Origin of the sequence: Achromobacter ruhlandii (assembly GCF_902859695.1) — a bacterium.
GTDB lineage: Bacteria > Pseudomonadota > Gammaproteobacteria > Burkholderiales > Burkholderiaceae_B > Achromobacter > Achromobacter ruhlandii.
Window position 1 is genome coordinate 227,429 of the sequence record NZ_CADIJL010000005.1, and the last position, 57,485, is coordinate 284,913.

Sequence of the window (57,485 nt, forward strand, 5' to 3'; positions counted from 1 at the left end):
AGATCCGCAGGATCGAGGAGACACACATGAAAAAGACACTGTGCGCGGCCGCGCTGGCCGCCGTGCTGGGATGGACGGGCGCGGCCCGGGCCGATGAGGGCGTGATCCGCATCGGCTTCATCACCGACATGTCGGGCCTGTCGGCGGACGCCGATGGCCCCGGCGGCGCCGAGGCCATCAAGATGGCGGTGGCGGACCTGGGCGGCGTGGTGGCGGGCAAGAAGGTCGAGGTGCTGGTGGCCGACCACCAGAACCGCGCCGACATCGCCTCGTCGCGGGCCCGTGAATGGCTCGACCAGAAAGGCGTGAACATGCTGATCGCCGGCGCCAACTCGGCGGCCGCGCTGGCCATGGCCAAGGTGGCCGAAGAGAAAAAGACACCGTTCTTCGTGGTGAGCGCGGGCGCCTCGGAACTGACCAATTCGCAATGCACGCCCTACACCGTCCATTACGTCTACGACACCGTGTCGCTGGCGCGCGGCACGGCGCGGGCGATGCTCAAGGAAGGCAACAAGGACTGGTTCTTCCTGACGGTGGACCACGCCTTCGGCCAGGCGCTCGAACGAGACGCGTCGACCGTGGTGCAGGCCGAGGGCGGAACGGTCAAGGGGCGCGTGCGCCATCCGCTGAACACGGCGGACTTCTCGTCCTTCATCCTGCAGGCGCAGGCGTCGGGCGCGTCGGTGCTGGGGCTGGCCAACTCCGCCAGCGACACCAGCAACGCGGTCAAGGCGGCCGCCGAATTCGGGTTGACGCCGAAGATGAAGATCGCCGGCCTGCTGGTGCTGATCACCGACATTCACGCGCTCGGCCTGCCGGCGGCGCAGGGCATGTACCTGACCACGGCGTGGTATTGGGACCAGGACGACGCGTCGCGCCAGTGGGCGGCGCGCTTCGAGGAGAAGATGAAGAAGAAGCCGTCGATGCTGCAGGCCGGCGACTACTCGGCCACCACCACCTACCTGAAGGCCGTGGCCGCCACCGGCAGCACCGATGGCGACACGGTCATGAAGTGGCTGAAGGCCAATCCGGTGAACGACTTCTTCGTGAAAGACGGCAGGATCCGCGCCGACGGCCTGATGGTGCACGACATGTTCCTGATGCAGGTGAAGACGCCGGCGGAATCGAAGGGGCCTTGGGACTACTACAAGCTGGTGGCGCGCGCGCCGGGCGACCAGATCTATACCTCGCCGGCCGAATCGACCTGCCGCCTGATGAAACCCTGACCCCGCGCGGGTCATCCCTGGAGGAACCAGCATGACTGTGAAGAACCCCGTCCCGGCGGACATCGGCGCCCTGCCCGTGGACCTGTCGGGCAAACGCATCATCGTCACGGCGGGCGCGGCCGGCATCGGCGCCGCCATCGCCGGCGCTTTCGCGGCGCGCGGCGCGCGGGTGCATGTGTGCGATGTGGACGAACAAGCGCTGGCGGCCTGCCCGCATCCCCATTCGCGCGCCGACGTGAGCCGGCGCGATGAAATCGAGCGCTACATGGACGATGCGCTGTCGCGCCTGGGCGGACTCGACGTGCTGGTGAACAACGCCGGCATCGCCGGGCCGACCGCCGGCATCGGCGACATCGCCCCGCAGGACCTGGAGGCGACGCTGGACATCAACCTGGCCGCGCAGTTCCATACCGTGCGGCACGCGCTGCCCGCGCTGCGCGAGGCGGGCGGCGGCAGCATCATCAACATCAGCTCAGTCGCCGGCCGCATGGGCGTGCCGATGCGCACGCCCTACGCCGCCACCAAGTGGGGCGTGGTCGGCCTGACCCGCTCGCTGGCGGTGGAGCTGGGCGGCTACGGCATCCGCGTCAACGCGCTGCTGCCGGGCCTGGTGGCGGGGCCGCGCATCGACCGCGTGATCGCGGCCCGCGCCCGCAACATGGGCGTGACGGTGGCCGAGGAAACCCGACTCGAACTGGCTGGCGTCAGCCTGGGGCAGTTCGTGCGCGCGGCGGACATCGCCAACATGGCGCTGTTCCTGGCGAGCCCCTTCGGCGCGATGGTCAGCGGACAGGCCATCAGCATCGACGGCGACCTGCAATCGCTGCCGTGGCAACCGCCCGCGGACTGAGGATCGTCCCCTGCCGCACCGGGGCGCGCGGCCACCGGCATTCGGCGCCCGGCGCCTAAGCGAGCAGTTGGATCGCTTGCTCGTACACCCCGCGTTGCCGTTCGCGCGCGGCCGCGTGCAGCGCCTCGACCAGACGCTCGGCCGGCTCCTGGCTGGCCGCCTCGTTGCGCGCGATCAACACGAAATCGAACCACTGGCGCGAAGCCAGCGGCAGCGCCACCAATTCCGGGTGGGCTGCCGCGATGTCGGCCGCCGACAGCGCGTTGACCATGCTGACACCGCGCACCGCGCATACGGTGCCCGCCAGCAGCGACATATGGGCCCGCATGCCGGAACGCAACTGCATCGACTCGGCGATGTCGCCCTGGGGCATGACGTAGTCGGACCACAAGGGCTGCACGTAGCTATCGGGGCGGATGTCGCCGACCCTCACGATATCGCCACGCGCAAGGCAATGCTCGCGATGCACGATGGCCATGACCTCGGTGCGCAGGAACGGCCGGAACGCCAGCCGCGCGCTCTGCTGCGACACCGCCCCCAGCCCGAAATCGGCGCGCATGGTGTCGACGGCGCTGATCGCTTGCACCGATGACTCCAGGTCGAGCGAGAACGGCCTCGTGCCATTGGCCTGCAGATAGCGGCGCACCGCGTCGGGCGCGTACGAAAGCGCCAGCGCGGGCGAGCAGGCAATGCGCAGCCCGCGGCCGCCGAACTGTTCGATGCTGTGCAGCGCCTCGTCGATGCGCACCAATTCATCCAGCACGAACTTGGCTTCGCCGTACAGGTACTGGCCGGCCTCGGTGGGCCGCAGCGTCTTGTGGGAGCGGTCGAACAACTGCACGCCGGTCGACTGTTCGAGCCGCGAGATGGCGTGGCTGACGGCCGGCTGCGTGAGGTGCATGGCCTGCGCGGCCTGGCGGGTGGATCCGGTCATGACCACGGTGTAGAAGATGCGCAGGTCGTGGATGTTGAAATTGCGTTTCATGCGGTGTCGCGGCTCCCCGTCAGGGCGAAGCGCCGCTCCACCCGATGCCTGATTCTAGGTCGTCTTGCCGCTGAAGGCAGGCATACCGGACGGGAAACCCGTCCGGTATGCCTGGACTGCCGGCTCGCCTCACACCTGGTCTTCGGAGTAGATACCCGCCGAGATGGTGGCGCTGCCCACGAACATCTCGCCGTACAGCACCGGCACGGGGTTGCCCTGCGCCGTGGTGTTGACCGGGCCGTTGAAGTTGTACGACGCGCCGTTATTGGGCCCGTCCTTGACGCTCAACGCACGCTGTTGCGGCGTCAGCAACTGCACCACCCCGCCCAGCGTCATCGCCATGCCCATGGTCAACAGCGAGGTACTGGCGCTCGCCCACAGCGCCGCGTTGACCACCGGAATAAACGATGCCACGATCATCGCCACGCCCACCACCACCTGCATCAGGCCGCCACGCTTGGCGCCGGTGGGCATGGGCGCGATGCGGATGTCTTCACGGCCCGCCGGCCGCGCCAGTTCGCTTTCCTCCAGGTTGCGGCGGCCGACGAAGCAGGCGTAGCGCACGCCCCGGGATTCGCTGTCGAGCAGGCGGGCCTCGAAGCCGGGCAGCAATACGCACAGTGCGCGTACCGCTTCGGCGGTGCTGGAGACGGCCAGCCGGTGCAGCCGGCCGAACTCCGCGCCCAGCCGGCCGTAGAGGCGGACGGTTGCGAGGGGTTGGGTCATGCCTTGCTCTCCGGCAGTCCTTGGGGCGCGGCCGCGGCGTCGGCCGGCTTCGGGTAGCGCTGTTTGACGTCATGACATTGCGACACCCAGCTCGCCACCTCGTCGGGCAGCGCCTGGCCCGACGCCTGCAGGTGCGCGGCGAACTTCATGATCGCGTCGAGCTGGTCGCCGATGGCGGGATAGGCACGGGCGCGCAGCGGCGCGTAGGGTTCATAGTGGCGGATTTTCAACGGTGAACTCCTTGTTCAGATAGGGCCAGGCTTCGACCGTGACGAGATAAGTCCCCGGCTGATCGAATGAAAGCTCGGCGGTGGTGTCGTTGCAGGGATATGAGCGGTCACCGATCCTGATGACGCAGGGCACAGGCAACTCCGAAAGCGTGTGCTCTCGCAGGACCACGGACGATGCAGGCCGCGAAACTATGGACCGATCCTGCACATACTGCACTTCGGGGTCTCCCTCACCCTCGACGAAGGGATGGCCAGTTACCTCGGACGTGGCCTGGACGCTCTCGCGCGGCCCCTGCATGACACCGATAATGCGCCCCAGGGGGTCGTAAAAGGATGCGATATGCATGTTTCTACCTCTTCACCATCAGCGCGACGATTCGAATCATCGCGTCGCGACTGTCCGAACTGCTCGAATTGACCGTAATGACCGTGTTGCCGACGACGGCGTCGCCTACCGCTACCGCGGTGAGGGGCAGGCTGGTGTATTCCAGCGGCATGGTGCCCTCTCCGCTGCCGCTCTGCCAGACAGTATGCGATCCGGCAGCTTCTTCCTTCAATGCGCCGTTCACATAAATGCGCAGATTGGAGGCCATCCCCGGGTAGCCTGAACGGTAGGCAATGATGACAACCGGCCCTACAACATTGCTATTGATGACAACTGTTCCTTCACGCCTTCCCGACCAGGATGTGGGAATCGTCACCGCATTCCCGGCGATCGACAACGTATCCACCTGCGCTTCGTGAATATTGGCGCGCTTGATATACGCCTGGCCCACGTTGGCAAGTTGCGCGGCAATCGTATTGACATCGATACGCTGCGCACTCATCACCCCGGCATTGATCTTCTCCGCGCTCAAGCTCCGGATCATCGCATTTGTGATCTTCGCCGAACCGATCAAGGCTTCGTTGATGAACGTCTGCCCGTTCTCGATCACGAACGGCGTGGTCGTCGCGCCGTTGGCCACGTTCAGCAGCGCCAGCCGGTCGGCCTGGAAGTACACCGAGGTCTGCATCTGGCCATCCGGCTGGGAGTAGGCGCCCAGCGACATGCCCGCTGCGTAGATCTTGTTGTCCTTCGTGACCTGGGCCTTGATGCTCCAGGTGGCCTTGAGCTGGCCGTCGACGTCCACCAGCGCATTGCGCGTTTCCTGCACGCCGGCGGCCGCGCCGTTGGCGGTCGCCATCACCGTGTCGACGCGCGAGGACAACGCCCCATCGGCATCGGCCCGCTTGGTCTCCTCCGCCGTGATCGCTGCGCGGGTCTCGTCCAGGCCGGTGGTCAGGCCGTCGATGGTGCCGGTCAGTTCCTGGGCCAGTTCGTCGCGGCTGATCTTGCCGTTCAGGTATTCCAGGATCTCGCTGGCTTCCCAACTGGACTCGCCCATCACGCCCTGGTCGCCCGGATACCAGGCGCCGATCTCGCCGTTCAGGGCAACGATTCGGCCCCAGAAGTAGAAGCGCTTGCCGGCCGCCAGCCCCATCAGGGTATGAGCGCTTTGCGGGAAGGCGAAGTCGCCCAGCTTGACGGCGCTGGCGCGGTCGTCGGACGCGCTGTACCAGATCTCGGTGCGCTGGGCGGTGAAACGCCCTTCCGGAAAGGCCCAGCGCAGGTCGATGCCGAATACCAGCGGTTTGGCGGCCAGCAGCGCCAACGCCGGCGGCGGCGCGATGTCGCCTTCCAGCATTGTCTCGGTGGAGTTGACCCACACCGACGAGATGTCCGACACGTTGATCGCCCGCACCCGCGCCACGTAGGCGCCGGCGCGGATATCCGGCAATTCCAGCGTCAGCGCGCCGGTGCGACCCGCTTCGACCCAGTCGGAATTGTCGCGCCGCCACTGCACCTGGTACGCCACGGCCGACGGCGCCGCGTCCCAGCTAATGACGCCGACGTGCCGCGCCAGGCCCTGGTCGATCACCGAGCGCGAGGCCAGGCGGATGTTCACAGGGGCCGGTTGCACCGACGGCGGCACGACGGTGATCGGCTTGGGATCGAGTCGCGTGCCGAAATCGACGTTGTCGAACTTGCCGGGTTCGTGCTGCACGGCAGCGATCTCGGCCACCAGGCCTTCCTTGCGCTTGACGCTCAACACGCGGAACGTCTGCGCCGACAGGGCTTCGGACTCCAGCGTCCACACGCACTCGGCCTGCGGCGCCTGCGAGAACGGCGTGGTGACCGTGATATGCAGCACCGTGCCGGGCAGGCCGACCAGGTCGGCGGTCAGCTCGGTCGAGTCCACCGTGAAGACGGTGTTGTCCACGGTCAGGCCGGTGCCCACCGCGGTCGCCACCACGCGGGTCTCCGACAGGCCGTTGGGCAGGTTGACGGTCAGCCGGTCGCCCGGCCGCACGCCGAGTTCGGCGTCAACCGTGACCTGCGTCGCCGAGCCTTCGCGGATGCGGCCGCCGATGCGGCGGCCCGCCAGATGCTGGTCGGCCACGCGAATGACGCTGCCCGGCCGCACACGGCAGGCGTCCAGGCCCACCGAGAACGTGACCGAGCGCGTCTCCAGGTTGGAGGTCAGCAGCATCCACTTGCCGATCCGGTGCGCCTGGCCGCGCGAGGTGCAGCCGAACCCGGTCACTTCCACCTGCTGAATGCCGTAACGCGCAATGCCCTCGCGGTTCTCGACATACTCGACCTTCTGGCGGCCCATCTCGGACATGTCGTTCCAGGACACCAGCGCCACCGTATAGCGCGTGGTCAGCGCCGAGCCGACGTAGTTGAAGCGCCCATCGACCACGTTGGCCGACGAGAAGGTGTAGACCGGATCGCCCGGCATGTCGGCCGAGGCGAACACGGCGGCGTTTGCCCAATAGGCCATGCCGCGAAAGATCGAGGCGAAGTCCTGCACTACCCGGTAGGCATCGGCCGCTTGTTGCAGGTAGACGTTGCAGGTAAAGCGTGGCTCCTTGCCGCCGAAGCCGTCATCGACCATCTCGTCGCAGTAGCGGCCTATCTGGTACAGGCCCCACTTGTCGAGCCAGCCCGCCGGCACGCGCGTGCCCAGGCCGTAGCGGTCGTTGCTGATGAGGTCGTAGAACACCCACGCCGGGTTGTTGGTCCAGGCCAGTTTGAAGGTGCCGTCCCACACGCCGTCATAGCGGCGCAGGTCCGGGTGATAGTTGGACGGCACCCGGATGATACGGCCGCGCACGTGATACGCGCGGGTGGGAATGCTCTGGAACTGCGACGCGTCGATCTTGATGCCCACCAGCGCCGACATCGGATAGCGCAGCTTGGCGTCGACGATCTCGGTGACCGTGTCCACCACGGTGCGGTCCGAGATGGTGTTGCTGTTGGCGTTGGGCGTCACGCGGCGCACGCGCACGGTCCAGCCCTGGCGCGCGCGCGGCAGCTCGATGCGATGCGAGCGCGTATAGCGCTGGGTGGTCTTGCCGTCGAACGCGGTCGACAGCACCGTCTGGTAGCCGGCGCCGTCGGTGTTCAGCTCGATCACGTATTCGACGCGGTAGCCGTTGATGTCGCCGTTCTTGGTATCCGCGCGGCTCAGGCCTTCGACCGCCAGCGTGACGCGCACGGCCGAGGCCTGCAGGTTGGTGAACAGACGCGTCCACGGCTGGCTCGACTTGAGCTCGGCGTTGATGCCGATGGTGTTTTCCGACGCGGGAAAGCCGGGCAGCGGCTCCTGCAACTGCGTGCCGGTACGAAAGTCGATCGACGCGCCGGTGAAGTTCAGCGAGCCGTCCTCGTTGGCCACGGGCGTGCCGTTCAGGTAGACATCGCGCAGCGCGTTGTCCATGCCGTGCACGGGGCCGTAGATCTCGCCTTCGCCCAGCAGGTCGATGACGCGCGCGTAGGCGGTGCTGTGCAGGCTGTCGGGCGATTCCACCGGCGTGCGGCCGCCGCCGCCGCCCTTGCCCTTGTGGCCGACAAGGCCCCGGCCCTCGGCCAGCGGCTTGCCGCCAAAAGAAAAGGCGCCCGCCGGCGCCCTGTTCCTGATGCGATGTCGTTGTTTCATACCTGGTCTTCCGAATAGATGCCCGCGGAGATCGTGGCGCTGCCGACGAACATTTCCCCGTACAACAGCGGCACGGGATTGCCCTGTGCCGTCGTGTTGACGGGCCCGTTGAAGTTGTAGGAAGCGCCGTTCTCCGGCCGATCCCTGGCGCTGAGCAGCCGCTGCTGCGGCGACAGCAGTTGCGCGACGCCGCCCAGCATCATCGACAGGCCCAGCGTGGCCGTGGCCTGAATCATGCCCCCCGCCGTGAACGCCGCCGTCAGGCCGCCGCTGTAGAACGCCGCCGCGGCGATCAACGCCGCCCCCAGCACCGTCTGGAACAGGCCGCCGTTCTTGGCGCCCGCCAGCACCGGCGCGATGCGGATGGCATCCGCGCCCACTGGATGCCCCAATTCGTCTTCCGACAGATTGCGGCGGCCGGCAAAGCAGGCAAAGCGCACGCCCCGTTGCTCGCTGTTCGCGAGCGCACGTTCGAAGCCCGGCAACAGCGCACACAGCGCCCGCACCGCCTCGGCCGGGCTGGCCACGGCCAGACGGTGCTCGCGGCCGAAGCGCGCGCCCAGCCAGCCGTAGAGTCGCACCACTCGTGTCCTGTCGTTCATGTCTTTTCTCCATGGCGCAGCACCACCCGGGTGGCTTCACGCCAGAATCCACCGTACACGACTCGCTCGGAGTCGCGCCCATACAGGTGATGCAGCATCGCGTCGGGCAGCGGAAACAGGTCCGGCGCTTCGCTCAACGGCTGCGCGCCGAGGAAGACGCCGGCATGGTTGGCGCGGTCCGAACGCACCTGCATCACCACCACGTCGCCCGGCGCCAGCGCTTCATGCGGCTGCAGCGGGCGAAAGCCCGCCTCGGCGTAGTGATCCATGTACAGATCGCCGACGCGGCCAGGTTCCCACCAGCCATCCTCGCGCGGGAAGTCCGGCAGGGTGATGCCGCGTTCGCGCGCATACCAGTCGCGCACCAGCGAATAGCAATCGAGCACGCCGTGGGCGAACTGGCGCCCCAGCAGCGGCGCCTGGAAGCCCTCCGGCGTGAAGCCGCGGATCTCGCCGGCCTTGACCTTGCCGTCCAGATCCTTGGCCACGGCAACGATGTACCAGGGCAGGCCGGAGGCCTCGCAGGCCACCCGGTCGGCTTCGCTGGGCAGCGCCGCCGCATCCGGGTGCGAGTGCACCACGGCCGTGATCCGGCCGCTTTCCTCGGCCGCCGCGTAATCCTGCGCCGACATGACGAAGTGCTCTTCGCTGGCGGCGGTATTGCGGCACGGCACATACCATTCGCGTCGGCCGGCCTTGACCACCAGCCCGCAGCATTCCTGCGGATACGTCGCCACGCCATGATCGCGGATGGCCTGCATCGTGCGTTTGAGCATGACTATCCCCTGACCAGGTCGGCGGACGGGAAGCCGCCGAAGTTGATGATTTCGTATTCGCCGAAGCGCTTCTTGCAGTCGGACATCAGGCCCGAACAGCGGTCCAAGGTCGGATCGCTGACCGGCTTGCCATCGATGTCGAACATGCGGCTGCCGGTGTAGCCGCAATAGGGGCCGCGATAACCGCCCTTGCGCAGCCACGCGCACACGCCGGCGATGATCGGACGATCGGGCAATTTCTGGCCATTGAAATCCAGCGCGCTGGACAGCGAGAATTCCACGACCTGCGCCGTTTCGACGGTTTTCTGTTGCACGATCCAGACCTCGGGCGGCAATTCCTCCTGGGGGTCGGCCGTCGGGTTCCCCTCGGGAAAGTTAGCGGCGTCCAGGTATTTGCCCAACGTGCGGTGAACCACCAAGCGCGCGCCGACCAGGTCGTCAAGATGGATGCACAAAGCGGAGATCACGCCAACAACAGGCTTGCCTTTTTCATCCTGCCCGATATTGCCCACCGACAGCGTCGGCGAGGGCTGCTGCCCTTCTCCCACCTGTTCAAATCCTTCGGCCCGGATCGCCCAAGGGTCGTATTGCCGCCCTTGCCACCAGACAGGCCCCACCTGCGTGTAGCCGTGAAAGCGCAGGACCTGCCCGCCGATCTCGGTAGCGTCCAGCTCGAACAGCTCGACCAACGCGCCCACTTCAAGTTTTTGTACGTCTGCGTAAATGCCCATTTCTATTCCTCCGCGGCCTGCCGCGACGGTTGCCCGGATATGCCAGGCCTGCCCCCTGGCGCTCGACCTGGCCAGCCCATGCTTCGATACGACGGCTCATTTCCCGCATGCCGCACACGATGCGCGGCACCCGCCGGGAGCTGTCGACACCCCGCGGCTTCGCGCACGGCGCGCCGCCATGGCGTCAAGGCCTGAAGACTTGTTGGAAAGTGACGGCCAGCGAGTACATCTCGCCGCCCATTGCGGTCAGGTCGTAATCCGTCGCGGTGTAGTAGCCTGGCTCGCCCAGCGGCGGCCGCCATTGGAAGCCCCGGTACCCCTGATGTCGATCCAGAAACGCCACGATCGGCTCGATCTGCCCGGCCGCACCCGAGAACTGCAAGGGCCATGAAGCCACTTTGTTGTTGATGCCATCGGCTGCGACCTGGCTGTAGCCATCGCCGAACTGCGCGCTCAACACGCGGAATTTGGTCCGGCCTTGCGGATTGATGCGCGGCGACCAGGTGAAGGTTTCGACTGCCATGCTCATGCCCCTGCTAAACGGTTGTTGTTGGCTTGCCAGGCCAGGCCGCCCTGGCGATACGATTGCGTCATGCGGCGGTCGACCAGCTGCGTGACGTATTCGCCGATCTGCTGGCCGAACTGCTGCCAGCCGCCCTCGCCCGATTCGCTCGAGGAACTGACCTTGCCGTCCTGCACGTAGACATTCACGGCCACGCCACCCGCGACCGGGTGGGTGTCGCCGCCCACATTCGGGAAGGCCGCGCGGATGCCGAGGGAGCCGTCGGCGCCGCGATGCAACGGCATGATGGCCTCGGGGCCGGCTTCGCCCATCACGCCCATGGGGAAGGCGACGGGGCTGGCGGTCATGCCGTTGGTGAAGGCGCCGCCTTTGGCGAACTGGACGGGAAACGCCTGGGCCACCGACGGCACGATGGCGCTGGCGGTACTTGCGCCACCCGAACCGAACAGCCCAGCAATGAAGCCGCCCGCCTGGCCGATCCAGCCCCCCAGGCCGCCCGAACCCGACATGAATTCCTTGCCCAGCAGCGTCTCCATCAGCTTGGCGGACGCTGCCGACGTCACCATCTTCGCCACGTTGTCCAGGAACGACAGCCCCATCTTGTCGAATTTCTCGGAGACGAAGTCATACATCTTGGTGCCCAGGATGTCCTGGATCTTGCTCGCGCTGCCGCGCGCGGATTCCACCAGTTTGTCGCTCACGCCCGCCATGAAGTCGCCGTCTTTCTCGACGACTCCGAGACTGCGTCTTTCCTTGTCGTACTTGTCCTGGCTCAGCCTGCCGTCACCCAACGCCTGATCGAGCGCCGCCTGCTTCTGGCGTTTCTCCTCATTGGCTGCCGCGTTGGGATTCACGAGGCTCTGGATATACGCGCTCATCTTCACGTCGTTGCGCTGCTTGTCCAGATCCAACGCGCCAACCATCAGGCTGATCTTGTCACCGATGCTCTCGCCCGAGAACCTGCCGATGCTGGCCTCGACCTCCATCTTCCCGACTTCGGTATCCACGCCCAGCATCGCGCCGGCCTTCTTCATTTCCGCCAGCGCCTGCTCGACCGCCTCGGACCGGATCGCCTGGGCATGCTTGTTCAGCGCGTCCGTCGACTTTTTCTTGCCGTCGGTGCCCTTGTTGGTGGCGTCGTTGCTTTTCCGGCACTCGGTCGCGGCCCTCGCAACGGCGCTCTCCCATGCCCGCCGGGCCGCCGCGTTGCGATTGAGCTCGACGGTGTTCTGTCTGAGCGCCCTGTTTTCCGCCTCGATGTTCGCGGCGTTGTTGTTGTCTGCCATGGTCCTATACCTCACATAGATCCGCCTCCGGCCCGCTTGCGCGGGCTGGACACGTCGTCAAGACCCCTTCCTGACCTTCGACATCAGGAACGCCTTCAACGCGTCCGCCCCCGCTTCAGCGGGAGGTTCCTCGTCTTGCGCGCCCCAGCGCACCAGCATGTCGGTGGCGCGCACCTTGGCGCCGGCCGCCTGCGCCACCGTGGCGGCCAGGCTGGCCGTGAGCACGTCGGCCCGGTCGTCTCCCAGCGGAGACGTGCGGTCCCACTCGCGCCATAGCGACACTTCATGGGTGTCGATGGTGTCCATCAACTCGCCCAGCGTGCGCCCCAGTCGAAGGGCCAGGACCATCAGGAAACGGAGGTCTGGCGTTTCCTGGAGGGCTTTTTTGCGCGCGCCTGCGCTCCCTCCCCGAGGTTGCCCAGCTCGATCGCCTTGGCCACCAGCGTGGCGTGCGCCGGGCCGTAGGCCGCGGCCACGACGTCGACGTCTTCGTCGTCGAAGACACGGCGCGGCCCCTGTTCGGTCTGCTCGAACAGCGTGCGCACCAGCAGACTGGCCGAGGCGCGGGTGTAGTCCACGCCCGGCGCGTCCAGCTTGGCGCGCACCACCTCGTTGTCCTCGCCCGGCAGCACGCCCGCCGCCGCCCAGATCGCGCGGATGTGGAACAGGTGATCGCCGGCGCTGGGCGCGCGCACGATGACGCGCGCATCCTGCCATTGCGGCACGGTCAGGGTTTCGTGGGCGAAGCCGGCCAGCGGATCGACCGCCAGGCCGCGCAGGCCAGCCGCGCGCGCGGAGGATTTGATCGACGTGTCCGTCATGGCGTTCAGCCCCCGTTGGCGGGCGCGTCGGTCAGCTTGACGGCGCCGGTGACGCGCACGTTGAACGTGGCGGACACGACGTTGTCCAGCTGGCCTTGCCACTGGTATTGCGTCACCAGGCCGAGGAATTCGAACTTGGCGCCGTCGGCGAAGGTCACGCGGAAGGCGCGGGTCTTCTTGTCGCTGCGCGCGGCCACCAGCGCCTTCTGGGCGGGATCGCCAGCCTTCCAGTTGCCGGCCATGCTGAAGGTGCCGCTGTCGTCCAGGCCCAGGGCGTATTCCTTGGCGGTGGACTTGAGCACGGTGACGTCGATCTCGGTGGTCTGGCCGCCCTGGAAGTTCGGGTCCTTGATGGTGATGGCCAGATCGGCATACGTCAGGCCGGCGGCGCCCAGGTCTTCGGTGGCCGTGGTCGACACTTCCAGTTGCGTGCCCTGGGTTTGAACGAATTGCGAAACGGTAGTACCTGCCATTGCAGACTCCAATAAAAAAGCCCGCCAGTGGCGGGCAGCGGTGACCGCCACGGCAAACCGGAGCAGCCACGAAAAAGCCCCGCGGCGAATGCCGCGGGGCTGGATCGGTGTAGCGGAAAAATGGGAAGCAAGCCGCGCGGCCTGCGCACAGCGCGGCATCGGTTCAGACGGCTCTCATAAAAAAACCCGCGGGTGCAAGTGCAATCCCAGCGGGCCGATTTGGTGCGGGCGCAACTTGCCCGACGACTCAATTATGCGGACGCGCCGCGCGCATCGCAAGGCTTGGCGCGATCCGCGTGTCGCACCTGCGCGGTGGTCACCAGCGCGCGCCGCCGCAAGGCGGGCAGCAACGCCGCCTTGGCCTCCTGGTAGGCCGCATGCTGCTGCGCGGGCGTGAGGCGCGGATTGCTGAAGACGCGGGCGCCGGCGGCCTTGTTGCCGGCATGCACGCCGATGGCGGAGCGCTGCTGCCACGGCAGTTCGTCGATGCACAGCTCGGTCTGCTCGCCACGGGTGGCGGCCAGACGGGCGTCGACGTCCTCGTCATCGTAGGCCTCGTCGGAAGTCATGCCGCGCGCGAAAGCCGAGACCCTGCCCACGCCCAATTGCGGCCGGTAGCCGCGGCTCCAGTGGTACCACTCCATGATCAGTGCTTCGACCTGGTCAGATTCCTCTCGCGTCATGTCCTGCCCCTTCGGTTGCTGGCCGCGCGCGCCTTCCTGGCGGCCCGCCTGTGGCGCGGCCGGCCGCGCAGCCATCGAACGCGCGATCGCGGCGCCCGCCTGGGATGCCGCGGCGATCCAGTCCTGCGGCGCCCGCAGCGCCATGTTTCCTGCCTGATTCATTTGCCGCTCCTTGCTGTGGGATTCGATGGCGGCGCCCGCCGCCTGGGCGGGGTGCCGGGTGGGTGCCCTGGAGGCACCGGAGATGCGGACGGGCGTTGCCGCCGTCCGGTCGGGTTGCCGGGAGAAGCCCTTTGGTAGCGATACGCTACCCACGCTTCCGTCTGATAACAGCACACGTTTTGGGTAATCCATGTGTAGAATTCTACAAATGTATAATCGTGATTTCAACACTTGTTGTTGCACAATTTTCCACAACTGTTTAGCGTCCCCGCCATGGCTCTCGGAAAACAAATCAGGCGCTACCGCGCCGCCCTCGGTCTCACCCTGGAACAGCTGGAAGCGCGCACCGGCGTGGGGGTCGGCACCATCGCCGCCCTCGAAGGGCGCGACAGCGAACGCTCCAAGTACGCGGCCCGCCTGGCGGCGGGGCTGGGGCTGTCGCTTGAACAACTACTGGACGAGGCGGCGCAATATCCCCCCGATGTGGTGCTGGCCGAGCCCGGCGGCGATCCGGCGCGTGCCGCCGACGATGCGGCGGGCGACCTGCGCATTCCGCGCTTCGACACCGGCGGCGCCATGGGCGCGGGGGTGGAACTGCGTGACCAGCCCGGCGTGATCCAGAGCCTGCGCGTCAGCCAGGAATGGCTGCACAAGAACCTGCGGCACTACACCGCGGCCGCCAACCTGTGCGTGGTGACGGGTTTCGGCGACAGCATGCGGCCCATGTACAACCCGGGCGATCCGTTGCTGGTGGACCTGGGCGTGGTCAAGGCCGACGTCGATGGCGTGTTCTTCTTTCGCGTCGGCAACGAGGGCTTCATCAAGCGGCTGCAACGCATTCCCAGCGCCCAGGGGCTGCTGATCCGAGCCAAATCCGAGAACACCAAGTACGACGCCTGGGACATCACCGAAGACATGGACCTGCAGATCTTCGGCCGCGTGCTGAAGGTCTGGCGCAGCGAGGACCTGTAGCGGTCACCGCCACCTGGCCGCGCAGGGCGGTCGCGGTGTCGACCGCCACGTCGCCGTCAATCCAGCCGTCAATCCAGCCCTCAATCCACCATCGCCCGCAACGCCGCTACAGCCCCACGCGCTGCGCCTGCGGCGGCTGCCAGGAGCCGTCCAGCAAGGCCGGCTTGGGCCAGTAGTAGCGCAGCGTCAACATGAACGGCCCGGCCGGGGCGGGCAGCCAGTTGGCATCGCCGCCCTTGCCCGGCGCCTGGTGCTGGATGCGCAGCGTCAGCCCGCCGTCGCGGTCGCGCTTGAGCGTGGGCAGCAGCGCGGCATCGATCACGTGGCGCTTGATGGGATTGGGCGCCAATTGTTGTCCGGGCATGCGGTACAGCGTCACCGACCAGAACGCGTTGACCGGTGGCAGGCCGCGCGGCGCGAAGCGCAGGGTGTAGGCCTGGGCGCCATCCAGGGGCTGACCCGCGGCATCGGTGGTCAGCACCGTGGCCATCGACTCCTCGCGGTTGTCGCCGCCCAGGCTGACCTGGGCGCCGGTGGCGCGCGCCAGATAGTCATGGCGCAGGGACTGGCGGTCGCCGAACAGCGTGTCGGTCTTGCCGGCCAGCGCCACGCGGTGCCTGTCGATGTCGTTCTGGCCATCGTGCATGCCTTCCTGCATGACCTGCCGCAGCCGCGGATTCATGGACTCGGTGACGACCGGCGCGTCCGGCCGGATGCGCAGGCTGTCCAGGCGCTTGCGCAGCGTGCGCTCGCCATGCTGGACCGGCGCGAATTGCAGCAGGAACCCCAGCTGGTTGTAGAACTCCAGCGAACTGCGCATCTGCGCGGGCGGCGCGGGCACGATCCAGGCCACCGGGGCCGGCGCCGGCGCCGGCTTTTTCCGCTGGTAGGCCGACAGCGGCTGGACCTGGTAGCCGGCCTGGATGCGCTTGAATTGGGCCAGGTCCGACGCCGCGAACCGCTGGGTGCGCACCGTCATGCTGACCAGTTCGGTCTCGGCCCGGATCACCTTGGTGAAACCCTTGGGCTCGGCGCCGTTCCAGCGCGGGCCGATCACCAGATACCTGCCTGCGCCATGGCCGCTGACACGGCTGCCGAGATAGGCGAAATTGAAGCCATACAGGTCGCGCAGTTGCACCGAGAAATAGCGTCGGGCTTCCATCGCCGGCACGCTGATGACGACAGGTTCGGCCCGCAGGTCGAGCACGGCCGAGGATACCGGGGCGTCGACGCTGGGCGCCACGGCCGCGGCATCGTCGGGCATGGCATGACTGAGCGTGTTGAACGGGGCCTGGTAGTGCGGATTGCCCGCATCGATGCTGGCGGCGTGAATGGCCTGGTAGGTGGCGACCATCGGGTAGCCGTAGATGTAGGCCTCTTTGGCGATGCGTTGCGCCTCGGGCGCCGCGACACCGTCGATGCCGACGTACTGCGAGCCGGTCGCCGCGTCGGGCGAGGTGAAGCTGCAACCACTGGCGCCGGCGATCAATGCCAGGACGGCGAGGCCTCGCAGACAAAGGGCGAGCCCGGGAAAAGGCCGGGGAGAAGATCCGACGCCGACGCGGCGTATGCGCATTCCATGCTCCAACTCGGGTAACGGTTGGCAACGCCCGAATGGCGGCAGCGTCGCGGACAGGACAGACAAGACAGTCGCTGAAATTCTGGCACATTTCCCCGAGGTAGTGAAACCGCACGGAGATGACAGCACTATCTTTTCGAGCGCGGCGGGCCTGACGATGCAATGCGCCAACACCATGTCGCACGGGCGCGGCGCGCCAGTACCCTACCGGGATTCAATCCGGCAAGCGCAGGCCCTCGAGCTGCCGCGCCGGAATCGGCGTGATCGCGCTTTCGCTGGCGGCGGCGTCGGTGGTCAGGTGCTGGATCAGGTCCAGCGTCGTGGAGCGGCGCGTCAGCATCAGGCAGGTGACTTCCGCGTCGGCCACGCGCGTGGCATGCCAACAGCCCGGCCGCATGCACACGCCCTGCCCCGGCTCGACGCGGAACGCCGCCAGCGTCTCCAGGTCGGGGCTGCCGTCGGCGGCGCTGCGCGCCACCACCTGGATGATGGCGCCCGTCAACGGCACGATGGCCTGCTGCGTCAGCAGGTGCTTTTCCAGGCTGGCGATCTCGCCCTTGGCGCTGCGGTAATTGACCCACAGCACTTCGGCGTCGCCGCCGGCGCCGGTGTTGAAGACATGCTCCTGCCAGAAGTCGGTGGCCTCGTTGCTGAACAGGGGCACGCCGTTGCCCAGCGGTATGGGCTTGCCCAGCATCCAGCCATAGGACGTGAAGGCATCGGCGGTCAGGTCGTGCACGGGCAAGGCGGCGGCGCGGGTCATGTCGGGTCCTTGGCGGGAAGAGAGGCAGCGGCACGCCGGGGAAATTCGGCGTCGTAATCGAAGTCGCCGCGCGCAATGGCCGCCAGGATGGCGGCGCGGCGGTCGGCGGCGCGTTTGAGGTTGGCGGCAGTGGGCTTGACGCGGATGCGCTCCACGCAATGGCGGCCCTGGTAGAAGAAACCGATCTCGATGGACGATTCGGATGCCGGCCTGACGCCGTCGAACCCTTTGCTCATGCCGCCCCCTCGCGCCACAGGCGCGCTGGCGCCTGCTCGAAAGTTCGGGATTATCGCAGTTTTTGCCCGATACGAAGCTCGCGGCTTCAGCGGTTTTCCGCGGCCTGGCTGGCCGCCGCCAGCCGTCGCCAATTGCGGCTGGCATAGGCGTGCGCCTGGCGCAGACCGGCCCACAGGCCCAGCCGCTTGGCCCAGCGCAGGGCGCCCGCGGCCTCGAACTGCGTGACGCGCCGCACCTCGGTGCCCTGCCCCGGCACCGGCCGCAACTCGAAGGTGTCGACCAGGGAACCGACCCAGTCCGCGCACCACACCGTGCTGCGCTGCATCTGGTAGCGCAGACGTTGGTCGGGCTGCAGGATCAGGATGCGCTGGTCGATGGTGCCACGGTCGGTGGTGCACTGGCGCGTGTGGCCCACGGCGGGGACGCCTTCGAGCACCTTGCAACTGATCGGCTTGGGCACGCCCAGGCGAAACAGCAACGGCCGGGTGTCGTCCATGCGCGCGTGGAGGAAATGCGGCCAGATATGGCGAGGCTCGTATGGGAACAACCAGCGGGATTCGATCTGCATGCGGGATTCCTTGCCGCGATGGCACGCCGTGGACGCGGCCGACGACCCTGTTATAACGCGTATAGGCCGCCCCCTGGAGAAGCCCCATGCCCACGGACCTGTCGTCGCATTACATTTTTCTGGATGCCAACGGCCATGCCGCCACGGTCAAGGGCGGCGACGCCTTCTGGTCCCTGCCGCGCGACGCGCTGGAACCCTACGGCCATGGCTGGCTGCTGTCGGAGTACAGCTTCAGCGCCGACTGGCCGCAGTGGGAAATGCATCCGCAGGCCGACGAAATCGTGCGCCTCATGTCCGGCACGGCCGAGCTGCAGCTGGAATGGCCCACCGGCATCCAGTCCGTGCGACTGGAAGCCGGAAACGCCTATGTGATCCCCAAGGGCGCCTGGCATACCGTCAAGGTGATCGAGCCCTGTCGCATGCTGCACGTCACGCTGGGCGCGGGAACGCAGCACCGGCCGCTCTAGGCTCGCTTGCGCCGCGCGCGGGCCGCCGGCCTTCCCGGACGGCCGCTTCAGGCGGCCACGGCGGCGCGCACGCGCGGCAGCTCGCGGTCGTCGATGGGCCAGTGCAGCGCCGCCGACAACACGCCCAGCGCCATCGCGCCCAGCCAGATCAGGTCGTACGAGTGGGTCGCCTCGAACACGACGCCGCCCAGCCAGACGCCGAGGAACGAGCCGAGCTGGTGGCCGAAAAAGACGAAGCCGAACAACGTCGTGATGTAGCGCACGCCGAACACCTGCGCGATCAGGCCGTTGGTCAGCGGCACCGTGCCGAGCCAGACGAAGCCCATGACCGCGGCGAACACATAGACCGACCACGGCGACAGCGGCAGCAGGAAGAACAGCGCCATGGCGGCGGTGCGCAGCAGGTAGATGCCGGCCAGCAGATACTTGCGGCGATGGTGCGCGCCGAGGATGCCGCAGACGTAGGTGCCGGCCACATTGGCGAGCGCGATGATGGCCAGCGCGGCGACGGCATCCGCCGCCCGCATGCCCTTGTCCATCAGGTAGGCCGGCAGGTGCGTGCCGATAAAGGCCAGCTGGAAGCCGCAGGCCAGGAACCCCAGGTTCAACAGCCAGAAGCCGCGTTGGGAAAAGGCCTCGCGGATCGCCGCGCCGAGCGGCTGGTCGGGCTGCGCGGGGCCGGCCTTCGATGCCGCGCGCTCCGTTTCCTTCAGCGGCCAGGCCAGCGGCGTCAGCACGGCCAGCACCACCGCGAAAACCAGCAATGCGCTCACCCAGCCCGCGCCGCCGATCAGCCACTGCGCCGCCGGCACCATGGTGAACTGTCCCAGCCCGCCGACCGCGCCCGCCACGCCCAGGGCCCAGCCGCGCCGCTCGGGCGGCACCAGCCGGCTGAGCGCGCCGTAGATCACCGCGAACGCGGTGCCCGACAGGGCCACGCCGATACAGATGCCGGCGCTCCACATGAAGGCGGCCGCGCTGGTGGCGTGCGCCATCCCGGCCAGCCCCAACGCGTAGAACACCAGCCCGCCCAGGATCACCTTGGCCGAGCCGTAGCGGTCGGCGATCATGCCGGTAAACGGCTGCACCACGCCCCAGGTCAGGTTCTGTACCGCCAGGGCCATGGCGAAGGTCTCGCGCGACCAGCCGCGGTCCATGGTGATGGGCAGCAGGAACAGGCCCTGCACGTGCCGCACGCCCAGCGCCAGGCCCATGACGATGCCGCCGGCCAGCACCATCAGCCACAGGTTGCGCGACGGCGTGGCGGGACCGGATGAAGCAGCGACGGACGGAATGGCGGCGGACATGGCGACCCTCTGGCGTGATACCTCGAACCCGCGCGCGGGCGACTAACCGCTATTACAGGGGCGCGGCGGCGGCCCTTCAACTGATTATTTTTCGCCGGCGGCATGCGCGGCGGGAATGCCAGCGGGCACCCACAACGAGAACACCGACCCCTTGCCCGGCACCGAGCGCAGCGAGATCTCTCCATGCAGCAGCCCGGCCAGCCGCCGCACGATGGCCAGGCCCAGGCCCAGCCCCTCTTCGCTCCCCGGCGCGGCGGGCGCGCCGGCGCCGCGCATGAACTCGGTGAAGACGGCTTCCTGCAGCTCGGGCGCGATGCCCACGCCCGTGTCCCACACCTGGATCACGACGCCCCCGCGCCGCCGCCGCGCCGACAGCAGCACCCGCCCCTGGGGCGTGTACGACAGCGCGTTGCGCAGCAGGTTGTCGAGAATGCGGCGCAGCAGGGCCGGGTCGGTGTCCAGCGCCAGCCGGGTGGGCGCCACCGACAGGCGCAGGCCGCGCGCGGCACGATGTTAACGGTTCGTTTTCTATCGTTACATTTGCCGTTTTTTTGAGTGCTACTGCTGGTTACAGTGCTGTCCTCGTCCCTTTTTTAGACAGGCACTTCGACCATGCGGCACGTCCGGCTTCGCTCGTTCCCTTCCGCCGCGCCCACGCGCGCCCTGGCGCAACCCGGGGGCGCCGCATCATGAGCGCCGCTTTGCGTTTGCGAACAGGCTTGCGGCCGCTGGCGCTGGCCGTGGCGCTGGCCGCGCTGGGCAGCGCGCCGGCCAGCGCCGACGAATACGCCGACTGGCAGCACGACTGCGTCGGCCGCACCTACGCCATCACCCCTGACGTCAGCTGCCAACGCGCCTATGCCGAAGGGCTGGCCGCGGTGATCACCGGCAAGGCCAGCGACTCGGCCGGCACCTGGGGCTACGTCGACAAGCAAGGCCAGATGGTCATCAAGCCGGCGTTCCAGGAAGCGGAGTCGTTCCAGAACGGCCTGGCCGCGGTGCGCCAGGAGGGGCTGTGGGGCTATATCGACAAGCGCGGCAACTGGGCCGTCAAGCCTCGCTATGCGCGCGCCTCGGGCTTCAATGCGGAAGGCACCGCGCTGGTCGAACTGGACGAGCGCGACGTGCTGATCGATCGCCAGGGCCAGGTGGTCAAGACGTTCGAGCTGGGCACGCGCTCGTGGGGTTTCGAACGCGGCCAGAAGCTGGCCGAGATGGAAGTGCCGCAACCGCCGCGACTGTTCAACACCGCGACCGGCCGCGCACTGACGCTGCCCGCCGATGTGATGATGCTGGCGTCCTCCGACGACGCCGGCTCCCTGCCGGCGCAGCGGCGCAGTTCGCGCTATGGCGGCTGGTGGGGCCTGCTGGATGCCGACGGCCGCTGGGCCATCGCGCCCGACGTGCTGCGCTCGCAGCAACCGCCGCTGCGCGACGGCGACACGCTGGCCGTGCAGCGCGAAGACACCTGGCGGTTCGTGCGGCCCGACGGCTCGGCGTTGAACGGCGACGGCTATGAAAACGTGACGCGCGTGGCGTCCGGCCTGTGGCTGGTGAAGCCCAAGGGTGACGGTCCCTACGCACTGCTGGATGCGCGGCTCAAGCCGCTGCGCACTTTCACCAATCAATATGTCGGCGTCGAGGCGAGCGAGGGCTGGAAGGTGCTGACCGACGTCGACGCGGTGATCCTGATCCCGCCCGACGGCAAACCGCGGGTTGTCCCCGCGGCCTTCGGCCGCGTCACCATCCAAAACGGCATGGCCTGGATCAACGCCCAACAGCCGGCCGGTGCGGGGGCGGCGCCGTCCGCCGCGCAGGCCGACGTTGCCGCCAGCGTGGCGGCGCCCCCGGCAGCGTCCCTCGACCCCTCACCACCGCTGGCCGCGGATGTCGCGACCGCCGCGCCGCAGGCGGTCGACGCCGCCACTGCCGCGCCGCAAGCCGTCGAGGCCGCGGCAGCGGCCGACGCCGCTGTGGACGCCGCCGCGCCCATCGCCGCCGATGCCGCCACCGCGGCCGCCGACGCCGCCGTCAGCGCCGATGCGGGCGGCTACGAATCCGAAGCGACCCTGGCGCAGATCTATCGCCCCGACGGCACGCCGCTGCTGGACGCCGACACCGTCGCGCGCCTAGGCCAATACCGCGTCATGCCGTTCAGCGCCAAGCGCGCCGCCGGCAAGGCGCGCGACGGCCGGGCGGACGCCGACGCGCTGCCGCTGGCGCTGCTGCGGCCCAACGACTACAACCAGCCGACCGCCATCCTGACGCGTTCGGGCAAGATCGTCACCAATGCGGAATGGGACGACATGAGCAGCTACGACGCCACCGCGCCGCTGCTGGTGCAGACCCGCGAGCGCACCGTCGGCGCCATCGACGCCGACGGCAACTGGATCCTGCCGCCGAAATACGCCGGCATCGGCGGCTTCAACGGCCCCTATTCCTGGGCCCGCACGCCCGACATGGACCGCAACGCCGCCGTGCTGATCGACACCCGCGGCAATCCGCAGAAACTGCCGGCGCGCATCGAGGTCAATGGCGAAAAACTCGACGGCGACCTGCTCTACTTCTATGCGCTGGACGAACGCCGCAACCGTCGCTGGGGCCTGTGGAACGTCCGCGCAGGCAGCGAGACCGTGAAACCGACGCTCGACCGCATCGAGGACTTCACCGACGATTGGGCCAAGGCGCAGGACCACGATCGCTGGGGCGTCATCGACCGCCAGGGCAAATGGGTGGTGCCCGCCACCTACTCCGGCAGCTATGAACTCGATTACCTGGGCAACGGCTATCTGCTGGCGCGCGAACCCAAAGGAGAAGACAGCTCCGGCTATCGCGACGACTATCGCCTGATCAATCTACGCACCGGCAAGCGCAGCGTGGTGCTGCACGACCGGCCGCAGGATCTCAAGCAGGGCCGCTACCTGGCGCAAGGCAAGGACGGCGCCACGCTGCTGTTCGACGCCCAGGGCGGCATGACGCGGCTGTTCGAAGGCGAGCCCGAGCGCAAGGAGCAGTTCGGCGACTGGATCTACGTGCAGTACCGCTCACGCAATGGCGCCATCGACGCCCGCGGCAACTTCAAGGTGCCCCCCACCCATGGCGAATTCAACCCATTCTTCGTGCAGCCCGAGGGCCTGGCGCGCGTCTCCGACGGCCAACGCTACCGGCTGATGGACGAGAACGGCAAGACGCTGCTGCAAGCGCGTGGCGATGGCACGCCGCTGGCGTCGATGAAGCGCGCGGTGTTCCGCGACAGCAAGAATTCGCAAAGCGTGATGACCGATCTGCAGGGCCGCGAAATCACTCGCTTCAAGGGCGAATTCACGCTGGACGAACGCAGCGCCAGCGAGGGCGTGGTGGTCTATCGCGGCCAGGGCGACCGCTATGGCTTCGTCAACGCCGACGGCAAGCGCGTGGTCGGACCGTACTTCGATAAGCTGGGCCCGCTGCGCGACGGCCTGGCGCTGGCGCGGCGCGAGCAGCGCAGCGGCAAGCTGCTAGGCTACATCGACCTGAGCGGCCGTTACGTCATCCCGCCGGAATTCGGCTGGGCCGATGACTTCAGCGAAGGCCGCGCCCTGGTGCGCCGTGAAGGCCTGCTGGAATTCATCGACACGCGCGGCACGACCATGACGCTGTTCGGCCTGATCTGCGGCGAAGTCGTCGTGTTCGACGCGCAGGGTCGCCTGACCTGGCCGCGCGAAAAGCTGACCTGCCCCGACGCCGGCGACCTTGAATACGCGTCCGCCCCTGAATCCGCCCAAGCACAATGACCATGACATCACGCGCGTTTCACGCCACCCGTCTCGCCTGCGCCCTGGCCGCGCTGGGACTCTCGCTGTCGGCCCACGCCCAATACCGCCAGAACGGCATCCCCTGCGTCGACGGCCCCATGGATCTGACCGCGGTCCAGGACACCCGCCACGGCGACGCCGGTCCCGCCGGCTGCATCGGCCCGCTGTCGGACAATCGCGCCGCCGTGCTGCTGCCCTCCTCGCTGGAAGAGATCGACCGCGTCCCCACCGACGCCTCGCTGCGCCGCCACGCCTGGGGCTTTATCGACGCCAACGGCAAACTGGCGGTCGAGCCGCAGTTCGAGCGGGTCGGCGATTTTCACCACGGCCTGGCCGCGGTGCGCTGGAAGGGCAAGTGGGGGTACATCGACGCCAAGGGCAAGATGGCGGTGCCCCCGCGTTACGACAGCGCCTCCGATTTCGTCGAGGGCGGCCTGGCGGTGGTGACGGTGGATGGCCGGTACCAGTTGATCGACCGCGCCGGCAAGACGGTGGGCGACGCCATCGATGCCAGCGTCGACAGCGTGCGCCTGGGCGAAGGCAAGCCGGCCCGGCTGTCGATCACGTATCGCGAGGAATTCCGGTCAACCAGCGGCGAGCGCCGCTACGCCAAGCCCGGCGTGCAGGTGATTTCCAGCTATGGCGATGGCCTGTTCATCGGCGTCGACAACCATGGCATGCATGGCCTGCTCGACGGCGACTGGAACTGGCGCGTGGCGCCGCAATACAGCGACATCTCGCGGCTGGACCGCAACGCCCTGGCGCTGGGCATCGGCGAAGAGGAAGTGGTGCTGATCGATCCCGCCGGCAAGGTGATCGGCGAAGGCAAGCGCTACGAGCGCATCAAGCGCGTGGGCAAGGCCTTCTGGAGCGCCCAACTGCCGCGCGGCAAGGGCTACGCCCTGCTGGACGCGGCGGGCCAACCGTTGGGCGCGCTCACGGCCGAGGAAGCGCAGTCTTCGGAGATCTACGACAACACCCTGGTCTATGTATCCGGCGATACGCTCAAGGCCTATGTGGCCGGTCGCGCCGAACCGGTGGCGCTGGGCAGCGGCATGCGCCCCGAGCAGAACGAGGAAGGCTACCTGCTGTTCCGCGACCAGGCGGGCCAGGTGGCCGGGCTGCTGACGCCCAAGGGCGCGTGGCTGCACGGCGACAGCGCGCCGCCGTGGCTGGCCGACGTCGGCCGCATGACGCTGCGGCAGGGCAAGCTGTGGCTGTCCGGCCAGGACGGCCAATTGCTCAACGCGCTGGACGCCGACGGCCGCGCGATCCTGCAACCCGATGCCCTGGCGGCGGCCCAGGGCGCGCAACTGCGCGACCTGCCGCTGAACGTGCCGGGCGGCCCGCTGGGCCTGCTGGGCCAGGGTTACTGCCACTGCAACGACGGCGGCGCCGGCCTGGTGCTGGCGGACGGCAGCGTCGCCACCCACAAGGACTGGACGGAGGTCGTGCCGCTGGATGAGCCGCGTGACGACTACGCCACCGACGAAGAGGCCGAGGCCGCCCCGCTCGGCGCCGATGACCTGCGCTTTGCCGCGCAGACCGAAGCGGGCGTGCAACTGCTCGATGGCCGCGGCAAGCCGCTGGACCTGCCGCCGCAGCAGCACATCGGCGCCTTCCACCAGGGTTACGCGCTGATCTACAACAAGGGCCAGACGCGCCTCATCGACCGCGGCGGCAAGGTCCATGCGCTGCCGGATTACTTCGAGGCGGAGGTGGTGGCGCCCGGACTGGTGCGCTACCTGAAGACCGCGGCGGAGGGCGACCCATGGGGCCTGTACGATTTCATCGCGGGCAAGGAAGTGTCGCCGCCGGCCTTCCAGTACATCGGCGAATTCCAGCACGGCCAGGCCGCCGCCTCGCTGGGCGCAGGCAAGGCTGGCGTGATCGACCAGCAGGGCAAGTGGGTGGTGCCGCCGCGCTATCACGCCGTCAAGCGCGTCAGCGACAAGCTGTGGCTGGTGCAGCAGCCCGGGCCGCAGGAAAACGAATACCGCCGGCCGACCGCGCTGGTCAACCGCGATGGGCGCGTCCTGACCGCCTTCCAGCCGGCGCTGGAGGTGTCGCGCGAGGCCAATGGCACCTACCTGGCCTACAGCGAAAAACAGCGCTGGCTGGTCTCGCCGGACGCTTCCGGCACGCTCGACCTGGAAGACGCCAGCTATACGCAGATGGGCGACTGGCTGGCGATCCGCCGCGCCGACCGGCACGGCTATGTCGACGGCCAGGGCCGCTGGCAGGTCGCGCCCGGTCCGGTGGCGGGCACGCGCTTCCAGGGCACGCCGGCGCGCGCGCTGGTGAGCGGCGACGACGGCGCGCGGCTGATCGACGAACATGGCAAGACCGTCGTCAACCTGCCGGCCGGCCAATGGTACTGGCCGGCGGGATCAGCCTGGCTGATGCGCCATGGCAGCGACGACAACGGCAAGCCGACCACCACCTACGTCGACGCCACGGGCAAGACCCGCCTGACGCTGGCCGGCGACGGCACCGCGTTCTCGGAAGGCCAGGCCGCGCTGGCGCTGCCCAACGGCGGCATGCGCGCGATCAACGACAAGGGAGCCGCCTCCGGGCCGACCTTCGCCCACCTGGGGCCGCGCCGCAACGGCCTGTCGGTCGCGGCCGTGGGCGAGCGTTACGGCTACGCCGATGGCCAGGGCCGAATGGCGATCGCGCCGGTCTACCTGTGGGCTTCGGACTACGCCGGCCAACGCGCCGTGGTGTCGACGCGCGAACAGTCGCTGATCCTGGACGAGCGCGGCGCGATGGTGGCGCGCGTCACGCTGGAATGCGGCATCCGCACGCTCTATGGCGCCTACAACCAGCGCCTGTGGCCGCTGTCCATGCCGCAGCGCTGCCGCCGGTGACGCCGCGCGGGTGGCGCGCGATGACCCCGCCCGCCCGCCTTGGCGCGCGCCGCGCGTGGCCTACTGCGTGTCCAGCGCCAGGTAGCGGCGCGTCTGCACGATCTCTTCGCGTTCCTTGAAGCTGGTCAGGCGGTCGGCCAGCGCGCTGCTGTCGCCTGTCTCGCGGATGGCTGCAAGCGTGGCCTGCATGGCGTGGATGGCGGCGCGTTGCAGGTCCGAGGGAATGATCGCCAGGCGATAGCCCATGGCCGCCAGCTCGGGCAGCGGCACCAGTGGCGTCTTGCCGCCATAAAACATGTTGATGAGCTTCAGGCCGGGCAGCCGGTCCGCGATGGCGCGGATCTGCTCCAGCGTTTCCGGCGCTTCCACGAACACCATGTCGGCGCCCGCCTCAACATAGCGCTCGGCGCGCGCGATGGCGGCGTCGAAGCCTTCCACGGCGATGGCGTCGGTGCGCGCAATCACCAGCGTATCGGCATCGGCCAGCGTCTGGCGCGCGATGTGCACCTTGCGGCACATTTCCGCGGCATCCACCAGACTCTTGTCATCCAGGTGGCCACAGCGTTTGGGAAACGACTGATCCTCGATATGGAAGGCGGCCACGCCGGCGCGCTCCATGACGCGCACGGTGCGTTCGACGTTGGCCGAGCCGCCGAAGCCGGTGTCGGCATCGGCGACCACCGGCAGGCCGCTGGCATCGACGATCTTCTCCACCCGGTCCATGACCTCGGTGAAGCTCAGCAGGCCGATGTCGGGATAGCCGGCCGCGCGCGCGATCGCGCCGCCGCTGGCGTAGACCGCGTTGAAGCCGGCGGCCGCCACCAGGCGGGCCGACAGCCCGTCGTAGGCGCCGGGCGCCACCACAATGTCCTGGGCGAGATGCTGGCGCAGCCGGGCGCCGGGAGTCAGGGTCGTAGCCATGAGGCATTCCTTTGAAAAACGAAACGTCGATGCACGCATCATCGTTCCGCTAAACTAGAATGTCCAATATATGGAAAATTTTTAATCAATACTTTTTGAGTATCTAAATGGAACTGCGCCATCTGCGTTATTTCGTCGTCACGGCCGAGGCCCAGCACTTCACCCGCGCGGCCGAGCAACTCGGCATGGCGCAGCCGCCGCTGTCGCAGCAGATCCGGCAACTGGAAGAGGAAGTCGGCACGCCGCTGTTCGACCGGCGCGGCCGCGGCGTCAGCCTGAACGACGCCGGGCGCGCCTTCCTGGGGTGCGCGCAGGACATCCTGCAACGCGCACAGGACGCGGTGCGGACGGCGCAACGGGCGGCGCGCGGCGAGGTCGGCGAGCTGTCGCTGGGCTTCACCGAATCGGCCTCGTTCCATCCGGTCGTGACCGAACTGATCCGGCTGTACCGCCAGCAATACCCCGATGTGGAAATGACGCTGTCGCAGGACGACAGCGAAACGCTGGTGGCGCGCCTGCGCGACGGCCTGATCGACGCGGCTTTCGTGCGGCCGCCATTCGCCATGGACGGCGGCCTGCGCTTCACGCAATTGACGGAAGAGCCCCTGGTGGTGGCGCTGCCGCTGGGCCATGCGCTGGCGCGGCGCAAGCGGCTGGCGCCGGCCGACCTGGCGCGGGAACGCTTCATTCAATATTCGCGCAAGTCCGGCTACGGCCTGAGCGCCGACATCATGGCGGCGTGCCGGCAGCACGGGCTGAATCCACTGCCCGGCCAGCGCGCGCCGCAGCTGTCATCGGCGGTGAACCTGGTGGCGGCGGGCATGGGCGTGGCCATCGTGCCCGCGTCGCTGCGGCACCTGCGCCCGGACGGCGTGGTGTATCGCCCCTTCGCGCTGGACTGGCCGCGCGCGGTGCTGGGGCTGGCGGTGCGCGAGGACGCGCCCGGCGGGCGCGTGGCCAATCTGCTGGCGCTGGCGCAAGGATAGGCGCGCCAATGGCCGGGCCACGGCCGTCGCCTGCGGGAATCGCGCCCGAGTCGTCGGCGGCGGGCGCCCGGCCTCAGTCTTCGTGCGACTCGTGCACCGCGATGGCGCCGCGCTTCCAGTAGCTGGCGGCGCGGATGCGGCTCTTGTCGACGCCATGCTGCGCCACCATGATCTCGCGCACCGCCTTGGCCACGGCCGACTCCGCCGCGATCCAGCTGTAGCCTTCGCCCGGCGGCAGCGCCAGCTCGCGCGCGGCTTCCAGCAACAAGGTGCTGTAGCCGGCCGCGGTGCCGTTGCGATGCAGCCAGCGCACCGAGGCCTGGGCCCGGGTAGCCAGCGCGATCTCGTTGGCGGCGCCCGGCACTTCGATCAGCACCAGCGCCTGCGCCGTGGCGGGCAATTCCTCCAGGCGGCGGGAGATGGCCGGCAACGCGGTTTCGTCGCCGATCAGCACGTGCCAGTCGAAGCCCGTGGGCACCACGAACGAACCGCGCGGGCCGCCGATGCCCAGGCGTTGGCCGACCGCGGCCTGCTCGGCCCAGGTGGAGGCGGGGCCATCGCCATGCAGCACGAAGTCGATGTCCAGTTCCTGCCGCGCCGTGTCGAAACGGCGCGGCGTGTAGTCGCGCGCGGCCGGGCGCGGCGCGCCCTCGGGGAACTTGATGCCATCGGGACCGGCTTCGGGCAACACCAGCGGCTGCGACGGATCGGCGGGAAAAAAGAGCTTTACGTGGTCGTCGAAGGACGCGGACACGAAGTCGCGCAGGTCTTCGCCGCGGAAGGTGACGCGGGCCAGCAGGCCCGCGATGCGTTCGACGCGCGCCACGGTCAGCGTGCGCATCTTGAGCGGATGGCGCACGCGTTCGACGGTCAGGTCGGTCTGGGTCATGGGATCTCCAATGAGGGAAACGGGATCAGGCACAGTCCTTACCCGTGATTTCCTCGGTGGCGCGGCGCAGGATGGCGGCGATGCGGCGCTGCTCGGCCGGCGACGCGTCGGTGCGTTGCAGCAACGCATGGCGGATCGCCTGGCGCGCGTGCACGAATTCGTCGATCCAGCCGGCGGCGTCCTCGTCGTTGCCGGCGGCCGCGCGCGGTTCGCCGCTCCAGGCCTGGCGCATCCAGTCCATCTTGCGGGCAACATGCTTGAGCTTGTTGAACATCACCGACAGCCGCTCGCGGTTGGCGTCCAGGTGCGCGCGGCCGGGGTCTGCCAGGTGGTAGCGCTTCTTGCTGCCTTCCTGCTCGACGGTGGCGTAGCCCAGTTCCTCCAGGTAGGTCAGCGCGGGATAGACCATGCCGGGGCTGGGCGTGTAGAAGCCGTTGGACAGGGCGCCCAGCGCCTTGATGAGTTCGTAGCCGTGGCTGGGGTTCTGCTCCAGCAGACCGAGCAGCATCAGTTGCAGGTCGTCGGCGGTGACCTTGCGGCCGCGCGCGAAGTGGCGGCCGTCGCCGCCGAAGCTGTCGTCGGCATCGCCGCCGCGGCCGCCCCACGGGCCGCCAAACCAGCCGCCGCCCCCGCCGCCGCCGGCGTGGCGTCCGTGACGGCCGCGGCCGCCCTCGCGCCAACCGCCGGACGCGAAGTCCGCGCCGTGGCCACGCGGGCCCCGATGACCGTCGACGGCCTGGTGGTCGTGAAGGCCTTGATGGCCGTGATAGTCGCCACGTGAGTGATGATCGTGGCGGTCGTGATGATGGCCGTGACGATCATGATGATCGTGGCGGTCCGGGTGCTCGTGGAATGCGTGTTGGCCACGATGCCCGGGGTGGCCATGGCGGCCCGGGTAGGCATCGCGCGATTCGTGGCGGGCGCCTCGGGCAAAGGCGGTCAGGAAATGGAAGTGGCGCATGAATGGCCTCGCTGGGTATCTGACGTACTACTTAAGATATATCTTAAGATATAGATCGTACGATACACAGACCCGATTGCGGCCGTCAAGCGCCTTTTTCCTCCGCTTTTTTTGCCCCGCTTTTTTTGCCCCGCCTAGCCGCGCCCCTTGTCCAGCACCCCGGCGGCAATGCCGCCCACAATGAACGCCATCCCCAGCGACAGCGGCAGGGTCAACGGCTCATGCAGCATTGCCGCCGAGCACAGCAGGCCCACCACGGGCACGCCCAGCAGGCCGATCGCGGTGACGCCCGCGGGCAGGGACCGGTTCACGTTCACCGCCGCCCAATAGGCCACGGCGATGCCAAACACCCCGCCGTAGCCCAGCAGCCAGGCCAGGTCCGCATGCCATAGCACGCGCGGCGCGCCTTCCGCCGCCCAGGCCACCGCGGCCAGCACGCCGGAGGCCAGCAGCGCCTGCCAGAACGCCAACTCGAACGGCGGCGTGACCCAGCGGTGGGCGCGCACGTAGACGATATTGGCGGCCCAGCACAGCGCCGCGAGCAGCACCAGGCCGTTGCCGAACACCGCCTCGTGATTGCCCCAGTCGAACGCCAACGGATTGAAGATGACGGCCAGGCCCAACAGGCCCAGCGCCAGCCCCAGTTGCCGGCCGCGTCCGATCGGCTCGCCCAGGAACACGCGCGCGGCCGGGATGACCCACAGTGGCGTCGTGTAGGCGAGCACCACCGAGCGGCCGGCCGGCACGTATTGCAGCCCGAGGCTGACGAGCGCGGCGAACGCGCCCATGTGCAGCAGGCCCACGCTCAGGATCACCGGAATGTCGGCCCTGACCGGCCACGCCACGCGCCGCAGCGCCAGGCCCAGCGCCAGCAACGCGGCGGCGCCGACGACGCTGCGCGCGGCCACCGCCCAGAGCGGGGTCATATATTGCAGCAGCAGCTTGCTGACGATCCAGGTGAGCCCCCAGGCCAGCACCACCACGATGAGCAGCGACAAGGCCTGGCGGCGAGGCAGGATTTCAGTGGACATGGCGTGGGCGGAAGTAGCGGATCGCCCCGACTATAGAATCGCGTCGCGCCCCCGCCGTAGAACCACGCGGCGCCTAATCTCTGGAGCCACGCACGGCCGTGCGCGGCTTGCGCGCCAGCCAGCGCGCGAAGGCCATGGCCTGCGGCTCGTCGGGCGCGGGCGCGTACACCACCAGGCGCAGGTGGCGGCTTTCATCGACCGACAGGGTGGAATGCTCGAACGCCACCTCGCCCAGCGCCGGCAGGCGCAGGCTGCGCACCCCCATGCAGGCGCCGTGCACGTCGTGCTCGCGCCACCAGGCCTTGAACTCGGGCGCGACGCGCTCCAGTTCGTCGACCAGTTCGGTGATGTCCGGCGCACCCGAGGCCGAGGCAAAATCGCGCCGGAAGGTGGACAGCATGGCCGGCGCCTGCGCCGGCCAATCGACGAACAGCTCGCGCATGGCCGGGTCCACGAACAGCATCCACAGCAGGTTGCGCCGCCCCGTTGGCTGCGCGCCGAAACCGAACACGCGTTCGGCGGCGGCGTTCCACACCACCACGTCCCAGCGCAGGTTGAGGATGTAGGCGGGACGCGCGGGCAGGTCGTCCATCAGGCGCCGCACCTGCGGCGGCACGGTGCACCAGGTGCGCCCCGGCTCGGCCGGCGGACGCTGATGCGCCAGCAGGTACAGGTGGCGCCGTTCCGCCGCGTCCAGCCGCAACACGCGCGCCAGGTTTTCCAGGAAGGTGGCCGACACGCTGATGTTGCGGCCCTGCTCGAACCAGGTGTACCAGGCCAGGCCGACGCCGGCCAGCGCCGCCACTTCCTCGCGCCGCAGGCCAGGGGTGCGCCGGCGGCCGCCGGCGGGCAGGCCCAGCGCGGCCGGACTCAGACGCTCGCGGCGCAGCCGCAGGAATTCGGCGAGGTCGGCGCGGGTACGGTCCAGCCGCTGCGCGCCCGTGTCGAGCGCGCCGGTGCGCGGCGCCGGCGCGGCGTCATGCGAAGGGGAACGGGGCATAGGCTATTGCCTTCAGTAATAGCATAAACAGCTAAATTGTATAAGTCTGGAACAGCTCACAGAATAGCGCCGATCCCCACTCCCGCGGCCTAGTCCATGCCCTGCGCCACCCTGCCCTCGCCCTGCCCCGACACCTCCGCCCACCCCGCCACGCCGGGCCCGCTCGGCCTGGCCGTGCTGCTGTCCGGCGGCTTCATCACGATCTTCGACCTGTTCGTGGTCAACGTCGCCATCCCCAGCATGCAGCACACGCTGTCGGCCAGCTTCGCACAGATCAATTTCATCATCGTCGCCTACGAGCTGGCCTATGGCGTGCTGCTGATCGCCGGCAGCCGGCTCGGCGACCGCCATGGCCGCCGGCGCCTGTTCATGCTGGGCATGGCCGGCTTCGCGCTGGCCTCGGCGCTGTGCGGCCTGGCGCCCGATGCCAACACGCTGATCGGCGCGCGCGTGCTGCAGGGCGTGGCGGCGGCCATGCTGTTCCCGCAGGTCTACGCGCTGATCCGCGTCAGCTACGACGGCCACGCGCGACGCCGCGCCTTCGGCCTGCTCGGCATGACGCTGGGGCTGGCGGCCATCGCCGGCCAGGTGCTGGGCGGCTGGATCGTGCACGCCGACCTGTTCGGCCTGGCGTGGCGCACGATCTTCCTGGTGAACGTGCCGCTTGGCGTGCTGGCCTGGCGGCTGGCGCGCCACATCCCCGAATCGCGCGACGCCGCCGGCGCGCCGATGGACTGGGGCGGCTCGGCGCTGGTCGGCGCGGGACTGGGCCTGTTGCTGCTGGCGCTGGTCGAAGGCCCGGCGCGCCATTGGCCCGCGTGGACGCTGGCCTGCGGCGCGGCGGCGGTCGCGTTGCTGGCGCTGTTCGTGTGGACGCAGCGCCGCGCCGGCGCCGCCGGGCGCGTGCCGCTGGTCGATATGGCGCTGCTGGCGCAACCGCGATTCGCGGCAGGCTGCCTGCTGGTGACGCTGGTGTTCTCCACCGCCAGCGCGATGTTCCTGTGCTACGCCCTGCTGTTGCAGACCGGGCTGGGCGTGGACGCGCTGACAGCGGGCGCGGTGTTCGCCCCCGCGAGCGTCGGCTTCGTGGCCGGCTCGATGGCCGCGCCGCGACTCGTGGCGCGCTTCGGCACGCGCGCCATCATGGTGGCCGCGATGCTGTACGGCGGCGCCACGGCCGCGTTGATGTGGCAGGTGGACGCGGCCGGCGCCCTGCTCGCGCCCTGGTCGCTGGTGCCGGCGCTGATCTGGCTGGGCGCCGCGCAGGGCGCGGTCAATACACCGCTGGTCAACCTCGCGCTGGGGTTGGTGCAGGACCATCACGCGGGCATGGCCGCCGGCGTGGTCTCGACGCTGCAACAGGTCGGCGCGGCGCTGGGCGTGTCCGCCGCCGGCATGCTGTTCAGCGGCGCGCTGGACGCGCACGCCGACGCGGCGCTCGGCGATCGCTATGCGCGCGCGTTCGCCAGCGCCATGCAGTTCAACGTGGCGGCGATCGCCGCGTCGGTATTGCTGCTGTGGTGGCTGGGACGGCGGCGCTGACCTAGCCCGCCGACAATTCGCGCGCGCGTTGCTCGGCCTTGAGCGCCGCCTCGGTAATGGCGGGCGCCACGCCCGCCTCGCGCAGATGCGCCAGCGCAGCGTAGGTGGTGCCGCCCTTGGAGGTCACGCGTTCCTGCAGTTCGACCAGGGGCGCTTCGTCGCGCGCGGCCAGCTCGGCCGCGCCGCGAAACGCCGCCACCGACAGGCGGCGCGCATCGACCGCGCCAAAGCCCAGCGCCAGCGCCGCCTTTTCCAGCGCCGCCATGAAATGGAACACATAGCCCGGACCGCTGCCGGTCACGGCGGTGACCGCGTCGATCAGGATTTCGCGATCGACCCAGATGCGCTCGCCCACGGCGGCGAACAACGCGTCCACCAGCTCGCGCTGCGCCGCGCCGCAAGCCTGGCTGGCGTACAGGCCCGTCATGCCCAGCCCGACCTTGGCCGGCGTGTTGGGCATGGCGCGCACGATACGGGCATGGCCGTCCAGCCATTGCGACAAGGCCGTGAGATTGACGCCCGCCGCGATGCTGACCACTGTCGTCTGCGCGCGTAGATGCGCCTGGACTTGCCCGCACGCCTCGCGCAACACCTGCGGCTTGGTCGCCAGCACGCACAGCGCCGCGTCGGCGATCTCGGCGCCAACGCTCTCGCGGCACGTCACGCCGCGCGCGAGCAGGCCGGCGCGGGTGGGCCCGAAGGGTTCGATCACCAGGAAATCCGCCAGCTGGCGGCCCTGTCCGAGCAATCCCTCGATGATGGCGCTGGCCATGTTGCCGCCGCCGATGAAGACGATTTTTTCTTGCATGATCCTGATTCCTTTCCTCAATCGAAAATGGCCCGGCGCCTGCGCACCGCCGTGGCATCCAGCGCGCCAATGCGAGTGCGCCCGAGCAGCCGCAATGTGTTTTCCAGCTCGGCGCGCAGGATTGCCAGCACCTCGCCCGCGCCGCGCGGCCCCCGACCCGCCAGTCCATACAGCGGCGCGCGGCCCAGCAGCACCGCGCGCGCGCCCAGCGCCACCGCCTTGGCGATATCGCTGCCGCGCCGCACCCCGCCATCCACCAGCACGTCGAGCGACTGCCCCAGTTCGGCCGCGACCTCCGGCAGGACTTCGAGCGGGCAGGGAGCGCACTCCAGCTGCCTGCCGCCGTGGTTGGACAGCACGATGCCGTCCACGCCGCGCGCCTTGGCCCGGCGCGCATCGGCCAGCGTCTGGATGCCCTTGATGACGATGCGGCCGCGCCACCGGCGGCGCAGCCAGTCGATGTCGTCCCAGGTCAAGGCCAGGTCCATCTGGCGGCTCAGGGCGGACGCCTGTTCCGTGATGTTCTCCCGCGCGTTGGAACTGACGGCCAGGTTCTTCAGTTGCGGCCCGCCGCCGCGCAGCATGCGCCAGCACCAGCCCGGATGCGCCGCCAGGTCCAGCAGCAAGCGGCCGGAAGGACGCAGCGGCAGTTGGAAGCCGTTGCGCTTGTCATGGTCGCGATTGCCATGCACCGGCACGTCGACCGTCAGGAACAGCGCCGTGTAGCCGCTGCTCCAGGCCCGGTCCATCAGGTGTTCGGCGATACGGCGGTCGCGCTGCACGTACAACTGCAACCACAGCTCGCCCGCGCCCGCCGCGCGCACTTCCTCCAGCAGCGAGGTCGATGCGGTGGACAGCACGAACGGCAGCCCCGCTCGATGCGCGGCGCGCGCCAGGTGCACGTCCGCGTCGGGCCAGAACAGCCCGTTCAGGCCCGTCGGCCCGACGATCGCGGGCATGGCCGCGGCCGCGCCCAGGACGGTGGTTTGCAGCTGGCAGTCGGTGACGTCCGCCAGCACCTCGGGCACGAATTCCAGCGCGCCGAAGGCGGCCACGTTGCGCCGCAACGAGGCGCCGTCCTCGGCGCCCCCGTCCAGATAATCGAAGGCCAGCCGAGGCAGTCGCTTGCGCGCCTGCGCCCGGTAATCCATCACGCTGGGCAGCATCTCTCTTCCTTGTTGGCGGGAATCCGATTAAATTACATATCGAACGTATCGATTGTATTTCGATTGTTTTTTTAGACGATTGCCAGGATGTTCCGCCCTAGGACATACCCTCAATTCAATCGTTATACGATTACTTAAATCGAAAAGCGATTTAAGTAATCGTATGCTGTGTCTCAACGTGATCGGCTTTTCTACCCCCGATCTCCATGGGACGACAGACATGACCACAGGCACCTCCCTGCTCGATGCGCTCATCCAGGCCTTGGGCGACAGCGCGATCCTGCGCACCGACACCGACATGGCCGGCTACACCGAAGACTGGCGCGGCCGCTACAAGGGCGCGGCGCTCTGCGTGGCCCTGCCGAATTCCACGCAGCAGGTCGCCGACATCGTGCGCCTGTGCAACGCCCACGCCGCCCCCGTGCTGCCGCAAGGCGGCAACACCAGCCTGTGCGGCGGCGCGGTGCCGGACGAAGCGGGCCCGCCCCCCGTCATCGTCAATCTCTCCCGCCTGCGCCAGATCCGCCGCGTGGACCCGGCCAACAACTCGATGGAAGTCGAAGCCGGCTGCGTGCTGGCCGCCGTGCAGCAGGCCGCCGCGGAACAGGGCCGCCTGTATCCCATCAGCCTGGGCGCGGAAGGTTCATGCCAGATCGGCGGCACCATCGCCACCAACGCCGGCGGCACCGGCGTGCTGCGCTACGGCAATACGCGCGACAACATCCTGGGCCTGGAGGTCGTGCTGCCCGACGGCTCCATCTGGAACGGCCTGACCGCCCTGCGCAAGAACAATACGGGTTTCGACTTGAAGCACCTGTTCATCGGCGCCGAAGGCACCTTGGGCATCGTGACCGCGGCCGTGCTGAAGCTGCACCCGCTGCCCACCCGCCACGCCATCGCCTGGCTGGCGCCCACCGATCCCCAGGCCGCGCTCGATATCCTGGGCCTGTTCCAACAGCAGTGCGGCTCGCGCCTGTCCGCCTTCGAGATGATCGACAGCAATCAGCTGGACATCGTCATGACGCACGTGCCCGGGCGCAAGAATCCGCTCAGCGGCGCGCATCCGTGGCATGTGCTGGTGGAGCTGTCGGACACCGGCGGCGGGACGGAACTGCAGGACGTGCTGCAGCAGATCCTGGAGCAGGCGTCCGAACAGGGCCTGCTGCACGATGCCGTGGTGGCCAGCAACGACAGCCAGCGCGCCGCGCTCTGGGAAGTCCGCCACAGCGTCTCGGAAGGCAACAAGAAAGCGGGCGTGGGCCTGACCACCGACAGCGCGGTGCCCGTCTCGAGCGTGCCGCGGTTCATCGCCGCCGCCACCGACGCCGTGCGCCGCCTGGTGCCCGACCTGCCCATCCTGATCGTCGCCCACCTGGGCGACGGCAACGTCCACTTCATTCCGTTTTTCACGTTCGACGCCTGGAACGCGCTGCCCGAGCGCGACGCCATGGCGGCCGCCATCCGCCGCGCCGTCAACGACGTGGCCGACGCGCTGGGCGGCACCTTCAGCGCCGAGCATGGCGTGGGCCGCACGTCGCTGGCCGAAATGGCGCACTACAAGTCCCCGGTCGAACTGGCCATGATGCGCACGCTGAAAGCCAGCTTCGATCCCGCCGCCCTCTTCAATCCCGGTCGCTTGCTGCCCTGAAGCCGCCCTTCCCGTCCGCCGTCCCGCTGGAGCCCTTCCATGAAATCCCCCTCCTACAACGCCTCGCGCCGCCGCGCGCTCAAGACCGCCGCCGCCGGCGTCGCCACCCTGGCCATGCCCATGATCTGGACGCCGTCGCGCGCGGCCTCCAAGCGCATCGTCGTGCGCGATGACGGCGGCATCTACAGCAAGGCCTATGGCGCGGTGTTCTACAAGCCGTTCACGGACGCCACCGGCATCCAGGTGGTGGGCGTGCAGGCCAACGCCGAGCCCACCGCGCAGATCCGCAGCATGGTGGACACCGGCAACTACACCTGGGACATGGCCAAGATCAGCCAGCCCGCCATCCTGATGCTCACCGAAGGCGGCAAGGTCTATCTGGAAAAACATGGCCTGGAATCGGACCCGGTCGTGGCCACCATCCCCAAGCAATACATGTCGCCCTATGGCGTGGGCAACAACGTCTACACCACGGTGCTGGCCTATCGCACCGACGCCTTCAAGGGCCGCCGCGCCCCGGCGTCGTGGGCGGACTTCTGGGACGTCAAGAACATCCCCGGCCGGCGCGGCCTGCGCAAGCATCCGTTCGACACCATCGAGGAAGCGCTGATGGCCGACGGCGTGCCGACCGACAAGGTCTACCCCTGCGACATCGACCGCGCCCTGGCCAGCCTGGACAAGATCAAGCCGTCGGTCGATGTGTGGTGGAACACCGGCGCGCAGGTCGAGCAGATGCTGGGCTCCGGCGAAGTCGACATGATCGCCACCTGGGTTTCCCGCGCGCAATCGGCCATCGCCAACGGCGCGCCCGTGCAGATCGTGTGGGACCAGAACATCTGGGGTTGCGACAACTGGTCGATCCTGAAAGGCACGCCCAACGCCGACGCCTGCCGCGAATTCATCAAGTTCGCCTCGGACCCCAAGCGCCAGGCCGCGCTGGTCGAGTTCTTCGCCGCCGGCGTGACCCAACCCGCCGCGTTCGATCACATCAAACCCGACGTGGCGCGCAATTGCCCGACCCACCCCGACAACATCAAGACCGGCCTGCACATCAACGCCGCCTACTGGCTGGACAAGCAGCGCGACGTGCTCGAGCGCTTCAACGGTTGGGTCTTGAAGTAACACCTTGCATACGCCGAACACCATGTCTTCTTCCAATCTGCAGATCTCGGGCCTGGGCAAGCGCTACGGCGATTTCGTCGCCCTGGCGCCCACGCACCTGGATGTCGCCCGCGGCGAATTCCTGACCCTGCTGGGCCCGTCCGGGTCCGGCAAGACCACGCTGCTGAGCCTGATCGCGGGCCTGGCCAGGCCCGACGAAGGCCGCGTGCTGATCGACGGCAACGACGTCACCCACGGCGCGCCGTACGAGCGGGACATCGGCATGGTGTTCCAGAACTATGCGCTGTTCCCGCACATGACCATCCTGGAGAACATCGCCTTTCCGCTGAAGATGCGCAAGGTGCCGGCGGCCGAGGCGAAGCGGCGCGCGCAGGAAGCGCTGGACATGGTGCGGCTGCCGCAGGTCGGCGCGCGCCTGCCGCGCGAACTGTCGGGCGGCCAGCAGCAGCGCATCGCGCTGGCGCGCTGCATGGTCTACCGCCCCGCGATCATCCTGATGGACGAACCGCTGGGCGCGCTGGACAAGAAGCTGCGCGACCAGATGCAACTGGAGATCAAGCGCATCCACCGCGAACTGGGCACCACCATCGTCTACGTGACGCATGACCAGGAAGAGGCCATGACCATGTCCGATCGCATCTGCCTGATGAATGGCGGCGCGATCGAGCAACTGGGCACGCCAGCCGACCTGTACTTCCGTCCACGCACCCTGTTCGTGGCGGACTTCCTGGGCGAATCCAACCTGCTGCGGGGCGAGGTCACGGCCATCGACGGCCCCACCTTGACGGTCAGGTTGACGCAGCAGGGCGTCACCGGGCAGGCCCTGTCCAACGGCGCCGCGATCAAGGTCGGCCAGAAGGTCACGCTGATGGTGCGGCCGCAGAACCTGCAGGCCGGCCCCGCCCGGGAGCACGGCCAGGCCCTGACCGGCAGGCTGCTCGACGTGATGGTGACCGGCAGCCTGACCAAGCTCTATCTGGATTCGGGCGCGCCCGACAGCGCCCCGCTCGTGGTCGCCTACCCCACGCGCCGCCAGGCCGAGCAGTACGCCATCGGCCAGCCGCTGTCGGTGACCTGGCAGGCCGCCGACGCGGTCGCCATCGCGGAGTGAGCGCATGAGCCCCCTCGCCCCTCCCCGCAAGCGCATGAGCCAGGGCCGCCGCCATTTCCTCATGGCCGCGCCGCTGGCGATCCTGTTGCTGGTGCTGCTGATCTATCCGGTCGGCCAGTTGCTGCTGCTGAGCTTCTACGGCGACCAGGGCTTCTCGCTGGCGCAATACCACCGGCTGTTCGAGTCGTCGGTGTATGTCAACGTGCTGCTCATCACGCTGAAGATCTCGCTTTGGACGACCTTCTTTGCCGTGGTGGCCGGCTACCCGGTCGCCTACCTGATCTCCAGCCTGTCGGCCCGGCGCAAGACGTCGCTGCTGTTCTGGGTGTTGCTGTCGTTCTGGACCAGCTTCCTGGTGCGCACCTTCGCGTGGGTCGTGCTGCTGGGCCGCAACGGCGTGGTCAACCAGATGCTGCAGGCGCTGGGCATCCTGGATGCGCCGGCCAACCTGCTCTACAACTTCGGCAGCGTGCTGGTCGGCATGGTGCATGCGCTGATGCCGCTGGCGGTGCTGACGATGCTGTCGGTCATGGAGAACATCGACCGCAACCTGCCGCGCGCCGCGTCCACCCTGGGCGCGCGCCCGGGCACCGCGTTCTGGAAGATCTACTTCCCGCTGTCCATGCCCGGCGTGGCCGCCGCGGCCATCATGGTGTTCGTCACCGCCATCGGCTTTTTCATCACCCCGGCGCTGCTGGGCGGCCGCAAGGAGACGATGATCACCCAGATCATCATCGACCAGGTGCAGCAGACCATGAACTGGGAATTCGCCGGCGCGGTGTCGGTGCTGCTGCTGGTGGTGGTGCTGGCCGTGTTCGCGCTGTACGACCGGATACTCGGCCTGTCGACCATGACCGGCGCCGGCGCCTCGCGCCCCCGCGCCTCGGCCAAGCCCGGCCTGGCGCGCCGCGCGGGCGAGGCCCTGCTGGACCTGCTGGCCGCGCTGTCCGACCGCCTGTTCTCGCTGCTGCCCACGCGCCTGCGCCGTTCGGTGTCGGGCACCGGCCAATCGCGCACCCTGTGGTGGATCGTGCTGGCGGTGCTGGCCTTCCTGTCCGCGCCCGCCTTCCTGATGATCCCGCTGTCGTTCGATTCCGGTTCCGGCCTGACCTGGCCGCCCAAGGGCTTTTCGCTGCAATGGTACGAGCAGATGTTCACGTCGCCGGTGTGGATGCAGGCCATCACGCGCTCGCTGGTCGTGGGCGTGGGCACCGGCCTGCTGGCCATGCTGATCGGCACGCCGGCCGCCTTCCTGCTGGTGCGCGCCGACATGCGCGGCAAATCCGCCATGCTGGCCTTCGTGCTGTCGCCCATCGTGGTGCCGCGCATGATCATCGCGGTGGGCATGTTCTATTTCTTCGCCCGCGTCGGCCTGGTCGGTTCGACCGTCGGCCTGATCCTGGCGCACACGGTGGTGGCGGTGCCGTACGTGGTGATCACCATGATGGCGGTGCTGCGCAACTACGACACGCGCCTGGACCTGGCGGCGCAGAGCCTGGGCGCGGGCCCCTGGGCGACCTTGCGCTTCGTGACCTTCCCGATCCTTGGCGCGGGGCTGATGTCATCGTTCCTGTTCGCTTTCGCGACTTCGTTCGACGAGCTGACGATCGCGCTGTTCGCCTCGGGCGGCCTGAACGCCACCCTGCCCAAGCAGTTCTGGGATGAGGTGACGCTGCAGATCTCCCCGGTGATCGCCGCCGTGTCCACCTGCCTGTTTATCTTCATCGCCGCGCTGATCTGGCTCGCCGACCGGCTGCGCCGCCGCAGCCTGGCGGGCTGAGACGCGGCGCCGTTTCCCTTCCATCAGGATTTTTCCATGTTGAATGCAAGCCACCTGCGCGGCGTGTTTCCCGCGATTCCCACCCCAGTCAACGCCGACGACACCATCAACGCCCCGGCGGCCCAGGCGCTGATCGCCTACCTGCTCAAGCAGGGCATCGACGGCATCGTGCCGCTGGGCGGCACGGGTGAATACGGTGCTTTGGCGCGGGCCGAACGCATCCGCATGTGCCAGTTGACGGTGAATGCCGTGGCCAAGCGCGTGCCGGTGATCCCCGGCGTGCTGGACCCGGGCTTTCACGACGCCCTGCAGGCCGGCCGCGAATTCGCCGACGCGGGCGCCGACGCGCTGATGGTGCTGACGCCCTACTACACGACCCCCACCCAGGCCGGCATCCGCGACTATTTCCTGCGCTACGCCGACGCATCGCCGCTGCCGGTGATGATCTACGAGATCCCGTATCGCACGCGCATCGCGATCGCGCCGGAAGTGCTGCACGAACTGTCGCGCCACCCGAACATCATCGGCATGAAGGCCTGCAACACGGACATGTACCACTTCCTGCGCACGGTGGCCGGCGTGGACGAATCGTTCGCCGTGTTCAGCGGCGAGGACACGCTGCTGCCGGTTCACCTGGCCGCCGGCGCCCAAGGCGGGATCGTGGTGACGGCGAGCCTGCTGCCCAAGGCCTGGCGCAAGGTCTATGACCTGGCCGCCGCGGGCCGCACGCGCGACGCCATGCTGCTGCACCGCCGCCTGATCCCGCTGATGAACCTCGCGTTCGCCGAGACCAATCCCGGACCGATGAAGTCCGTGATGGACCTGATCGGCGTCGATGCGCCGGAAGTCCTGGATCCCCTGGTGCAGCCCGGGGCCGACCTGCAGGCGTCCTTGCGGGCGGTGGTCAAGCCGTTGCTGGCGGAGTTCGAAGGCGTTTGAGACAGGCGCTTCGGGAAGGACTGGGCGCGATCGATCGATGGCGCCCGGCCCTTACCTCGAATACGCCGAGAACTTGGACTTGGAGATGGACGTGGCCGCCACCTGCACGTGCTGCGCCAACTCCGCCTCGACCCTGGCAACGGTCCATCGCGTCGTCGGCACGGAGATGTTGATCGCCGCCACCGCCAATCCGCGATGATCGATCACCGGCGCCGCCACCGAAATATCTCCCAGTACCGTTTCGTTCACGATGATCGCGTAGCCCTTCTCGGCCACGCGCTGCGCGCGCTCGAGCAGCTTGTCGGGATTGACTTCCGTGTAGGGCGTGATCGGCTCCAGGCGGGTCCGCGCCAGGATTTCGCGGCGCTGCTCATCCGACAGGCGTGACAGGATCGCCGTGCCCGACGCGGTGAAAAAGGCCGGCAGGCGGCTGCCCACGGCGATGTCCACGTTGACCAGGTGATGGCCGGGAAAGCGGGCCACGAACACGATCTCGTGCCCGTCCAGTTCTTGCAGGTTGGTGGTTTCGCCCAGGGTGCGGCTGATGTCCAGCAGATAGGGCGACGCCTTGTCGATCAACTCATTGGCGCGCACGTAGTTGTACGAGAACTGCAGCACCTTCGGCGTCAGTCCGTAATTGCGCGTGTCCGGAATGCGGCGCAGATAGCCCAGCATTTCCAGCGTGTAGACCAGGCGTTGCGTCGCGCTGCGGTCCACGCCCGACGCGCGCGCGATGTCGGCCAGCGTCATGTGGCGCTTGGGGCCGTCGAAAGCATGCAACACCTGGAAGGCTTTTTCGGTCGAGCCTACAAACAGCGAAGACCGGGTCTCGGTCGCCGCCTGCGTCTTGTCCGTATCGTCGGGCTTGCTTTTGGGCACGGGAAACAGCCTATTGAGGAAGGAACGTGCGCGCAGGTTGGAAGGCGCGGTTGCCAGCTTGCCGGCGGCAATCACGCGTATCGCACACCATTTAATTGTAATTCAATTATTAATAGCAAATTCCAATTATCAAATGCGGCAGGCGCCCGTTGGATATCCGCTCGCGTGGCAACCCTGCGGCCCCCGTGCGTCGACAGCGCCGCCAGCCCGCGGCGCCTCCCCCGATCCAAGCGCCGGCAGGCCCGCCGTCAATCCGCCGCGGCCAACGGCACGCCCGGCTGGCTGGCCGATCGCGTGCCTGGCAACGGATGGCAAGACTGGGGATGATACGTGTGCACCAGCGACAGCTTGACGCGATCGCTGCGGTTGCCCTGCGCCGCATGCAACGTGCGGCAATGGAAGAACACCAGGTCGCCAGCGCGCAGCTCGGGGCAGACGGCGCGCGCGATCCACTCGGCGTTTTCGGGCGCGTCGTCGCGGAAGAATTTCTGTTCGTCGAACTGCGCGGGCTGGAACGCGGCCGCGTGCGACCCGGGGATGAACGACAGGCCGCCGTTGTCCCAGGTTTCGTCGCCCAGCGCCAGCCAACAGGACACCAGATCGGTGTCGGAGAACGACCAGTAGCGGATGTCCTGGTGCCAGCCGGTCAGGCTGCCATAGGCCGGATGCTTGGTCATCACGCAGTTGTGGTGCACGGTGGACAGCACCGGCGTCTCGCCGAAATAACGGGCCAGCGATTGCCCGATGCGCGCATGGGTGGCCCATTGCGCGAACAACGGATCGCGCCCGTAGGCGCTGAGCAGGCGCCGCACGGTCAGGCCGCCTTCGGCGTTGCGCGACTCGGGCGCGCCGGGATAGCGCAGGTCCGCCTCGTACTCGATGGGCGCGATGTGCTCGCGCAAATGTCGCTCGGCCAGCGCGCGCAGCGCCGCCACCTCGGCCGGGTCGGCGAACTGGCGCGCGACCACGAAACCCTGCTCGCGCAGGACCGCTAACTCATCTTCTTGCAACGACGCGGACATGATGAACCTGCCAACCCCTCGGACCCCGCGGCGTAAGCTGCAAAGCGTCTGCGCACAGGGCAGGCGCGTGCCGGACGAGGCGCCGGCGAGCGCGGGGAGAGCTAGATTACACCCAAATGCGCGGGCGGCCGGTTGTTCTCAGCCGCCCGGACGCCAGGCGCCAGGCCGCGCGGCGGCGCTAGCCCCCGGCCGGCGTGTTGTCGGTTGACGCGCTGGCCCGGAGCCGGGCGGTATCGCGCTCGACTTCCTCGTGGTGCACCCATTCGCGCCACACCGCCACCAGCAGCGCCATCAGCACCGGGCCCACGAACAGCCCGACGATGCCCATGGTCTTGACGCCGCCCACCAGGCCGAAGAAGGTCGGCAGGAATGGCAGCTTGACCGGGCCGCCCACCAGGCGCGGCCGCAGCGTCTTGTCGACGATGAACAGTTCGACGCTGCCCCACACCATTAGCGCGATGCCCGCCACCATGTGGCCGGAACCGACCAGATACAGCGACACCAGCGTGAACGACAGCGGCGCGCCGCCGGGGATCAGGGCCATGAAGCCGGTGACCACGCCCAGCAGCACCGGCGACGGCACGCCCGCGACCCAGTAGGCGATGCCCAGCACCACGCCCTCGCCCAATGCGATCAGGCCCATGCCGGTGACGGTGGAGTTGATGGTGGCCGGCACCACGCGCGAGAAACGCTGCCAGCGCGCCGGCAGGATGCGTTCGCCCAGCACGTCCAGTTGCGCCACCATGCGCACGCCGTCCTTGTAGACGAAGAACAGCGTGATCAGCATGAACAGCACGGTCAGCAGCAGCTGGAACACGTTGCCGGTGGCGGCCAGCACCATGCGGTAGATGTTGCCCAGGTGTTCGCCGCTGACGGCTTCGACCAGCGCGCCCAGCGCATGCGGCTGGCCGATGTAGGCCTGCCAGTATTCGGAAAGCCGGTCACCGACCACCGGCATCGAGGTGATCCAGTTGGGAACGTCGACCCCGTGCCGGTTGGCGGCGATGGCCCAGGCGAAGAAGGTGCTGGCTTCCTTGATGGCATACGACAGCGCCAGCGACATCGGCACGATCAGCACCACGACCACCACCAGCAGCGCCAGCGACGCGGCCAGCGCGGTGCGGCCGCCGCAGCGTTCGACCAGCCGCTGGTACAGCGGCCAACTGGCCAGGCCGATGATCAGCGCGGCCAGCGCGGGCACCAGGAAGCCGCTGAGGAAATACACCCCCGCCAACAGGACGAGCAGTAAAAGCCAACGGGCGATCAGGTAAGCGGGGAGGACGGGCTGCATGGAGCGGATCGACAGTGAATGCGTTGAGGCTTTGACTGTCGGACTATACAGACGTTTCGCAAAATACGAGGGACGCAAGGCCTGTATTTACTACGGGGTTTCCCCTGATTTTCCGGGATTTTGCCGGCGAATTACCGGCGAATTGCCCGCGTGGCGGACCCACGGGGCCCGCCACCTTGGCCACGGCGATTCGCCTAGAGGGCGTACTCGGCGGCCTCTTCGCGCGCGGTGCGGCGACGCGGCAGCGGATCGTTGGCGGCGGCCACGCCCGCCACGGCCATCTGCTTGGCCTGGCTGATCTGGCGCTGCTGGAACACGCCGCAGCTGGCGGCGGCCGGATCGGTCTCGTCGCGGCCGCTGAGCAGCGGGCAGCTGGCGAACAGTTCGGCCGCCCAGTCGGCGAACGCGCGCACTTTGGGCGACAGCTGGCGGCTTTGCGGATACAGCACCGAGATCGCGGTGGCGCTGGGCTTCCATTGCGGCAGCACCTCGATCAGCTCGCCCGATTGCAGGTACGGCAGCGCCATGTAGCGCGGCGTCTGGATCAGGCCGAAGCCCTTCAGGCCGCAGTCCAGGTAGGCGCCGGCTTCGTTCACCGCCACGGTGCCGCGCATGTCCACTTCCTGGTGCTTGCCGTCGATCTTGAAATCCCAGGCGCAGTTGCGGCCGGTGCGGCTGGAGAAATAATGCACCGCGTGGTGATTGCGCAGTTCCTCGATGGTCTGCGGCATGCCATGGCGCGCAACGTAAGTCGGCGAGGCGCAGGTCACGGTCTGCAGGGTGCCGATGCGGCGCGCCACCAGGCTGGAATCTTCCAGGTCGCCGGCGCGGATGACGCAGTCGACGGCCTCCTGCACCATGTCCACCGGCCGGTCGCCCAGGCCGAGCACCAGCTCGACGTCGGGGTACTTGTCGTGGAAATCACACAATGAGGGGATCAGGATCAGCCGGCCGATACAGGTCGGCACGTCGATGCGCAGCCGGCCCTTCAGGCGCAGCGCCGCTTCCTGGAAGCAGGCCTCGGTTTCCTCGACATCGGCCAGGATGCGCACGCAGTGCTGGTAGTAGCCCGCGCCGTCGGGCGTCAGGCCGATGCGGCGGGTGGTGCGGTTGAGCAGGCGCACGCCCAGCAGGCGTTCGAGATTCTGGATGATGGTGGTGACGGTGGTGCGCGGAAGCGAGAGGCTGTCGGCCGCCCGGGTGAAGCTATTGGCGTCCACGACGCGCACAAACACCTGCATAGCCTGAAAACGGTCCATGGCGACGGTGTCCTATAAGGGCAATTTGGTCGGGGTGTACGGAGCATAACCCGAATTCGGCCAGGATTAGACAAATCCACCGAACAGTGTTGCCGAGATAGCAGTGTTTATCCGCGCCGGCAAAACACTCAGAATGCAAACCATCTTGAAGTGCCCTTGCCGCCCGGCGCCATCCCCAGGGCCTGTCAATCCTCAGATTCCGATCCCGGTAGAACCCGTCCCCAAATAGACGGATTTCACCAGGGAAACGTAACCGCGTTGCATGTTGCACCGCAATATGACATCGGTGTTTCAGGACTGACAGACCCGCCGCGATGCCCGCCCCCGCCGCCCCCCGCCCCCTCGCGGTTCCGGCAAGCGCGCTTCACCCCGACATCACCCACAAGGAACATCATGGTTTCGCGTAATCGTATTGCTATGCTCGTCGTTTTCGCGGCCGTCATCGCGGCCGGCGGTGGCTACGCCCTGTTTCGCGCCCCCGCCGGCGCCAATGCGGCCCAGGCCCAGGGCGCGCCCGCCGCGCCCCCTGTCGAAGTGGCGGAAGTGGTCAACAAGACCATCGTCGACTGGCAGCGCTATTCCGGCCGCCTGGAAGCCATCGACCGCGTGGACATCCGCCCGCTGGTCTCCGGCACCCTGACCGCCGTGCACTTCCAGGACGGCAGCATCGTCAAGAAGGGCGACGTGCTGTTCACCATCGACCCGCGTCCCTATGCGGCCGAAGTGGACCGCGCCGCCGCCGCCCTGACCGCCGCCAAGGCCCGCGCCTCGTACACGGCGACCGAACTGGCGCGCGGCCAGCGCCTCTTGGCCGACAACGCCATCGCCCGCCGCGACTTCGAGGAAAAGCAGAACGCCGCGCGTGAAGCCGCGGCCAACCTGCAGGGCGCGCAGGCCGCGCTGGACTACGCCAAGCTCAACCTGGGCTACACCCGCATCGAGGCGCCGGTCGCCGGCCGCGTATCGCGCGCGGAAGTCACGGTCGGCAACGTGGTCGCCGCCGGCGCCACCTCGGTGCCGCTGACCACGCTGGTGTCGGTCTCGAAGATGTACGCCTCGTTCGACGTCGACGAGCAGACCTTCCTGAAGTACGTGAACCCGGCCCGCAACGGCAAGGCCGGCTCGGTGCCGGTCGAGCTGGGCCTGGCCAACGAGGAAGGCTATTCGCGCACCGGCTTCGTGCAATCGGTGGACAACCGCCTGGACGCCACGTCCGGCACCATCCGCGTGCGCGCCGAGTTCGACAACGCCGACGGCACCCTGCTGCCCGGCCTGTACGCCCGCATCCGCCTGGGCGGCAGCGAGCCGCGCAGCGCCGTGCTGATCGACGAGAGGGCCATCGGCACCGACCAGGACAAGCGCTACGTGCTGGTGCTGGACGACAAGAACCACGCCAACTACCGCCAGGTGAAGCTGGGCGCCAACCAGGAAGGCCTGCGGGTCGTGGACTCCGGCCTGGCCCCTGGCGAACGCATCGTGGTCAATGGCTTGCAGCGCGTGCGCCCCGGCGACGCCGTGAGCCCGACCGTGGTGCCGATGGTCGCGGCGCAACGCAACCCGGTCAAGACCGCGGCCGCCAACTAAGCCGCCGGTGAACCGCAAAGCAGAACGAGAACGTTCATGAATATCTCGAAATTCTTCATCGACCGGCCGATCTTCGCCGGGGTGTTGTCCGTGCTGGTGCTGCTGGGCGGCCTGCTGGCCATGTTCCAGCTGCCGATCTCGGAATACCCGGAAGTGGTGCCGCCCTCGGTGGTGGTGCGCGCGCAGTACCCGGGCGCCAACCCCAAGGTCATCGCCGAAACCGTCGCCTCGCCGCTGGAGGAATCCATCAACGGCGTGGAAAACATGCTGTACATGCAGTCGCAGGCCAACAGCGACGGCAACCTGACGCTGACGGTCAACTTCAAGCTGGGCGTGGACCCGGACAAGGCGCAGCAGCTGGTGCAGAACCGCGTGTCGCAGGCGCTGCCGCGCCTGCCGCCGGACGTGCAGCGGCTGGGCGTCACGACCACCAAGAGCTCGCCCACCCTGACGCTGGTGGTGCACCTGATCTCGCCCAACGACCGCTACGACATCACCTACCTGCGCAACTACGCGATCCTGAACATCAAGGACCGCCTGGCGCGCATTACCGGCGTGGGTGAAGTGACGGTGTGGGGCGCGGGCAACTACTCGATGCGCGTGTGGCTCGACCCGCAGAAGGTCGCGCAGCGCGGCATGACCGCCGCCGAAGTGGTCGCGGCCATCCGCGAGCAGAACGTGCAGGTCGCCGCGGGCGTGATCGGCGCGTCCCCGACCCTGGGCGACGTGCCGCTGCAGCTGAACGTGAATGCGCGCGGCCGCCTGCAGACCGAAGAGGAATTCCGCGACATCATCCTCAAGACCTCGCCCGACGGCGCCGTGACGCACCTGTCGGACGTGGCCCGCGTGGAACTGGATGCCCAGGAATACGGCTTGCGTTCGCTGCTGGACAACAAGCAGGCGGTGGGCATGGGCATCATGCAATCGCCGGGCGCCAACGCGCTGGACGTGTCGTCGCAGGTGCGCGCCGCCATGGCCGAGCTGGCCCAGGACTTCCCGCCGGGCGTGGAATACCGCATCGAATACGACCCGACCCAGTTCGTGCGCTCCAGTATCGAGGCCGTGGTGCACACGCTGCTGGAAGCCATCGCGCTGGTGGTGCTGGTGGTGATCCTGTTCCTGCAGACCTGGCGCGCGTCCATCATCCCGCTACTGGCGGTGCCGGTGTCCATCGTGGGTACGTTCGGCCTGCTGCTGATGTTCGGCTATTCCATCAACGCCCTGTCGTTGTTCGGGATGGTGCTGGCCATCGGGATCGTGGTCGACGACGCGATCGTGGTGGTGGAAAACGTCGAGCGCAACATCGCGGCGGGCCTGAGTCCGCGCGACGCGACCTATCGCGCCATGCGCGAGGTGAGCGGCCCCATCATCGCCATCGCCCTGACGCTGTGCGCGGTGTTCGTGCCGCTGGCGTTCATGACGGGCCTGACCGGCCAGTTCTACAAGCAGTTCGCGATGACCATCGCCATCTCGACGGTGATCTCGGCCTTCAACTCGCTGACGCTGTCGCCGGCCCTGTCGGCCCTGCTGCTCAAGAGCCACCACGACAAGCCGGACTGGCTGACGCGGGGCATGAACCGCGTGTTCGGCCGCTTCTTCAACTGGTTCAACAACATGTTCGGCCGCGCTTCGGAAAGCTACGGCGTGGGCGTGTCCGGCGTGATCCGCCGCAAGGCCGGCGCCATGGGCGTCTATGCGGTGCTGGTGGCCGCCACCATCGGCGTGTCGTACCTGGTGCCAGGCGGCTTCGTGCCGGCGCAAGACAAGCAGTACCTGATCGGCTTCACCCAGCTGCCCAACGGCGCCTCGCTGGACCGCACTGACGCCGTGATCCGCCGCATGAGCGACATTGCCTTGAAGGAGCCCGGCGTGCAGAGCGCCATCGCCTTCCCGGGCCTGTCCATCAACGGCTTCACCAACAGTTCCAGCGCCGGCATCGTGTTCGTGATGCTCAAACCCTTCGACGAGCGCAAGGGCGCCGCGCTGTCGGGCAATGCCATCGCGGCTTCGCTCAACCAGAAGTTCGCGGCCATCCAGGACTCGTTCATCGCCGTGTTCCCGCCCCCGCCCGTGATGGGCCTGGGCACACTGGGCGGCTTCAAGTTCCAGATCGAGGACCGCGGCGCCGCCGGCTACGCCGAACTGGACAAGGCCAAGTCCGCGTTCCTGGCCAAGGCGCGCCAGGCGCCCGAGCTCGGCCCCGCGTTCTCCAGCTACGAGATCAACGTGCCGCAGCTGGACGTGGACCTGGACCGTGTCAAGGCAAAGCAGCTGGGCGTGCCGGTGACGGAAGTCTTCGACACCATGCAGATCTACCTGGGTTCGATGTACGTCAACGACTTCAACCGGTTCGGCCGCGTGTTCCAGGTGCGGGCGCAGGCGGACGCGCAATACCGCGCGCATGCCGATGACATCCTGCAGCTCAAGACCCGCAATGCCGCCGGCGACATGGTGCCGTTGTCGTCGCTGGTGACCGTCAAGCAGACCTTCGGCCCCGAAATGGTGGTGCGCTACAACGGCTACACCGCCGCCGACATCAACGGCGGACCGGCGCCGGGCTATTCGTCCAACCAGGCGCAGGCCGCGGCCGAGCGCGTGGCCGCCGAAACCCTGCCGCGCGGCATGAAGCTGGAATGGACCGACCTGACCTACCAGCAGATCCTGGCGGGCAACGCCGGCCTGTGGGTGTTCCCGATCAGCGTGCTGCTGGTGTTCCTGGTGCTGGCCGCGCTGTACGAGAGCCTGACCCTGCCGCTGGCCGTGATCCTGATCGTGCCGATGAGCATCCTGGCGGCGCTGACCGGCGTCTACCTGACCGGCAACGACAACAACATCTTCACCCAGATCGGCTTGATGGTGCTGGTGGGGCTGTCGGCGAAGAACGCGATCCTGATCGTGGAATTCGCCCGCGAGCTGGAGATGAATGGCCGCTCGCCGCTGGAAGCCGCGATCGAGGCCAGCCGCCTGCGCCTGCGTCCGATCCTGATGACGTCGATCGCCTTCATCATGGGTGTGGTGCCGCTGGTGCTGTCGTCCGGCGCCGGTTCGGAAATGCGCCACGCCATGGGGGTCGCGGTGTTCTTCGGCATGCTCGGCGTGACGCTGTTCGGTCTGTTCCTGACGCCGGTGTTCTACGTGCTGCTGCGTTCGATGGGCGGCAAGAAATTGCACTCGGCCGCGCCACACGAAGCGCCTGTGTGCGTGCCGCACATCGACCCGCACGCGCCGCCCGCGCCGCAGCACAACGCCTGATCCGGCCCGCAAAAATAGCCAGCGCGTCCCGTCCCGAACGGCGGGGCGCGCGCCCAAGAGAATCGTCATGAAGACCAAAAGACTGATCCGCGGTTCCGCCCTGCTTGCCGTCCTGCTCGTGCTGGCCGGCTGCGCGGTGGGTCCGACCTACGAACGGCCCGCGGCCGCCACGCCGGCGGCCTACAAGGAAGCCGCCCTGCCCGCCTCGGAAGCGGGCACCTGGAAGACCGCCCAGCCCTCGGAAGAGCAGTTGCGCGGCGAATGGTGGAAGGTGTTCGGCGACGAAGGCCTGAACCAGTTGCAGGAAGAGGCCCTGAAGGCCAACCAGAACCTGCAGGCCGCCGCCGCCCGCCTGACGCAGGCCCGCGCGCTGCAACGCGAGGCCCGGGCCGGCTTCTTCCCCAGCCTGGACGCGGGCTTCGGCCCGAACCGCCAGCGCCCCTCGGCGGTGTCGCAAGGCCTGCCTGACGGCACGCCCACGCGGCCGGTGACCACCTGGCGCGCGCAAGGCACGGTGTCGTACGAGGCCGACCTGTTTGGCCGCGTCGCCTCCACCGCCGACGCCGCCACCGCCGATGCGCAGCAGAGCGAGGCGCTGTACCGCTCGGTGCTGCTGGCGCTGCAGGCCGATGTCGCCACCACCTATTTCCTGGTGCGCGAGCAGGATGCCGAAGCCGCGCTGTACCGCCAGACAGTGCAACTGCGCACCGAGACGCTGCAACTGATCCAGCGCCGCTATGACGCGGGCGACATCAGCGAGCTGGACCTGGCGCGCGCCAAGGCCGAGCTGGCCTCGGCGCAATCGGAAGCGCTGGGCATCGACCGCCGCCGCGCCGCCGGTGAACACGCGCTGGCCGTGCTGCTGGGCCGCGCGCCGTCGGAATTCGCGATGCCGCCCAAGCCGATCGAGAAGGTGGCGCTGTCGATCCCGGCCGGCCTGCCGTCGACGCTGCTGGAACGCCGCCCCGACATCGCCGCGGCCGAGCGCGCCATGGCTGCCGCCAACGCCCGCGTGGGCGCGGCCAAGTCGGCGTTCTTCCCGCGCCTGGACATCACGGGCGCGTTTGGCTACGAGTCGTCGGAACTGGGCAACCTGTTCCAATGGTCGAGCCGCACGTTCCTGCTGGGCCCGCTGGTCGGCGCCGCGCTGTCGATGCCGATCTTCGACGGCGGCCGCCGCCAGGCCGGCCTGGACCGCGCCCGCGCGGTGTACGAGGAAGACGTGGCGGTGTATCGCCAGACAGTCCTGAACGCCTTCCGCGAAGTCGAGGACAACCTGTCCAACCTGCGCATCCTGGCCGACCAGACCCGCGCGCAGGACGCGGCGGTGGAAGCCTCGGCCCGCGCCGCCAAGCTCTCGCACACGCAATACCGCGAAGGCTCGATCAGCTATCTCGACGTGATCGAAGCGGATCGCAGTGTGCTGCTGCAGCAGCGGGTGGCGGTGCAGTTGAGCGGCGAGCAGGCGCGGTCGGCGGTGGATCTGATCCGGGCGATCGGGGGCGGGTGGGGCAATCCGGTGCCTGGCGCCGAGAACGTCGCGGCGAATCCTTAACGCCCGGACGGCAAGGAAAAGGGGTGGTCATCCACCCCTTTTCGTCCCTTCCGACCGCTATCCTATGACCTGGTTCTTTGCGCCAGCGAGGCTCGCGGTGAACAGGCTCAATACTCGATCACCACGATTGGACGATCAATGTAGTCTCCCACCGGCACATCGGCCTGCCCCGGGTTGACCCGACCTTCGATCGTGACCTCTTGCGTCACCCCCAGGCCCGTGCCGCCAAGCGGCGTGTTTGCCGGGATCGCGGTGTTTGTCCCCGGCAGGTAGAGCTGGTACGCGATGTAGTTGTTACCAGCGCCTTTCATCCTGCGCATGCCGCCCGCCGCGTTTTCGCCCTCGCCGAAGTACATTTTGAACGGCACCAGCAGGGTGCAATAGAGATTCAGCCTGGCGGTGGCCGGCTTGAACAGGGACACCAGCGGCTGCGAGCCGAAGTCCAGCACAGCGGCTGAACCGTTGAACAGGCAGGATTTGCGCACATCCACCGTGACGTTGACGGTCGTGACAGCCGTGCCGCTATGCCAAGACCAGGGGGCACAAAGGCCCAGCGCGCCCAGGGAACAGTAGCCCCATTCCCAAGTTAGGGTAATGGTATCGCTGTAGTAGGTCGCCGTTGGAACGGATCCCGCCTGTGTCTCCAGGAACAACTGCACGCTGCCACCCACCGAGCCGCCGGCTCCCAGGAAACTCAGGCCACCCTGCGGCAGATCGACCTGTTGGCCGAAAGGCAGATTAATGGTTCCCTTGGCATCGCTGTACAGCTTGTAGGGAAGTCGGGCAATGCCGAACAGTGCGGTCATTGCTCCGTTGTTGGCGCTTCGCGCGGTCACCTTCAACTGGGAATTGGTGCCCAGATTGATGAGCGAGAAAAAGTTGCAGGTGAACTTGGAATCGAACTGCCGCGAATTCTGGCTGTTGTAGAGCTGCCAGGAATAGAACGAACCAAAGTTGATGGGCGGCGCGGTGCCTCCCTGGCAGTTGTTGTCGGCGGCAAGGGCCGTCGCGGGCAGCCCGGCAAACAAGGCCAGCAGGAGGGTTAGCGACCGAAGCGTATTGAGCATGAGAAGGCCGTTCATAGGCAGGTAAGCGGACCGAGCCGGAAGATGCCGGCCTGTGCCGGCACCGGTCCAAGCGTGATGCGGCAGGCCGGCTCGCCATTGGCGGGAATGACACTAATCAGGCTGTTGGCGGGCAAGGTTTCCAGATAGACCTCGCCCTCCCGGCCGACCCAGGCGACGTCCCTGCCATCCGCCTGCACCTGGCTGCCAGGGACGATCGGCCGGCCACTGGCGTCCAGGGCCGAAAAGACCGCGGAGCGCTGCTTTTCCACCGGGAATCGCAATAACAGCCCGCTGCGATCACGGATGGCCGCCTCGGTCTTGGCAACGGGAACCTTGACGTCGGCGGGCAGATTCACCGGGTCGATCTCGAAGTGGGCCGGATACCAGGACGAGACGGAAGGAATCAGCAAGTGCCCGCTGCTGTCGGTGTCGCCGACATACTGGTTCTCGAAGCTCACCGGGACGCCGGCATAACCGTCCGTCGAAATCAGTGCGAAGGCGTCCGTCACTGGCCGTGAAAAATATACGGCGCCGTCCATGGCGATGACAGAACCGCCAAGCTGCGCCCATTGCGACAGATCGCCGCTTGCGCCATACACCCCGCTGCGCAGGTCGAAACGCTGGGTACGCCAATTGATCTCGGCCTGCCGGTACACGCTGGCGCCCGGGTTGTGGCTGGCGCCCAGGCTCCAGCCCACGCCGCCGGCCAGGGGGGCGGCCCGCATGTAGCTGGCCTGCTCAGAACGCCGTCCGTCACGGTCGCGGCTCACGCTCGCGCTGGCGGAAGATCCATCCCCCAGCGAGATCGACAGCGACAACTGGGCGTTGTAGCCACCCGTGCCGATCTCGCGGTTGGCGCTGGTGTAGAGGCTGACGCCCTGTCCCAACGCGATCCCATAGGAAAGGTTGAGCAGGCGCGTGCGCTGTCCCGGCCCGTAGTCCACGTCGAACCATCCCATCCCCAGCGACCCATAGCGCCCCATCGACAGGCTGGCGGTGGCCTGGTCTTCCTGCCGCGCCAGGCGCCCCGCGCTGCGGTAACGGCCCAGATTGGCGAAACCGTCGTCTCGATGCGTGCGGCGCACGCCGACACTGAAGCGCTGGTTGGCATAGGAGTAGCCTAGCGACCACTGCCCGCCATTGACGGCCTGGGCGTTGTAGCCGGACGGATTGGCGGCGCCCTGGGCGGGCTGCCCCATCAACGCGGTATACGGCGAGCGCACACGCCAGGCGTAGGCATCCGACTGCCCCACCTTACCGGCCGCGGCATGACTGGCGGCAACGGTCGCGCTGAACACGCCGTACACCCCCAGCTGGACATTCGAGCCAACCCCGGCGGCGGCGAATCCGGCGGCGCCCTGCGCCCATCCCGTCGCGGTCCAATCGGACGTCACGCCGTGACGAAAAACGCCGCTGGCCGCGAGATCACCGTAGTCGAAAGATGACAGACCATACCGCCTGCGCAACAGGCCGGCCGAGAGACTGTAGTCGGACAGGCCGGGCTGCAGCAGATCATTGGACACATAGAACGACACCTCCTGGCTCACCTCGCGGCCCAGGGCATCGCGCGTCACCACGGTTGCCGTGCCGGCGCCGTTGATATACGGCATGCTTTGCAGGGTGAAGGGGCCGGGGCCGACCTCACGCGATCCCATCCGGTAGTTGTTGATGAACAGGTCCACCGCCGTCGGCACCGCCGCCTGTCCGGCGAACTGCGGGATTGGAAAGGTCACCAGGTCGGGGCGCGTGGCAAAATTTCTTCCGACCTGGAACCCCGCCATGCGCACCGAACTGGAATCGGCCAGTGTATCGGTGATGAGGTCACCCGCGACATACTTGCGCATGGTGGCGGCGTCGTTATAGCGCCATTGGGTGTCGTAGCGCATGAAGCCGGGACCGCCGCCAAAGTCCTGCCCGCGCAGCGTCCGGCGCCAGGCGCCGGTCGAGGACAGCGTGCCGTAGGCGCTGAAAAGACGCGGTTCGTTCCATACCGATAGCGAGGAACCGCGCGGCCCATTATTCAGGTAGGCGTCGTAATTCATCAGCAAGCCTGTCGAGCTGGCGGCCTGCGTGCTGGAAGGCTCCCGCTGTGCCATGTCCACGACCTGGCGGGGCAGCCACTCCGGTGGCACGCTGATCATCAGCCGCTGCGTGGCATTGTCCAACGCCACCCGCACCCCGGGTATCAGGTCGACGGCAACCAGTTCGTGGGCCGGCGCTTCGACCTTCACGCCCGCCTCCTTCAGAATGGCCGCGGGCAGGTAGTAATGCCCCAGCCGATAGTCCACTTTACGCGCCTGGCCAGCGGACTTGCCGTTGACCACGATATCGAGATACAGGATGCCGTCCGGCATGGAGAACGACGCTTCGGCCGCCTGGGCGTGGACTTTGCCGGCGCATGCGACCAACACCAGGGCAATGACGTTCGGACACAGCCGGGCGGCGCCGCACCGCGCCAGGGAATGAAGGAAGCCAGACACGTCAGCATCACCGGATCGAGATTGCCCGCGGTTCCCTATCGGCATTGACAATGGCCTTCAATGTGCCGCCCGCCTGGACCGAAGCGGGCACCTCGAAGCGCATTTCAGCGCCAGGCAGTACGTAGCCGAGCAGGCCCGGCACGCTCCACACCTCTCGCCCACCAACGACAAAGCTGACATGCGACAGGCGCGCATGCACCGGACCGCTGTTGCGCAGGATCAGCCAGCGTTGGCCCTGCCCGGCCTGCACGGCGTAAGTGAGCACCGGCTGGGCGGCGGCCTTGGCGTCCGGATGCTTGCGCACATCCTCGCGCGTCCAGGCGCCCTTGCCGCTGACGAAGAGTGGGACGGAATAGCGCATCTGGAATGCCAGCCCCGCCACCTGCCCGGCAGGCGCGGCGGCCGGCTCCGGACCGCTCTGGCCGGGAATCTCGTCGATCAGGATGCGGTATGCCTCCTGCTTGCCCGCCTGGACTGGCACGGTGCGTATCAGGCGCAGCAACTGGCGCTGCCCGGGTTGGATCTCGGCCGCGGGCGGACTGACCACGATGTTCTCCTGCGGCGCCAACTCGTCCGCC

Annotated in this window: 50 protein-coding genes (1 of these 50 cut by a window edge); 16 read left to right on the top strand and 34 right to left on the bottom strand. The window is 68.1% G+C overall.

Translation table 11 applies throughout. The features are described from left to right. Positions 1-26: 26 nt before the first annotated feature. Together HV742_RS09390 and HV742_RS09395 are read left to right on the top strand one after the other, a co-directional pair. Positions 27-1,226 carry an ABC transporter substrate-binding protein gene (locus tag HV742_RS09390; RefSeq protein WP_169535796.1) on the top strand — a complete coding sequence of 400 codons (1,200 nt, stop codon included), beginning with the start codon at positions 27-29 and terminating at the stop codon, positions 1,224-1,226. A 31-nt stretch (positions 1,227-1,257) separates the two neighbouring features. Next, on the top strand, positions 1,258-2,076 hold the full coding sequence (locus HV742_RS09395; protein WP_175144873.1) for an SDR family oxidoreductase: 819 nt from the start codon (positions 1,258-1,260) through the stop codon (positions 2,074-2,076). A 55-nt stretch (positions 2,077-2,131) separates the two neighbouring features. Here HV742_RS09395 and HV742_RS09400 read toward each other — a convergent pair whose 3' ends face one another. The 14 genes from HV742_RS09400 to HV742_RS09465 all read right to left on the bottom strand — a co-directional run bounded on the left by HV742_RS09400 (position 2,132) and on the right by HV742_RS09465 (position 14,057). Further along, positions 2,132-3,061 carry a LysR family transcriptional regulator gene (locus tag HV742_RS09400; protein ID WP_175144874.1) on the bottom strand — a complete coding sequence of 310 codons (930 nt, stop codon included), beginning with the start codon at positions 3,059-3,061 and terminating at the stop codon, positions 2,132-2,134. A gap of 129 nt (positions 3,062-3,190) precedes the next feature. After that, positions 3,191-3,787: a tail assembly protein gene (locus tag HV742_RS09405; RefSeq protein WP_175144875.1), complete on the bottom strand. Its 597-nt coding sequence runs from the start codon at positions 3,785-3,787 to the stop codon at positions 3,191-3,193. Further along, positions 3,784-4,017 (bottom strand): hypothetical protein, encoded by a 234-nt coding sequence (locus tag HV742_RS09410; protein WP_175144876.1) that lies wholly within the window; start codon positions 4,015-4,017, stop codon positions 3,784-3,786. The genes HV742_RS09405 and HV742_RS09410 overlap by 4 nt, the downstream gene beginning before the upstream one ends. Then, positions 3,998-4,363 (bottom strand): hypothetical protein, encoded by a 366-nt coding sequence (locus HV742_RS09415; RefSeq protein ID WP_175144877.1) that lies wholly within the window; start codon positions 4,361-4,363, stop codon positions 3,998-4,000. The genes HV742_RS09410 and HV742_RS09415 overlap by 20 nt, the downstream gene beginning before the upstream one ends. A 4-nt stretch (positions 4,364-4,367) precedes the next feature. Then, complete coding sequence (locus HV742_RS09420; RefSeq protein WP_217482372.1) at positions 4,368-8,000, bottom strand: TipJ family phage tail tip protein; 3,633 nt, start codon at positions 7,998-8,000, stop codon at positions 4,368-4,370. Continuing rightward, on the bottom strand, positions 7,997-8,602 hold the full coding sequence (locus HV742_RS09425) for a tail assembly protein (protein WP_175144878.1): 606 nt from the start codon (positions 8,600-8,602) through the stop codon (positions 7,997-7,999). The genes HV742_RS09420 and HV742_RS09425 overlap by 4 nt, the downstream gene beginning before the upstream one ends. Continuing rightward, positions 8,599-9,378: a C40 family peptidase gene (locus tag HV742_RS09430; protein WP_175144879.1), complete on the bottom strand. Its 780-nt coding sequence runs from the start codon at positions 9,376-9,378 to the stop codon at positions 8,599-8,601. Before HV742_RS09430 ends, HV742_RS09425 begins: the two co-directional genes overlap by 4 nt. Positions 9,379-9,380: 2 nt before the next feature. Continuing rightward, on the bottom strand, positions 9,381-10,109 hold the full coding sequence (locus HV742_RS09435; RefSeq protein ID WP_175144880.1) for a phage minor tail protein L: 729 nt from the start codon (positions 10,107-10,109) through the stop codon (positions 9,381-9,383). 184 nt (positions 10,110-10,293) lie between these two features. After that, positions 10,294-10,632 carry a phage tail protein gene (locus HV742_RS09440; RefSeq protein ID WP_175144881.1) on the bottom strand — a complete coding sequence of 113 codons (339 nt, stop codon included), beginning with the start codon at positions 10,630-10,632 and terminating at the stop codon, positions 10,294-10,296. A gap of 2 nt (positions 10,633-10,634) precedes the next feature. After that, positions 10,635-11,918: a phage tail tape measure protein gene (locus tag HV742_RS09445; protein WP_175144882.1), complete on the bottom strand. Its 1,284-nt coding sequence runs from the start codon at positions 11,916-11,918 to the stop codon at positions 10,635-10,637. A gap of 57 nt (positions 11,919-11,975) precedes the next feature. Beyond that, positions 11,976-12,266, bottom strand: a complete 291-nt coding sequence (locus HV742_RS09450) for a phage tail assembly protein T (RefSeq protein ID WP_049076506.1) — start codon at positions 12,264-12,266, stop codon at positions 11,976-11,978. Next, positions 12,266-12,739: a phage tail assembly chaperone gene (locus HV742_RS09455; protein WP_054414602.1), complete on the bottom strand. Its 474-nt coding sequence runs from the start codon at positions 12,737-12,739 to the stop codon at positions 12,266-12,268. The genes HV742_RS09450 and HV742_RS09455 overlap by 1 nt, the downstream gene beginning before the upstream one ends. Positions 12,740-12,744: 5 nt before the next feature. Beyond that, positions 12,745-13,212, bottom strand: a complete 468-nt coding sequence (locus HV742_RS09460; protein WP_049076510.1) for a phage tail tube protein — start codon at positions 13,210-13,212, stop codon at positions 12,745-12,747. A 251-nt stretch (positions 13,213-13,463) separates the two neighbouring features. Next, the gene (locus tag HV742_RS09465) at positions 13,464-14,057 is read right to left on the bottom strand and encodes a hypothetical protein (RefSeq protein WP_081330248.1); all 594 of its coding nucleotides are present in this window, start codon (positions 14,055-14,057) and stop codon (positions 13,464-13,466) included. A gap of 273 nt (positions 14,058-14,330) precedes the next feature. Here HV742_RS09465 and HV742_RS09470 point away from each other — a divergent pair, with 273 nt between their 5' ends. Beyond that, positions 14,331-15,029 (top strand): XRE family transcriptional regulator, encoded by a 699-nt coding sequence (locus tag HV742_RS09470; protein ID WP_175144883.1) that lies wholly within the window; start codon positions 14,331-14,333, stop codon positions 15,027-15,029. Between the two features lie 106 nt (positions 15,030-15,135). Here HV742_RS09470 and HV742_RS09475 read toward each other — a convergent pair whose 3' ends face one another. From HV742_RS09475 to HV742_RS09490, 4 genes are all read right to left on the bottom strand, one after another. Continuing rightward, positions 15,136-16,518, bottom strand: coding sequence for a DUF1254 domain-containing protein (locus HV742_RS09475; protein WP_254601024.1), 1,383 nt, complete (start codon positions 16,516-16,518; stop codon positions 15,136-15,138). 304 nt (positions 16,519-16,822) lie between these two features. Further along, a complete protein-coding gene (locus tag HV742_RS09480) occupies positions 16,823-17,371 on the bottom strand; it encodes an ureidoglycolate lyase (protein ID WP_054414595.1) in 549 nt (182 codons plus the stop codon). Next, a complete protein-coding gene (locus HV742_RS09485) occupies positions 17,368-17,607 on the bottom strand; it encodes an Arm DNA-binding domain-containing protein (protein ID WP_054414593.1) in 240 nt (79 codons plus the stop codon). Before HV742_RS09485 ends, HV742_RS09480 begins: the two co-directional genes overlap by 4 nt. Before the next feature lie 86 nt (positions 17,608-17,693). Further along, on the bottom strand, positions 17,694-18,176 hold the full coding sequence (locus HV742_RS09490; protein WP_059272696.1) for an SRPBCC family protein: 483 nt from the start codon (positions 18,174-18,176) through the stop codon (positions 17,694-17,696). Between the two features lie 86 nt (positions 18,177-18,262). Between HV742_RS09490 and HV742_RS09495 the strand changes: the two genes are divergently transcribed. Next, positions 18,263-18,643, top strand: a complete 381-nt coding sequence (locus HV742_RS09495; RefSeq protein WP_054414587.1) for a cupin domain-containing protein — start codon at positions 18,263-18,265, stop codon at positions 18,641-18,643. Positions 18,644-18,690: 47 nt separating this feature from the next. On the opposite strand, the gene HV742_RS09500 is transcribed toward HV742_RS09495, so the two are convergent. Together HV742_RS09500 and HV742_RS09505 are read right to left on the bottom strand one after the other, a co-directional pair. Beyond that, positions 18,691-19,881 carry an MFS transporter gene (locus HV742_RS09500; RefSeq protein WP_063580607.1) on the bottom strand — a complete coding sequence of 397 codons (1,191 nt, stop codon included), beginning with the start codon at positions 19,879-19,881 and terminating at the stop codon, positions 18,691-18,693. Positions 19,882-20,034: 153 nt separating this feature from the next. Beyond that, a complete protein-coding gene (locus tag HV742_RS09505; RefSeq protein WP_254601026.1) occupies positions 20,035-20,433 on the bottom strand; it encodes a sensor histidine kinase in 399 nt (132 codons plus the stop codon). A gap of 206 nt (positions 20,434-20,639) precedes the next feature. On the opposite strand from HV742_RS09505, the gene HV742_RS09510 reads away from it, so the two are divergent. Both HV742_RS09510 and HV742_RS09515 read left to right on the top strand, forming a co-directional pair. Beyond that, the gene (locus tag HV742_RS09510) at positions 20,640-23,723 is read left to right on the top strand and encodes a WG repeat-containing protein (RefSeq protein WP_175144885.1); all 3,084 of its coding nucleotides are present in this window, start codon (positions 20,640-20,642) and stop codon (positions 23,721-23,723) included. 2 nt (positions 23,724-23,725) lie between these two features. Next, positions 23,726-26,614, top strand: a complete 2,889-nt coding sequence (locus HV742_RS09515) for a WG repeat-containing protein (RefSeq protein ID WP_175144886.1) — start codon at positions 23,726-23,728, stop codon at positions 26,612-26,614. 60 nt (positions 26,615-26,674) lie between these two features. Here the strand turns inward: HV742_RS09515 and HV742_RS09520 are convergent, their stop codons facing one another. Next, positions 26,675-27,535 (bottom strand): isocitrate lyase/PEP mutase family protein, encoded by an 861-nt coding sequence (locus HV742_RS09520; protein ID WP_100504921.1) that lies wholly within the window; start codon positions 27,533-27,535, stop codon positions 26,675-26,677. Between the two features lie 107 nt (positions 27,536-27,642). Between HV742_RS09520 and HV742_RS09525 the strand changes: the two genes are divergently transcribed. Further along, the gene (locus HV742_RS09525) at positions 27,643-28,521 is read left to right on the top strand and encodes a LysR family transcriptional regulator (protein WP_059272699.1); all 879 of its coding nucleotides are present in this window, start codon (positions 27,643-27,645) and stop codon (positions 28,519-28,521) included. A gap of 73 nt (positions 28,522-28,594) precedes the next feature. Here HV742_RS09525 and HV742_RS09530 read toward each other — a convergent pair whose 3' ends face one another. The 4 genes from HV742_RS09530 to HV742_RS09545 all read right to left on the bottom strand — a co-directional run bounded on the left by HV742_RS09530 (position 28,595) and on the right by HV742_RS09545 (position 32,402). After that, complete coding sequence (locus HV742_RS09530; protein ID WP_049076524.1) at positions 28,595-29,410, bottom strand: siderophore-interacting protein; 816 nt, start codon at positions 29,408-29,410, stop codon at positions 28,595-28,597. 25 nt (positions 29,411-29,435) lie between these two features. Next, complete coding sequence (locus tag HV742_RS32240; RefSeq protein ID WP_254601027.1) at positions 29,436-30,371, bottom strand: PadR family transcriptional regulator; 936 nt, start codon at positions 30,369-30,371, stop codon at positions 29,436-29,438. Between the two features lie 134 nt (positions 30,372-30,505). Continuing rightward, entirely contained in the window at positions 30,506-31,402 is an 897-nt protein-coding gene (locus HV742_RS09540) for a DMT family transporter (RefSeq protein WP_175144887.1), read from the bottom strand. A gap of 73 nt (positions 31,403-31,475) precedes the next feature. Beyond that, the gene (locus tag HV742_RS09545) at positions 31,476-32,402 is read right to left on the bottom strand and encodes a helix-turn-helix transcriptional regulator (protein WP_238909449.1); all 927 of its coding nucleotides are present in this window, start codon (positions 32,400-32,402) and stop codon (positions 31,476-31,478) included. A 96-nt stretch (positions 32,403-32,498) separates the two neighbouring features. Between HV742_RS09545 and HV742_RS09550 the strand changes: the two genes are divergently transcribed. Then, positions 32,499-33,944, top strand: coding sequence for an MFS transporter (locus HV742_RS09550; RefSeq protein WP_175144888.1), 1,446 nt, complete (start codon positions 32,499-32,501; stop codon positions 33,942-33,944). A gap of 1 nt (position 33,945) precedes the next feature. Here the strand turns inward: HV742_RS09550 and proC are convergent, their stop codons facing one another. Then, complete coding sequence (proC, locus tag HV742_RS09555; protein WP_175144889.1) at positions 33,946-34,752, bottom strand: pyrroline-5-carboxylate reductase; 807 nt, start codon at positions 34,750-34,752, stop codon at positions 33,946-33,948. Between the two features lie 17 nt (positions 34,753-34,769). Then, complete coding sequence (locus HV742_RS09560) at positions 34,770-35,918, bottom strand: alpha-hydroxy acid oxidase (RefSeq protein WP_175144890.1); 1,149 nt, start codon at positions 35,916-35,918, stop codon at positions 34,770-34,772. 220 nt (positions 35,919-36,138) lie between these two features. Here HV742_RS09560 and HV742_RS09565 point away from each other — a divergent pair, with 220 nt between their 5' ends. From HV742_RS09565 to dapA, 5 genes are read left to right on the top strand one after another with little or no spacing between them, the layout of a single operon-like run. Next, entirely contained in the window at positions 36,139-37,566 is a 1,428-nt protein-coding gene (locus HV742_RS09565) for an FAD-binding oxidoreductase (RefSeq protein WP_175144891.1), read from the top strand. A 39-nt stretch (positions 37,567-37,605) separates the two neighbouring features. After that, a complete protein-coding gene (locus tag HV742_RS09570) occupies positions 37,606-38,688 on the top strand; it encodes an ABC transporter substrate-binding protein (protein WP_054414558.1) in 1,083 nt (360 codons plus the stop codon). A gap of 22 nt (positions 38,689-38,710) precedes the next feature. After that, on the top strand, positions 38,711-39,799 hold the full coding sequence (locus HV742_RS09575; RefSeq protein WP_175144892.1) for an ABC transporter ATP-binding protein: 1,089 nt from the start codon (positions 38,711-38,713) through the stop codon (positions 39,797-39,799). 4 nt (positions 39,800-39,803) lie between these two features. Further along, positions 39,804-41,579: an ABC transporter permease subunit gene (locus HV742_RS09580; protein WP_049076536.1), complete on the top strand. Its 1,776-nt coding sequence runs from the start codon at positions 39,804-39,806 to the stop codon at positions 41,577-41,579. Positions 41,580-41,615: 36 nt separating this feature from the next. Further along, complete coding sequence (dapA, locus tag HV742_RS09585) at positions 41,616-42,518, top strand: 4-hydroxy-tetrahydrodipicolinate synthase (protein ID WP_175144893.1); 903 nt, start codon at positions 41,616-41,618, stop codon at positions 42,516-42,518. Positions 42,519-42,569: 51 nt separating this feature from the next. Here dapA and HV742_RS09590 read toward each other — a convergent pair whose 3' ends face one another. The 4 genes from HV742_RS09590 to HV742_RS09605 all read right to left on the bottom strand — a co-directional run bounded on the left by HV742_RS09590 (position 42,570) and on the right by HV742_RS09605 (position 46,969). Then, positions 42,570-43,397 (bottom strand): IclR family transcriptional regulator, encoded by an 828-nt coding sequence (locus tag HV742_RS09590; protein ID WP_175144894.1) that lies wholly within the window; start codon positions 43,395-43,397, stop codon positions 42,570-42,572. Positions 43,398-43,645: 248 nt separating this feature from the next. Next, positions 43,646-44,419, bottom strand: a complete 774-nt coding sequence (locus HV742_RS09595; protein ID WP_049076541.1) for a phytanoyl-CoA dioxygenase family protein — start codon at positions 44,417-44,419, stop codon at positions 43,646-43,648. A gap of 178 nt (positions 44,420-44,597) precedes the next feature. Further along, entirely contained in the window at positions 44,598-45,710 is a 1,113-nt protein-coding gene (locus HV742_RS09600; protein ID WP_049076543.1) for an AI-2E family transporter, read from the bottom strand. A 194-nt stretch (positions 45,711-45,904) separates the two neighbouring features. Next, entirely contained in the window at positions 45,905-46,969 is a 1,065-nt protein-coding gene (locus HV742_RS09605; protein ID WP_049076545.1) for a LysR family transcriptional regulator, read from the bottom strand. Positions 46,970-47,362: 393 nt separating this feature from the next. On the opposite strand from HV742_RS09605, the gene HV742_RS09610 reads away from it, so the two are divergent. The 3 genes from HV742_RS09610 to HV742_RS09620 all read left to right on the top strand — a co-directional run bounded on the left by HV742_RS09610 (position 47,363) and on the right by HV742_RS09620 (position 53,360). Continuing rightward, on the top strand, positions 47,363-48,553 hold the full coding sequence (locus tag HV742_RS09610; protein WP_080977511.1) for an efflux RND transporter periplasmic adaptor subunit: 1,191 nt from the start codon (positions 47,363-47,365) through the stop codon (positions 48,551-48,553). A gap of 36 nt (positions 48,554-48,589) precedes the next feature. Next, on the top strand, positions 48,590-51,805 hold the full coding sequence (locus HV742_RS09615; protein ID WP_175144895.1) for an efflux RND transporter permease subunit: 3,216 nt from the start codon (positions 48,590-48,592) through the stop codon (positions 51,803-51,805). Between the two features lie 67 nt (positions 51,806-51,872). Then, on the top strand, positions 51,873-53,360 hold the full coding sequence (locus tag HV742_RS09620; RefSeq protein ID WP_049076548.1) for an efflux transporter outer membrane subunit: 1,488 nt from the start codon (positions 51,873-51,875) through the stop codon (positions 53,358-53,360). 107 nt (positions 53,361-53,467) lie between these two features. Here the strand turns inward: HV742_RS09620 and HV742_RS09625 are convergent, their stop codons facing one another. The 3 genes in view from HV742_RS09625 to HV742_RS09635 are tightly spaced (at most 7 nt apart) and all read right to left on the bottom strand, a layout consistent with a single transcriptional unit that may run on beyond the window. Further along, positions 53,468-54,442: a Csu type fimbrial protein gene (locus tag HV742_RS09625; RefSeq protein WP_175144896.1), complete on the bottom strand. Its 975-nt coding sequence runs from the start codon at positions 54,440-54,442 to the stop codon at positions 53,468-53,470. Then, positions 54,439-56,907, bottom strand: coding sequence for a fimbria/pilus outer membrane usher protein (locus tag HV742_RS09630; RefSeq protein ID WP_175144897.1), 2,469 nt, complete (start codon positions 56,905-56,907; stop codon positions 54,439-54,441). Before HV742_RS09630 ends, HV742_RS09625 begins: the two co-directional genes overlap by 4 nt. A gap of 7 nt (positions 56,908-56,914) precedes the next feature. After that, positions 56,915-57,485: the 3' portion of a fimbrial biogenesis chaperone gene (locus HV742_RS09635; protein ID WP_049078173.1), read on the bottom strand. The gene runs 203 nt beyond the window's last position; 571 of the gene's 774 nt are visible here — the last part of the coding sequence; the start codon falls outside the window, past its right edge; the stop codon is at positions 56,915-56,917.

Bases quoted from the DNA above. Each gene is read 5' to 3' on its own strand.
- HV742_RS09390 (WP_169535796.1), top strand. From the start codon at position 27: ATGAAAAAGACACTGTGCGCGGCCGCGCTGGCCGCCGTGCTGGGATGG.
- HV742_RS09395 (WP_175144873.1), top strand. From the start codon at position 1,258: ATGACTGTGAAGAACCCCGTCCCGGCGGACATCGGCGCCCTGCCCGTG.
- HV742_RS09400 (WP_175144874.1), bottom strand. From the start codon at position 3,061: ATGAAACGCAATTTCAACATCCACGACCTGCGCATCTTCTACACCGTG.
- HV742_RS09405 (WP_175144875.1), bottom strand. From the start codon at position 3,787: ATGACCCAACCCCTCGCAACCGTCCGCCTCTACGGCCGGCTGGGCGCG.
- HV742_RS09415 (WP_175144877.1), bottom strand. From the start codon at position 4,363: ATGCATATCGCATCCTTTTACGACCCCCTGGGGCGCATTATCGGTGTC.
- HV742_RS09420 (WP_217482372.1), bottom strand. From the start codon at position 8,000: ATGAAACAACGACATCGCATCAGGAACAGGGCGCCGGCGGGCGCCTTT.
- HV742_RS09425 (WP_175144878.1), bottom strand. From the start codon at position 8,602: ATGAACGACAGGACACGAGTGGTGCGACTCTACGGCTGGCTGGGCGCG.
- HV742_RS09430 (WP_175144879.1), bottom strand. From the start codon at position 9,378: ATGCTCAAACGCACGATGCAGGCCATCCGCGATCATGGCGTGGCGACG.
- HV742_RS09435 (WP_175144880.1), bottom strand. From the start codon at position 10,109: ATGGGCATTTACGCAGACGTACAAAAACTTGAAGTGGGCGCGTTGGTC.
- HV742_RS09440 (WP_175144881.1), bottom strand. From the start codon at position 10,632: ATGGCAGTCGAAACCTTCACCTGGTCGCCGCGCATCAATCCGCAAGGC.
- HV742_RS09445 (WP_175144882.1), bottom strand. From the start codon at position 11,918: ATGGCAGACAACAACAACGCCGCGAACATCGAGGCGGAAAACAGGGCG.
- HV742_RS09450 (WP_049076506.1), bottom strand. From the start codon at position 12,266: ATGGTCCTGGCCCTTCGACTGGGGCGCACGCTGGGCGAGTTGATGGAC.
- HV742_RS09455 (WP_054414602.1), bottom strand. From the start codon at position 12,739: ATGACGGACACGTCGATCAAATCCTCCGCGCGCGCGGCTGGCCTGCGC.
- HV742_RS09460 (WP_049076510.1), bottom strand. From the start codon at position 13,212: ATGGCAGGTACTACCGTTTCGCAATTCGTTCAAACCCAGGGCACGCAA.
- HV742_RS09465 (WP_081330248.1), bottom strand. From the start codon at position 14,057: ATGAATCAGGCAGGAAACATGGCGCTGCGGGCGCCGCAGGACTGGATC.
- HV742_RS09470 (WP_175144883.1), top strand. From the start codon at position 14,331: ATGGCTCTCGGAAAACAAATCAGGCGCTACCGCGCCGCCCTCGGTCTC.
- HV742_RS09480 (WP_054414595.1), bottom strand. From the start codon at position 17,371: ATGACCCGCGCCGCCGCCTTGCCCGTGCACGACCTGACCGCCGATGCC.
- HV742_RS09485 (WP_054414593.1), bottom strand. From the start codon at position 17,607: ATGAGCAAAGGGTTCGACGGCGTCAGGCCGGCATCCGAATCGTCCATC.
- HV742_RS09490 (WP_059272696.1), bottom strand. From the start codon at position 18,176: ATGCAGATCGAATCCCGCTGGTTGTTCCCATACGAGCCTCGCCATATC.
- HV742_RS09495 (WP_054414587.1), top strand. From the start codon at position 18,263: ATGCCCACGGACCTGTCGTCGCATTACATTTTTCTGGATGCCAACGGC.
- HV742_RS09500 (WP_063580607.1), bottom strand. From the start codon at position 19,881: ATGGTGCTGGCCGGCGGCATCGTCATGGGCCTGGCGCTGGGCGTGCGG.
- HV742_RS09510 (WP_175144885.1), top strand. From the start codon at position 20,640: ATGAGCGCCGCTTTGCGTTTGCGAACAGGCTTGCGGCCGCTGGCGCTG.
- HV742_RS09515 (WP_175144886.1), top strand. From the start codon at position 23,726: ATGACATCACGCGCGTTTCACGCCACCCGTCTCGCCTGCGCCCTGGCC.
- HV742_RS09520 (WP_100504921.1), bottom strand. From the start codon at position 27,535: ATGGCTACGACCCTGACTCCCGGCGCCCGGCTGCGCCAGCATCTCGCC.
- HV742_RS09525 (WP_059272699.1), top strand. From the start codon at position 27,643: ATGGAACTGCGCCATCTGCGTTATTTCGTCGTCACGGCCGAGGCCCAG.
- HV742_RS09530 (WP_049076524.1), bottom strand. From the start codon at position 29,410: ATGACCCAGACCGACCTGACCGTCGAACGCGTGCGCCATCCGCTCAAG.
- HV742_RS32240 (WP_254601027.1), bottom strand. From the start codon at position 30,371: ATGCGCCACTTCCATTTCCTGACCGCCTTTGCCCGAGGCGCCCGCCAC.
- HV742_RS09540 (WP_175144887.1), bottom strand. From the start codon at position 31,402: ATGTCCACTGAAATCCTGCCTCGCCGCCAGGCCTTGTCGCTGCTCATC.
- HV742_RS09545 (WP_238909449.1), bottom strand. From the start codon at position 32,402: ATGCCCCGTTCCCCTTCGCATGACGCCGCGCCGGCGCCGCGCACCGGC.
- HV742_RS09550 (WP_175144888.1), top strand. From the start codon at position 32,499: ATGCCCTGCGCCACCCTGCCCTCGCCCTGCCCCGACACCTCCGCCCAC.
- proC (WP_175144889.1), bottom strand. From the start codon at position 34,752: ATGCAAGAAAAAATCGTCTTCATCGGCGGCGGCAACATGGCCAGCGCC.
- HV742_RS09560 (WP_175144890.1), bottom strand. From the start codon at position 35,918: ATGCTGCCCAGCGTGATGGATTACCGGGCGCAGGCGCGCAAGCGACTG.
- HV742_RS09565 (WP_175144891.1), top strand. From the start codon at position 36,139: ATGACCACAGGCACCTCCCTGCTCGATGCGCTCATCCAGGCCTTGGGC.
- HV742_RS09570 (WP_054414558.1), top strand. From the start codon at position 37,606: ATGAAATCCCCCTCCTACAACGCCTCGCGCCGCCGCGCGCTCAAGACC.
- HV742_RS09575 (WP_175144892.1), top strand. From the start codon at position 38,711: ATGTCTTCTTCCAATCTGCAGATCTCGGGCCTGGGCAAGCGCTACGGC.
- HV742_RS09580 (WP_049076536.1), top strand. From the start codon at position 39,804: ATGAGCCCCCTCGCCCCTCCCCGCAAGCGCATGAGCCAGGGCCGCCGC.
- dapA (WP_175144893.1), top strand. From the start codon at position 41,616: ATGTTGAATGCAAGCCACCTGCGCGGCGTGTTTCCCGCGATTCCCACC.
- HV742_RS09595 (WP_049076541.1), bottom strand. From the start codon at position 44,419: ATGTCCGCGTCGTTGCAAGAAGATGAGTTAGCGGTCCTGCGCGAGCAG.
- HV742_RS09600 (WP_049076543.1), bottom strand. From the start codon at position 45,710: ATGCAGCCCGTCCTCCCCGCTTACCTGATCGCCCGTTGGCTTTTACTG.
- HV742_RS09605 (WP_049076545.1), bottom strand. From the start codon at position 46,969: ATGGACCGTTTTCAGGCTATGCAGGTGTTTGTGCGCGTCGTGGACGCC.
- HV742_RS09610 (WP_080977511.1), top strand. From the start codon at position 47,363: ATGGTTTCGCGTAATCGTATTGCTATGCTCGTCGTTTTCGCGGCCGTC.
- HV742_RS09615 (WP_175144895.1), top strand. From the start codon at position 48,590: ATGAATATCTCGAAATTCTTCATCGACCGGCCGATCTTCGCCGGGGTG.
- HV742_RS09620 (WP_049076548.1), top strand. From the start codon at position 51,873: ATGAAGACCAAAAGACTGATCCGCGGTTCCGCCCTGCTTGCCGTCCTG.
- HV742_RS09625 (WP_175144896.1), bottom strand. From the start codon at position 54,442: ATGAACGGCCTTCTCATGCTCAATACGCTTCGGTCGCTAACCCTCCTG.